Annotated in this window: 57 protein-coding genes and 1 tRNA gene (2 of these 58 running past the window's edge); 30 read left to right on the top strand and 28 right to left on the bottom strand. The window is 61.8% G+C overall.

Going from position 1 to position 55,740, the window contains the following annotated elements:
• Together F8197_RS19685 and F8197_RS19680 are read left to right on the top strand one after the other, a co-directional pair.
• Positions 1 to 619: the 3' portion of a type II secretion system F family protein gene (locus tag F8197_RS19685; RefSeq protein ID WP_152883261.1), read on the top strand. 314 nt of this gene lie to the left of the window's left edge; the window shows 619 of its 933 coding nt (coding positions 315-933); its start codon lies off the left edge, out of view; the stop codon is at positions 617 to 619.
• Between the two features lie 13 nt (positions 620 to 632).
• Positions 633 to 1,472 carry a LytR C-terminal domain-containing protein gene (locus F8197_RS19680; protein ID WP_152883260.1) on the top strand — a complete coding sequence of 280 codons (840 nt, stop codon included), beginning with the start codon at positions 633 to 635 and terminating at the stop codon, positions 1,470 to 1,472.
• A gap of 102 nt (positions 1,473 to 1,574) precedes the next feature.
• On the opposite strand, the gene F8197_RS19675 is transcribed toward F8197_RS19680, so the two are convergent.
• The 3 genes from F8197_RS19675 to F8197_RS19665 form a co-directional block, all read right to left on the bottom strand.
• The gene (locus F8197_RS19675; RefSeq protein WP_152883627.1) at positions 1,575 to 2,345 is read right to left on the bottom strand and encodes a GIN domain-containing protein; all 771 of its coding nucleotides are present in this window, start codon (positions 2,343 to 2,345) and stop codon (positions 1,575 to 1,577) included.
• Between the two features lie 29 nt (positions 2,346 to 2,374).
• On the bottom strand, positions 2,375 to 2,581 hold the full coding sequence (locus F8197_RS19670; protein WP_056142317.1) for a hypothetical protein: 207 nt from the start codon (positions 2,579 to 2,581) through the stop codon (positions 2,375 to 2,377).
• 132 nt (positions 2,582 to 2,713) lie between these two features.
• A complete protein-coding gene (locus F8197_RS19665) occupies positions 2,714 to 3,607 on the bottom strand; it encodes a LysR family transcriptional regulator (protein ID WP_152883259.1) in 894 nt (297 codons plus the stop codon).
• Between the two features lie 158 nt (positions 3,608 to 3,765).
• Between F8197_RS19665 and F8197_RS19660 the strand changes: the two genes are divergently transcribed.
• From F8197_RS19660 to F8197_RS19645, 4 genes are all read left to right on the top strand, one after another.
• Positions 3,766 to 4,758, top strand: coding sequence for an alpha/beta fold hydrolase (locus F8197_RS19660; protein ID WP_373996915.1), 993 nt, complete (start codon positions 3,766 to 3,768; stop codon positions 4,756 to 4,758).
• Between the two features lie 184 nt (positions 4,759 to 4,942).
• Complete coding sequence (locus F8197_RS19655; protein ID WP_152883257.1) at positions 4,943 to 5,935, top strand: alpha/beta fold hydrolase; 993 nt, start codon at positions 4,943 to 4,945, stop codon at positions 5,933 to 5,935.
• Between the two features lie 99 nt (positions 5,936 to 6,034).
• The gene (locus F8197_RS19650; RefSeq protein ID WP_152883256.1) at positions 6,035 to 6,820 is read left to right on the top strand and encodes a hypothetical protein; all 786 of its coding nucleotides are present in this window, start codon (positions 6,035 to 6,037) and stop codon (positions 6,818 to 6,820) included.
• Between the two features lie 71 nt (positions 6,821 to 6,891).
• Complete coding sequence (locus F8197_RS19645) at positions 6,892 to 7,683, top strand: hypothetical protein (RefSeq protein WP_152883255.1); 792 nt, start codon at positions 6,892 to 6,894, stop codon at positions 7,681 to 7,683.
• 15 nt (positions 7,684 to 7,698) lie between these two features.
• On the opposite strand, the gene F8197_RS29360 is transcribed toward F8197_RS19645, so the two are convergent.
• From F8197_RS29360 to F8197_RS19590, 11 genes are all read right to left on the bottom strand, one after another.
• Positions 7,699 to 8,346 (bottom strand): type II toxin-antitoxin system RelE/ParE family toxin, encoded by a 648-nt coding sequence (locus F8197_RS29360; RefSeq protein ID WP_152883254.1) that lies wholly within the window; start codon positions 8,344 to 8,346, stop codon positions 7,699 to 7,701.
• 101 nt (positions 8,347 to 8,447) lie between these two features.
• Positions 8,448 to 10,514: a TonB-dependent receptor gene (locus F8197_RS19635; RefSeq protein WP_152883253.1), complete on the bottom strand. Its 2,067-nt coding sequence runs from the start codon at positions 10,512 to 10,514 to the stop codon at positions 8,448 to 8,450.
• Positions 10,514 to 12,409 carry a M56 family metallopeptidase gene (locus tag F8197_RS19630; protein ID WP_152883252.1) on the bottom strand — a complete coding sequence of 632 codons (1,896 nt, stop codon included), beginning with the start codon at positions 12,407 to 12,409 and terminating at the stop codon, positions 10,514 to 10,516. The genes F8197_RS19635 and F8197_RS19630 overlap by 1 nt, the downstream gene beginning before the upstream one ends.
• Positions 12,406 to 12,789, bottom strand: a complete 384-nt coding sequence (locus tag F8197_RS19625; protein WP_152883251.1) for a BlaI/MecI/CopY family transcriptional regulator — start codon at positions 12,787 to 12,789, stop codon at positions 12,406 to 12,408. The genes F8197_RS19630 and F8197_RS19625 overlap by 4 nt, the downstream gene beginning before the upstream one ends.
• Positions 12,790 to 12,908: 119 nt before the next feature.
• Positions 12,909 to 13,517: a hypothetical protein gene (locus F8197_RS19620; protein WP_152883250.1), complete on the bottom strand. Its 609-nt coding sequence runs from the start codon at positions 13,515 to 13,517 to the stop codon at positions 12,909 to 12,911.
• Between the two features lie 204 nt (positions 13,518 to 13,721).
• Positions 13,722 to 15,068: a type II toxin-antitoxin system HipA family toxin gene (locus tag F8197_RS19615; protein WP_152883249.1), complete on the bottom strand. Its 1,347-nt coding sequence runs from the start codon at positions 15,066 to 15,068 to the stop codon at positions 13,722 to 13,724.
• Positions 15,069 to 15,070: 2 nt separating this feature from the next.
• On the bottom strand, positions 15,071 to 15,319 hold the full coding sequence (locus F8197_RS19610) for a helix-turn-helix domain-containing protein (protein WP_152883248.1): 249 nt from the start codon (positions 15,317 to 15,319) through the stop codon (positions 15,071 to 15,073).
• Between the two features lie 547 nt (positions 15,320 to 15,866).
• Complete coding sequence (locus F8197_RS19605; protein WP_152883247.1) at positions 15,867 to 17,300, bottom strand: hypothetical protein; 1,434 nt, start codon at positions 17,298 to 17,300, stop codon at positions 15,867 to 15,869.
• A gap of 679 nt (positions 17,301 to 17,979) precedes the next feature.
• A complete protein-coding gene (locus F8197_RS19600; RefSeq protein ID WP_152883246.1) occupies positions 17,980 to 18,621 on the bottom strand; it encodes a DUF6753 family protein in 642 nt (213 codons plus the stop codon).
• Complete coding sequence (locus F8197_RS19595; protein WP_152883245.1) at positions 18,614 to 19,297, bottom strand: protein mobD; 684 nt, start codon at positions 19,295 to 19,297, stop codon at positions 18,614 to 18,616. The genes F8197_RS19600 and F8197_RS19595 overlap by 8 nt, the downstream gene beginning before the upstream one ends.
• Before the next feature lie 10 nt (positions 19,298 to 19,307).
• Positions 19,308 to 19,658 (bottom strand): protein mobC, encoded by a 351-nt coding sequence (locus F8197_RS19590; protein ID WP_227012327.1) that lies wholly within the window; start codon positions 19,656 to 19,658, stop codon positions 19,308 to 19,310.
• Between the two features lie 285 nt (positions 19,659 to 19,943).
• Here F8197_RS19590 and F8197_RS19585 point away from each other — a divergent pair, with 285 nt between their 5' ends.
• From F8197_RS19585 to F8197_RS19575, 3 genes are all read left to right on the top strand, one after another.
• Positions 19,944 to 20,264, top strand: a complete 321-nt coding sequence (locus tag F8197_RS19585; protein WP_152883244.1) for a MobB mobilization protein — start codon at positions 19,944 to 19,946, stop codon at positions 20,262 to 20,264.
• Complete coding sequence (traI, locus tag F8197_RS19580; RefSeq protein WP_152883243.1) at positions 20,245 to 22,278, top strand: TraI/MobA(P) family conjugative relaxase; 2,034 nt, start codon at positions 20,245 to 20,247, stop codon at positions 22,276 to 22,278. The genes F8197_RS19585 and traI overlap by 20 nt, the downstream gene beginning before the upstream one ends.
• A 183-nt stretch (positions 22,279 to 22,461) precedes the next feature.
• The gene (locus F8197_RS19575) at positions 22,462 to 22,779 is read left to right on the top strand and encodes a hypothetical protein (RefSeq protein ID WP_227012326.1); all 318 of its coding nucleotides are present in this window, start codon (positions 22,462 to 22,464) and stop codon (positions 22,777 to 22,779) included.
• 42 nt (positions 22,780 to 22,821) lie between these two features.
• On the opposite strand, the gene F8197_RS19570 is transcribed toward F8197_RS19575, so the two are convergent.
• From F8197_RS19570 to petA, 9 genes are all read right to left on the bottom strand, one after another.
• Positions 22,822 to 24,390 (bottom strand): integrase, encoded by a 1,569-nt coding sequence (locus tag F8197_RS19570; RefSeq protein ID WP_152883242.1) that lies wholly within the window; start codon positions 24,388 to 24,390, stop codon positions 22,822 to 22,824.
• A 191-nt stretch (positions 24,391 to 24,581) separates the two neighbouring features.
• Positions 24,582 to 25,250 carry a hypothetical protein gene (locus tag F8197_RS19565; RefSeq protein ID WP_152883241.1) on the bottom strand — a complete coding sequence of 223 codons (669 nt, stop codon included), beginning with the start codon at positions 25,248 to 25,250 and terminating at the stop codon, positions 24,582 to 24,584.
• Positions 25,251 to 26,128: 878 nt separating this feature from the next.
• Positions 26,129 to 27,094, bottom strand: a complete 966-nt coding sequence (locus tag F8197_RS19560) for a site-specific integrase (RefSeq protein ID WP_193333483.1) — start codon at positions 27,092 to 27,094, stop codon at positions 26,129 to 26,131.
• A 192-nt stretch (positions 27,095 to 27,286) separates the two neighbouring features.
• A tRNA-Thr gene (locus tag F8197_RS19555) sits at positions 27,287 to 27,362 on the bottom strand.
• 26 nt (positions 27,363 to 27,388) lie between these two features.
• On the bottom strand, positions 27,389 to 27,898 hold the full coding sequence (locus tag F8197_RS19550) for a ClpXP protease specificity-enhancing factor (RefSeq protein ID WP_056147204.1): 510 nt from the start codon (positions 27,896 to 27,898) through the stop codon (positions 27,389 to 27,391).
• Between the two features lie 110 nt (positions 27,899 to 28,008).
• On the bottom strand, positions 28,009 to 28,620 hold the full coding sequence (locus tag F8197_RS19545; RefSeq protein ID WP_017877976.1) for a glutathione S-transferase N-terminal domain-containing protein: 612 nt from the start codon (positions 28,618 to 28,620) through the stop codon (positions 28,009 to 28,011).
• Positions 28,621 to 28,740: 120 nt separating this feature from the next.
• Positions 28,741 to 29,505 carry a cytochrome c1 gene (locus F8197_RS19540; RefSeq protein WP_152883239.1) on the bottom strand — a complete coding sequence of 255 codons (765 nt, stop codon included), beginning with the start codon at positions 29,503 to 29,505 and terminating at the stop codon, positions 28,741 to 28,743.
• A 32-nt stretch (positions 29,506 to 29,537) separates the two neighbouring features.
• Positions 29,538 to 30,950, bottom strand: coding sequence for a cytochrome bc complex cytochrome b subunit (locus F8197_RS19535; protein ID WP_056146651.1), 1,413 nt, complete (start codon positions 30,948 to 30,950; stop codon positions 29,538 to 29,540).
• Positions 30,951 to 30,953: 3 nt separating this feature from the next.
• Positions 30,954 to 31,562 (bottom strand): ubiquinol-cytochrome c reductase iron-sulfur subunit, encoded by a 609-nt coding sequence (petA, locus tag F8197_RS19530; RefSeq protein ID WP_019924692.1) that lies wholly within the window; start codon positions 31,560 to 31,562, stop codon positions 30,954 to 30,956.
• Positions 31,563 to 31,946: 384 nt separating this feature from the next.
• On the opposite strand from petA, the gene mscL reads away from it, so the two are divergent.
• Genes mscL through F8197_RS19515 form a run of 3 tightly spaced genes read left to right on the top strand, consistent with a single transcriptional unit; the run spans position 31,947 to position 34,279 of the window.
• The gene (gene mscL, locus F8197_RS19525) at positions 31,947 to 32,393 is read left to right on the top strand and encodes a large conductance mechanosensitive channel protein MscL (protein ID WP_026637810.1); all 447 of its coding nucleotides are present in this window, start codon (positions 31,947 to 31,949) and stop codon (positions 32,391 to 32,393) included.
• A 29-nt stretch (positions 32,394 to 32,422) separates the two neighbouring features.
• Positions 32,423 to 33,574 carry a Do family serine endopeptidase gene (locus tag F8197_RS19520; RefSeq protein WP_056146653.1) on the top strand — a complete coding sequence of 384 codons (1,152 nt, stop codon included), beginning with the start codon at positions 32,423 to 32,425 and terminating at the stop codon, positions 33,572 to 33,574.
• 15 nt (positions 33,575 to 33,589) lie between these two features.
• A complete protein-coding gene (locus F8197_RS19515) occupies positions 33,590 to 34,279 on the top strand; it encodes a DUF2461 domain-containing protein (protein WP_152883238.1) in 690 nt (229 codons plus the stop codon).
• Between the two features lie 22 nt (positions 34,280 to 34,301).
• Here F8197_RS19515 and F8197_RS19510 read toward each other — a convergent pair whose 3' ends face one another.
• The 5 genes from F8197_RS19510 to F8197_RS19490 all read right to left on the bottom strand — a co-directional run bounded on the left by F8197_RS19510 (position 34,302) and on the right by F8197_RS19490 (position 37,238).
• The gene (locus F8197_RS19510) at positions 34,302 to 35,342 is read right to left on the bottom strand and encodes an NAD(P)H-dependent glycerol-3-phosphate dehydrogenase (RefSeq protein WP_152883237.1); all 1,041 of its coding nucleotides are present in this window, start codon (positions 35,340 to 35,342) and stop codon (positions 34,302 to 34,304) included.
• A complete protein-coding gene (locus F8197_RS19505) occupies positions 35,339 to 35,782 on the bottom strand; it encodes an SH3 domain-containing protein (protein WP_152883236.1) in 444 nt (147 codons plus the stop codon). The genes F8197_RS19510 and F8197_RS19505 overlap by 4 nt, the downstream gene beginning before the upstream one ends.
• A 63-nt stretch (positions 35,783 to 35,845) precedes the next feature.
• Positions 35,846 to 36,325, bottom strand: coding sequence for a protein-export chaperone SecB (gene secB / locus F8197_RS19500; protein ID WP_056146661.1), 480 nt, complete (start codon positions 36,323 to 36,325; stop codon positions 35,846 to 35,848).
• Between the two features lie 178 nt (positions 36,326 to 36,503).
• Positions 36,504 to 36,764 (bottom strand): glutaredoxin 3, encoded by a 261-nt coding sequence (gene grxC / locus F8197_RS19495; protein WP_056147205.1) that lies wholly within the window; start codon positions 36,762 to 36,764, stop codon positions 36,504 to 36,506.
• Positions 36,765 to 36,779: 15 nt separating this feature from the next.
• Positions 36,780 to 37,238 (bottom strand): rhodanese-like domain-containing protein, encoded by a 459-nt coding sequence (locus F8197_RS19490; RefSeq protein ID WP_373996914.1) that lies wholly within the window; start codon positions 37,236 to 37,238, stop codon positions 36,780 to 36,782.
• Between the two features lie 96 nt (positions 37,239 to 37,334).
• Between F8197_RS19490 and gpmA the strand changes: the two genes are divergently transcribed.
• The 18 genes from gpmA to F8197_RS19400 all read left to right on the top strand — a co-directional run.
• Positions 37,335 to 38,081, top strand: coding sequence for a 2,3-diphosphoglycerate-dependent phosphoglycerate mutase (gene gpmA / locus F8197_RS19485; protein WP_056146664.1), 747 nt, complete (start codon positions 37,335 to 37,337; stop codon positions 38,079 to 38,081).
• Positions 38,082 to 38,160: 79 nt separating this feature from the next.
• A complete protein-coding gene (locus tag F8197_RS19480) occupies positions 38,161 to 39,639 on the top strand; it encodes a murein hydrolase activator EnvC (protein WP_152883625.1) in 1,479 nt (492 codons plus the stop codon).
• 7 nt (positions 39,640 to 39,646) lie between these two features.
• Positions 39,647 to 41,275, top strand: coding sequence for a S41 family peptidase (locus F8197_RS19475; protein WP_152883234.1), 1,629 nt, complete (start codon positions 39,647 to 39,649; stop codon positions 41,273 to 41,275).
• A 17-nt stretch (positions 41,276 to 41,292) separates the two neighbouring features.
• Positions 41,293 to 42,042, top strand: coding sequence for a molybdopterin-synthase adenylyltransferase MoeB (locus F8197_RS19470; RefSeq protein WP_152883233.1), 750 nt, complete (start codon positions 41,293 to 41,295; stop codon positions 42,040 to 42,042).
• Positions 42,043 to 42,063: 21 nt separating this feature from the next.
• Complete coding sequence (locus tag F8197_RS19465) at positions 42,064 to 44,196, top strand: amidohydrolase family protein (protein ID WP_152883232.1); 2,133 nt, start codon at positions 42,064 to 42,066, stop codon at positions 44,194 to 44,196.
• A gap of 213 nt (positions 44,197 to 44,409) precedes the next feature.
• A complete protein-coding gene (gene gspG / locus F8197_RS19460; protein WP_019924706.1) occupies positions 44,410 to 44,853 on the top strand; it encodes a type II secretion system major pseudopilin GspG in 444 nt (147 codons plus the stop codon).
• A 29-nt stretch (positions 44,854 to 44,882) separates the two neighbouring features.
• A complete protein-coding gene (locus F8197_RS19455; RefSeq protein WP_056146673.1) occupies positions 44,883 to 45,353 on the top strand; it encodes a GspH/FimT family pseudopilin in 471 nt (156 codons plus the stop codon).
• 2 nt (positions 45,354 to 45,355) lie between these two features.
• Positions 45,356 to 45,730, top strand: a complete 375-nt coding sequence (gspI, locus tag F8197_RS19450) for a type II secretion system minor pseudopilin GspI (protein WP_056146675.1) — start codon at positions 45,356 to 45,358, stop codon at positions 45,728 to 45,730.
• Positions 45,727 to 46,359, top strand: a complete 633-nt coding sequence (locus tag F8197_RS19445; RefSeq protein ID WP_152883231.1) for a prepilin-type N-terminal cleavage/methylation domain-containing protein — start codon at positions 45,727 to 45,729, stop codon at positions 46,357 to 46,359. Before gspI ends, F8197_RS19445 begins: the two co-directional genes overlap by 4 nt.
• A complete protein-coding gene (gene gspK / locus F8197_RS19440; RefSeq protein WP_152883624.1) occupies positions 46,359 to 47,414 on the top strand; it encodes a type II secretion system minor pseudopilin GspK in 1,056 nt (351 codons plus the stop codon). Before F8197_RS19445 ends, gspK begins: the two co-directional genes overlap by 1 nt.
• A complete protein-coding gene (gene gspL / locus F8197_RS19435; protein WP_152883230.1) occupies positions 47,411 to 48,667 on the top strand; it encodes a type II secretion system protein GspL in 1,257 nt (418 codons plus the stop codon). Before gspK ends, gspL begins: the two co-directional genes overlap by 4 nt.
• 5 nt (positions 48,668 to 48,672) lie before the next feature.
• Entirely contained in the window at positions 48,673 to 49,194 is a 522-nt protein-coding gene (gspM, locus tag F8197_RS19430; RefSeq protein WP_308937348.1) for a type II secretion system protein GspM, read from the top strand.
• Positions 49,195 to 49,216: 22 nt separating this feature from the next.
• Positions 49,217 to 49,993: a type II secretion system protein N gene (gene gspN, locus F8197_RS19425; protein WP_373996913.1), complete on the top strand. Its 777-nt coding sequence runs from the start codon at positions 49,217 to 49,219 to the stop codon at positions 49,991 to 49,993.
• Between the two features lie 12 nt (positions 49,994 to 50,005).
• A complete protein-coding gene (gspD, locus tag F8197_RS19420) occupies positions 50,006 to 52,339 on the top strand; it encodes a type II secretion system secretin GspD (RefSeq protein WP_193333481.1) in 2,334 nt (777 codons plus the stop codon).
• Positions 52,340 to 52,352: 13 nt separating this feature from the next.
• Positions 52,353 to 53,774, top strand: coding sequence for a type II secretion system ATPase GspE (gene gspE / locus F8197_RS19415; RefSeq protein ID WP_152883228.1), 1,422 nt, complete (start codon positions 52,353 to 52,355; stop codon positions 53,772 to 53,774).
• Between the two features lies 1 nt (position 53,775).
• Positions 53,776 to 54,996 carry a type II secretion system inner membrane protein GspF gene (gspF, locus tag F8197_RS19410; RefSeq protein ID WP_019924716.1) on the top strand — a complete coding sequence of 407 codons (1,221 nt, stop codon included), beginning with the start codon at positions 53,776 to 53,778 and terminating at the stop codon, positions 54,994 to 54,996.
• Positions 54,997 to 55,011: 15 nt separating this feature from the next.
• The gene (locus tag F8197_RS19405; RefSeq protein ID WP_152883227.1) at positions 55,012 to 55,671 is read left to right on the top strand and encodes a type II secretion system protein N; all 660 of its coding nucleotides are present in this window, start codon (positions 55,012 to 55,014) and stop codon (positions 55,669 to 55,671) included.
• A 68-nt stretch (positions 55,672 to 55,739) separates the two neighbouring features.
• Position 55,740 carries a 1-nt sliver of a patatin-like phospholipase family protein gene (locus F8197_RS19400; RefSeq protein ID WP_373996938.1) on the top strand. 2,201 nt of this gene lie beyond the right edge of the window, so just 1 of its 2,202 coding nucleotides falls inside the window; only part of the start codon is in view: it crosses the right edge, with 1 base visible at position 55,740; its stop codon lies off the right edge, out of view.

Raw genomic sequence — 55,740 nt, 5'->3', positions numbered from 1 at the left:
GCTGGCGCTGCCCGCGCTGGCAACGCTGCTGGTGGCGGCGTTCAGCGGCCGCGCGCCGCAGCAAGGGCACATGGCGCTGCTGCTGATCGCCGCGAGCATCGGCTATTACCTGCCCAACCTGGTGCTGGCGCGCCGGGCCACGCGCCGTTGCCGCGAAATCTTCGAGACCTTTCCCGACGCGCTGGACCTGCTCACCGTGTGCGTGGAGGCGGGCCTGAGCCTGGAGCGCGCGCTGGCCAAGGTGGCCGGTGAAATCCACATCAAGAGCGTGACGCTGGCGCAGGAGCTGCAACTGGTGCTGATGGAAATGCGCGCGGGTTTTTCCAAGGAAAAGGCGCTGCGCAACCTGGCCTTGCGCAGCGGCGTGGAGGACGTCGATACGCTGGTGGCCATGCTGATCCAGTCCGAACGCTTCGGCACCAGCATGGGCGATTCGCTGCGGGTCCACTCCGACAACCTGCGCAGCAAGCGCAGCGTGCAGGCCGAGGAGGCGGCCGCCAAGATCGCGCTCAAGCTGCTGTTCCCGCTGATCTTCTGCATTTTTCCCACGCTGATGCTGGTGCTGATCGGGCCAGCCGGCATTTCGATCTACCGTTCGATGGTACCCCCGGGTCAATGAAAAGGAGTGCACGATGAAGACCAACCCGATCGCCACGGCAACTGCCGCTGCTGCGCTGGCCGGCTTGCTGCTGGCAGCCTGCGGCGGCCTGCCCGCCGCCAGTGTGGCAACGCCGACGCCGACGCAGCAGGACGCCACACAGGATGTGATCACGACGCTGGAACGCGCCTGCCTGCTCGATCCCATGAATGCGGCCAACTGGGCGCGCCTGGCCACCGCGCTGGAAGCGGACGGCCAGCGCGAACGCGCCACCCGCTTCTACCAGCAGGCCGCCACGCTCAGTGCCCACGATGCGCGGCGCGATTATGCCTTGCTGGCCGGCGCTGCTGCCGGCACCACCGTACCGGCTGCGCTGCCGGCTTCCGTGCAGGCCGCCGCCGACGCTTACCCGGATATGCCGCGCACGCAGGTGCGGCAGATCGGCGCAGCGATGGTGCAGGTGGTACGCGTAGAGGCGCCGGCTTTGGCTGCACGCGTGGCGCCGGCCGTGGCATCGTCGCCGGCGGTAGCAGTAGTAGCAGCAACGGCAACGGCAACGCCAGCAACAGCATCGTCCGCAGCGCCGCCAGACCCGGTACGGCTGGAAATCAGCAACGGCAACGGCGTCACCGGCGCGGCTGCCAGCCTGGCGCGGGTGGCGCGCACGCTGGACCTCGATGGCTTGACCACGATGCGCCTCACCAACTCCCGGCCGTTCACCGTGCCGCGCACCCGCATCGAATACCCGCATGCGCAGCGCGCGCTGGCCGAGGCACTGTCACACCAGCTGGACATACCGCTCAAGGTGCGCCGCGATACGGCGCCGCGCGACCTGCGCATCGTGCTGGGCCACGACAGCGGCCGGCCGAAATAAAAAAACCGTCCGGATGGAGATCATCCCCCGGACGGCGAAAAAAACACACCCATGTGTTTACCTGCTGCTGCCGGCCCGGGATCGTCCCTGCCGGCGCATTCTTTACTGCCAGCTCACGCTGCCCAGCCCCTGTGCACTGGACTGGCGGTTGGCCGGCTTGCCGTAGACGGTGGCCGAGCCGAGTCCGCTCAAGCTCAGGTTGGCGCGAGTCCTGGCATACACGCTGGCGCTGCCCAGTCCCGTCAGTTGCACATCGACCGATTCCGCCCGCAGCTGCTGCGCATCGAGGCTGCCCACGCCACCGAGGGAGGCGTTCAGTTGCTTGGTCTGGCCGATCATCTCTATGCGGCCAGCACCGTTCAGATGCAAGTCGACGTTGTCGCTGTTGCCGGCGTTGACGGTCATGCCGCCTATCCCGCCCAGGTGGACATCGACGTTGCGATATTGTGCGTTGACCTTCACCGCTCCCGCGCCTTGCAGCGTGAGGCGCAGCGTGTCGCCGCTAAAGCCGTTCACTTCGGTGGCGCCCACGCCCCCCGAGATTACTTCGCGCAGGTTCGGTAACGTCAGTTCCGCGCGCAGGTCCTGCTTGTTGCCAAAGCTGATGCTGTTACTTGTCTTGCCGGTGTCGATGCGCAGCTGGTCGCCGCTTTGCAGTACCGTCACCTTCTTCAATGCTTCCGGCTTGCCGTACAAGGTCAGCGATGCCACCGGCCCTTGTTTGACCTTGACGCTGATGACGCCATCGAGGTTGAGATTGACAGTGCGCGCATCGACGCTGCGGCTCTCGCTGGTCAGCTCCGCGGCCAGCGCGGCAGGGGTGCCGCTGCACAGAACCGCAGCCAGCATGGCGGCCTTCAGGGTGGTTTTCATCATGCGCTCCGTCGTGGTCAGCTAGGGGATTACAGTGCGGCTTTTTCAGCAGCGGTCAAGCGCTTGGCGGTGATGGTCACCACCTGCATCGGCGCTGCTTTCGCAGCCTGCGTCGTCACGGCGTCGGCGGCGATGAAGATGCGTGGGGCAGGGGTGCTGGCGGTGGCCAGCGAGGTGGCGCCAGCGATGATGGCGGTGGCGATGAAGATGGCTTCCATGTTTTTTGCGATGTTCATTTTGAGCTCCTTGGGGTGGTTAGTTCGTTGCGATGAGTGAACTATAGACAAGGGCCCTCGGGACATCCACCGGGATGTGACGAAGTGCAAAAAACGGGGGGCAGGCTGCGGATAAAGGGGGCGTAAGCGGTGCTATGCCGCACCGCACAGGCGGTTTTGGCTGCCGGCATACAGCGTGGTGATCCAGGCGGATACCGTTTTGAAGCGGGCGATCGAACCGGCATCGCGGTGGCTGAGCAGCCAGATGTCGCGCAGCACTTCCACTTGTTCTCCCAGGCGCAGCAAGCCTTCCTGCTCGCCCATGATGCAAGGCAGCAGCGCCAGGCCGACGCCGGCGCGGCAACCGCGCACCATCGTGCTCAGGCTATTGACCTTGAGCACCCGGCGCGGCGCCGGCGACAGCGTCGCCAGCCACTGCATTTCGCCGGTGGCGGCCAGCGCGTCGTCGTAGGCGATCCACGGCTGTTCGCCCCAGGCGTCGCGGGCAATGCCGGCAAAACGCGGGTGGCCATAGACGGCAAAGCCGAGGTCACCGAGTTTGCGCATTACCAGCGCCGCATCGTCGCCCGGCTTGCCGAGGCGCAGCGCAAAGTCGGCTTCGCGTCGCGTGAACGACAGGTTCTGGTTTTCGGCCTGCAAGGTCAGCGCGATGTGCGGATGGGCTGCGTGCAGCGCCGGCACATGGTCGAGCAGCCAGTAGTCGAACAGGAAGTCGATCGAGGTGATGTTGACAGGGCCGGCGGTGGCGTCCGCCTCCTGGTTGGCCGCTTGCAACATGCTTTGCACATTGCCGAACACGCCGTCGGCGTGACGCACGAACACCTGGCCGGCATCGGTCAGGCGGTAGCCGGTGTTGTCGCGGATAAACAGGCGCAGCTGCAAGGATTTTTCGGCGGCAGCGATGCGGCGGCTGATGGTGGAGGCATCGACGCCCAACTGCCGGCCGGCCGCGCTCATATTGCCGCTGCGGGACAGGGCAAGAATCAGGGGAATGTCGTTCCAGTCGAAGTCGGTGCTCGTCGGCATCTTGGGTTCCAGGGGAGAAGGGGCTGCATTCTTGCAAAGTGACCTTGCAGGCTTGTCTGTTCCACAAAACCGGCGGCAGGCCTAAGATTCACTCCATCGCAACGCCGCCGGCCAGAGACTCTAGCACAGCGGTCACCCACAAAAAATCGACTAAAAGGATGAAGATCATGAACAACGCCAACATCAACCTCGCCCGCCGCAGCGCCTTCTTCAACAGTGTCGGTGCCGCCGCTGCTGCCGCGGCTATTCCGCTGACCGCCATGGCTGCTGGCAGCGCCGAAGCTGCCTCCGTGAAAAACGCCGGTCCTGTTGCCCACACTGTCAGCACCATCACCACCCGCGACGGCGTCGAGATTTATTACAAGGACTGGGGTCCGCGCACCGGCCAACCGGTCGTGCTCAGCCACGGCTGGCCGCTGAACGCCGACAGCTGGGAGTCGGCCGCTTTCCACCTGGCCAATAACGGCTTCCGCGTGATTACCCATGACCGTCGCGGCCACGGTCGTTCGAGCCAGCCATGGGACGGCAACGACATGGACCATTACGCCGACGACCTGGCGCAACTGATCGAGACGCTGGATTTGAAAAACATCATCCTGGCCGGCTTTTCCACCGGCGGCGGCGAAGTGGCCCGTTACGTCGGCCGCCACGGTACCAAGCGCGTCGCCAAGCTCGGCTTGATTTCGGCCGTACCACCGCTGATGCTCAAAACCGCCACCAACCCGGGCGGTCTGCCGATCGAGGTGTTCGACGGCATCCGCGCCGCGTCGGTTGCTAACCGGGCGCAGCTGTACCTGGACCTGGCGTCGGGCCCGTTCTACGGTTTCAACCGTGCCGGCGCCAAGCCGTCGCAAGGCCTGATCAACTCGTGGTACGCCCAAGGCATGCAGGCCGGCCACAAGAATACCTATGACTCGATCAAGGCATTCTCGGAAACCGACTTCCGCGACGACCTGAAGAAATTCGACAAGCCGACCCTGGTAATCCACGGCGACGACGACCAGATCGTGCCGATCGACGCCGCCGGCAAGGCCTCGGCCGCGCTGATCAAGGGTTCCAAGCTGATCGTGTATCCGGGCGCGCCGCACGGCCTGACCGATACGCACAAGGAAAAATTCAACGCCGACTTCCTGGCCTTTGCCAAGTCGTAAGGGCTCGATGAACCCGGGAGGCTCGCCAGCGTCCCGGGTTCACGGCGAAATATTTTAATAAAATAGCTTGCTATCAAATAGCGCGCAATATATATTGCACACATCGGCGCCGCACTTGTGACTGTAGCAAGGGAAAACATAGCGCACTACCAAATCGTTTACTATTAAATTTCAGGAGCAGATCATGAGCAACGTTCATCAAACCCAGGAAGTCAGCCTTTCCCGTCGTTCGGCCTTGTTCAACAGCGTTGGTGCCGCCGCTGCCGCCGTGGCCATCCCACTCACCGCCATGGCTGGCAGCGCCGAAGCTGCCTCCGTAAAAAACGCCGGTCCGGTCGCCCACACCGTCAGCACCATCACCACCCGCGACGGCGTCGAGATTTATTACAAGGACTGGGGTCCGCGCACCGGCCAACCGGTCGTGCTCAGCCACGGCTGGCCGCTGAACGCCGACAGCTGGGAGTCGGCCGCTTTCCACCTGGCCAATAACGGCTTCCGCGTGATTACCCATGACCGTCGCGGCCACGGCCGTTCGAGCCAGCCATGGGACGGCAACGACATGGATCACTATGCCGACGACCTGGCGCAACTGATCGAGACGCTGGACCTGAAAAACATCATCCTGGCCGGCTTTTCCACCGGCGGCGGCGAAGTGGCCCGTTACGTCGGCCGCCACGGTACCAAGCGCGTTGCCAAGCTCGGCTTGATTTCGGCCGTACCACCGCTGATGCTCAAAACCGCCACCAACCCTGGCGGCCTGCCGATCGAAGTGTTCGACGGCATCCGCGCCGCGTCGGTTGCTAACCGGGCGCAGCTGTACCTGGACCTGGCATCGGGCCCGTTTTACGGCTTCAACCGTGCCGGCGCCAAACCGTCGCAAGGCCTGATCAACTCGTGGTACGCCCAAGGCATGCAGGCCGGCCACAAGAATACCTATGACTCGATCAAGGCATTCTCGGAAACCGACTTCCGCGACGACCTGAAGAAATTCGACAAGCCGACCCTGGTAATCCACGGCGACGACGACCAGATCGTGCCGATCGACGCCGCCGGCAAAGCCTCGGCCGCGCTGATCAAGGGTTCCAAGCTGATCGTGTACCCGGGCGCGCCGCACGGCCTGACCGATACGCACAAGGAAAAATTCAATGCCGACTTCCTGGCTTTTGCCAAGTCGTAACAGCTGATCGCATGATCGGGTAGCACGCCACGGCCGGCAGCGAGCAATCGCCGCCCGCCGTTTGCCGTTACACTACCGACAACCAACCGGAGCTGCGATATGAAAATGCTGACGCTCGTCATGACCTTGCTGCTGTGCGACCAGGTGGCCGCGCGCGATTGCGTGATGCGGGTGGCTTATCCGGACCGCGAGCGTTTGCCGTACTACATAGGCAATGGCGCGGTGGTGCCCGAGCCGGCCGGCCCAGGTGTGGAACTGTTGCGGGAAGCGGTGCGCAGCGTCGGGTGCACCGCGCAACTGGTGCGGCTGCCGACCGCGCGCTTGCGCTACGCGCTTATCGATGGCAGCGTGGACCTGGCGCCGGTCGATCTGCGCGACGGCGAACAGCGCTATTCGGCCTTGCCGCTGACCGCTGGCGGCATGCCCGACACGCAGCGCGGCATCCGCGTGGCGGCCGTGGTGTATGTGCGCACCGACGACCGCATCGCTGCCGCTACCAATCCGCGCGTCTATTTCAGACAGCGTAAGCTGGCCACCAACCAGGGCTCGCCACTGGGCGAGCAACTGCGCGACGAGGGCTACACTGTCGATAGCGGTACCGGCGACTCCTTCAACAACCTCGATAAACTGATCTTCCGGCGCGTGGACGGCTTTGCCATGTCGCTGGCCAATGCCGATGCGCTCGACCGTTCGGTCGCAGAGCGCTACGGCAACCGCGTGGTCCGTCTGGCCACGCCCATCCGTGCTTCCACGCTGTGGCTGTCGTCGAACAGCACGTATCACCAGGCCCATCGCGAACAGATGGAGCAACTGTGGAACTGGTGGGGCAATAACGCGGCGCGCCGGCTCGGCGAGCTGCTCAGGCAGCCTCCGCCGTCGAGGTAGCGCGCCTGCCTACAGTTTTGCCATTCTCTGCACCTGCCTTTATACTCGCCCCCTTCAATTGGAGTGTGAGTATGAAAGTCCTGGCATCAGCCGCCTTGTTGGCATTGTGCGGCCAAGTGTGCGCCAGCGATTGCGTGGTGCGCGTGGCGTATCCCGACCGTGACCGGCCGCCGTATTACCTCGGCAACGGCCCCGCCATACCGGACGTACCGGGGGCCGGCGCCGAACTGCTGCGGCAGGCGGTGCACGCCACCGGTTGCACGCCCGCGCTGGTGCGCCTGCCGCCAGCCCGCATCAAGCTTGCGCTCACCAACGGCAGCATCGATTTCGCCCTGGTCGATTTGCGCGATAACGAAACACCGTATTCGGCCCTGCCGCGCACCGCCGCCGGCCTGCCCGACACGCGGCGCGGCATGCGCCTGACTGCCGTGGTGTACGTCCGCGCTGTTGATGGCCTGCCGGCAAGTACTGTTCCAGGCGATTATTTCCGCAACCGTATTCTGGCCTCGAACCAGTCCTCGTCGCTGGGTGACCAGCTGCGCGCCGATGGCTACAAGGTTGACGATGGTTCGGCCGACGCCTCCAGCAATATGGAAAAGCTGATGTTGCGCCGCGTGGACGGCTTTACCATCGCCGTCTCCAACCCCGATGCCGCCGATGCGGCGGTGACCGCACGCCAGGGCGCCAACCTGGCCCGCCTGCCGATCCCGCTGCGCACCTCGACCGCCTGGCTGTCGGCCAGCACCGCTTACCACCAGCAGCACCGCGAGCAAGTGGAGGCGGTCTGGACGTGGTGGAGCGACAATTCCACACGCAGGCTGGCGGAGTTGGTGCGGCAGTATGGAAAGGTGGTGGTGCCTTAGTCGAGTAAAGCTAATTCAGGCAGCAACACCCCCGTGCTTGGCCGTGACAGCAAGCTGCAGGTTCAGCGCGCTGAGTACTTTCGAAAAATTCTTCAGGCTGGGATTGCCTTCTGCCGACATCAAACGGTACAAAGCAGTTTCGTTCAAGCCGGTTCGCTGTGCGATGATTTTCATCCCGCCCTCGGCGAGGGTAAGCTGACGCAACAGGATCAGCATATCGCCGTACTCGCCATCATTCATCACCTCGTTAATCAAGGCAGCCCGGAATGCAGGATCCGCTTGCAGCATGTCGGCGACGACTTCATCGTGTGGCTGGCTACTACGGTTTTTTGTGGTCATCTTGTTGCCTTTCTTTCCAATCTTCCCGTATGAAACTGCCGTGTTGATATCGGCGTCTTGCGTTGTTTTATCACCGCCGCATAACAGCAGAATTATTTGCCTACCTGAAAATGCATAGTAGACGCGATACCCAGGCCCTTCATCAACGCGCATTTCCCAGACCCCTTCCCGACAAGGCTTGTGGTCGCCAAAGTTACCGTGCTCAAAACGCGAAATCCGCTTTGTAATCTTGGCTTTAGCGATAGGGTCGCGCAGCGAACGCAGCCATTTCCCAGCAACATTCACCGCATTCGAATTCAAATAGTATTGGATATCGTAGTTCATTTTCGTATATATACGAACCAAGATCAAGTTGACGTTCGTGGATACGATACAGAGGGACTAAAAGGTGAGACGCAGGATACCAACTGGAAATTGAACCGAAATCACCCGAACTTTTTCACCAACCCAACATACCACCTCCGCGCCACGAAATGATCGGCGCCGCGCTGGCGCAAGGTGCTCGCTTCGGTGCGATAGCGGCGCCGGCTGCCGTCGAACATATCGTTGGCATTGACGGTCAGGCTCAGCGTGCCGGTCAGTTCGCGCTTCCAGGTCGCGTTGACGCTGCTGGTAGCGCCATAACCGCCCAGCGGTGTGATGCCGGCCGACTGCCACTGGGCGTCGAGCGACAGGTCGTCTTGTCCCGCGTGGTAGCCGGCGCGCAGTTTCAGGTAGCCGGCCACGTCATGCTGACGGACGTGGTCGTACAAATCGGGCGACTCGAGCAGCACGGCATAGGCGCCGCCGTCCAGTCCCAGGCGCCACGCGGGGGATGGTGTCCAGTCGAGCGAGCCGCTCACGCCGGTGGAGCGGGCTCGGCCGCCGTTCAGGCGCGACGTGACCAGCACGTTGTTGGCGCTGAAACTGCGGGCGTCGATGACCGTGTCGCGGCTGACTCGGTAGAACGTGCTCATGCTGGCGCTTACCCGGCCGGCCTGGAGATTGGCGCCCAGTTCCCATGAGGTCAGCCGTTGCGGTTGCAGCCCCGGATTGCCGCGACTGAGGTTTTGGGCATCGATGTACGTGGAAAACGGATTAAGGTCGCGCGGATCGGGCCGTTGCAAGCTGCGGCGGTAACCGAGCGTGAGGTCGATCTTGTCGCTCAGCGCGTAGATGCCGTGCAGGCTGGGATTGAAGGCGTGCCAGCGCCCGGTTTGTCGTGAAGCTTGTGCCGGCGTGATGCGCAGCGCCATGTGCTCGAGGCGGCCACCGAGCAGCACTTCCCACCGGCCGCGCTTGATCTTGTCGGTAAGATAGGCGGCCGTGAGCGTGGTCGCTACCGCGTAGCCGTTGGTGGTGGCGGGGTCGGGCGTTTCGGTGCCTGCCGCGCGGTCGACCACGGCTTGATAATTGGCGAGTTCGTTGATTTCGTCCTGCACATCGACACCCATGCCCCACTGGCCAAGTGCCGATATTCGGGTCCAGTCCAGCGTGGCCTGGTTGAGCCGGCGCGCCGCCCCGGTGGCGCCGCGACTGTCGCTGCTGGCGCGCAGCGGTTCCAGGTACACATCGCTGTACGATTTATCGACCAGGCTGCGCGTGCTGCTACGCGCCAGCACTGCCTTGAGCACCGAGCCTGTTCCCTGGCGGGTATAGGCGAGGCTGGCGTCGTGGTCGGCCTGCTGGTTGGGACCGGTGGAGATGCGGTGAAAAATCGTTTGTGCGGCACCGGTGGTGTTCTCGTTGAGTACGTCGAACCACGGCCGCGAACGGCGCTGGTTGTGGTGAGCGGACAGGCTCAGGCTGTCGGTAGCGCTGAGCGCGTAGGCTATGCCCAGGCCGGCGCTGTGCACGATGCGGCGCACGAACACCGACGATGTCTGCTTGGTCTGCCCGGTTGCGCCGTCTTGCGGGTTGTTCCAGTCAACGGTGGACTGGCGGAACTTTTGCGTGCCGTCGCGCCGGTAAGCCAGACTGCCGTTCACGCTGAGTTTGCCGGTGGTGACATCGCCCGAGGCGCCGGCATTCCACAGCCCCTGGTCGGCCGCGCTGGCGCGCCACTGCGCGTGCGCACCAGGCTGGCGCTGGCGTTTCAGGACGAGATTGACGATGGCGCCGCCATTGGCGTGATAGGCGGCCGACGGATTGGTGATCACCTCCACGCTGGCGATGTCGGCGCCGCTCATGGTTTGCAGCGCCACGGCCCGCTCGTCACCAGCCAGCATCGCGCTGGGCTTGCCATCGACCAGCACCGTGACGTTGGCATTGCCCCTGACCGAGATCGTGCCGTCGGCGGCGACCGACAATTCCGGCGTTGATTGCAACACATCCTGCGCCGTGCCGTTCTGCGCCCTGGCCATGGTGGAGACGTCCACCACGGTCTTGTCCACCTTGCGGACAACGGCGTCCTTGTTGGCGGTGATGGTCACGCTCGGCGTGCCATCATCCTGCGCAGAGGCAAACAGCGGCAGCGCTGCCACGCCCAGCCACGCCAGCACTGAGGGGTTCATCAGAGCGAGCGTTGCGCCAGTTCGCCCAGGAATGCTTCGCGCGTCTTCAGTCCGGCATAGCTCTCCGATGTGACCGGATGCTGCATCAGCCGGGCGAACACGAGCTTGCGACCGTCCTTGACGGTCCAGCCGACAAACCAGCCGATATTGTTGTCCCGGTCCGCGCGGCCGTTCGCCAGCCGCACGGGTGCGGTGCCGGTCTTGCCGTGGACTTCCCAGCCGTTCGGCGCCGCGTCGACCTTGAGCAGGCGCGCGGTCACGTCATACGCCTGCTGCGACACCGCCAGTTCGCGGTTGACCACCTTGCGCAGGAACTCGGTCTGCTGTAGCGGGGTAATGCGCAACGTGGGGGACAGTTCGGAGACCGCGATGGCATCGTCCACGCCGGCGACGCTGGCCAGGTTGCGATTGCCGTAGTCGAAGGCTTGCACATAGCCGCGCACGCTGGCCGGACCAAGGCGCTTGGTCACTTGCTGCGAGTACCAGACGATCGATTCACGCAGCCAGCCGGCCGGATCGGTGCCATGACGCCAGGACGGATTGGGCGACGCATAGCTGGCCTTGTACGGCAGGTACGGTGCATGGTCGTCGCGCAGCACGCCGCTGTCAAAGCCCATCAGGCTGATGGCGATCTTGAACGTCGAAGCGGGCGTGACGCTGGCGTCGCAGGTACCCTCGCGCACCAGCGCCGCACCGCTGGCGGCATCGACCATCATGGTGCAGTCGAGCGTTGCCGACGCCGTCGCGATGGGCTGTGCGGCGGCGATATCCGGGCTGTGGCGCGCCAGCAAGCGCACCGGTTCGATGGCGGGCTCGGCCGCCTGCCAGGCCAGCGCCGGTTGCAGCGCGAAGTTGGCGATGGCCACCGCCGCCAGGCTGCCCAGCGCCACCCAGCGCGACCAGGCGCCACGCGCCGTGGCGGGTGTACGGATCAGGCCGATGCGGGCGGCCAGCGTGGGGGCGTGGCCACCATTGGCATCGCTGGCGCCGAAGGCCAGCGCCATGCCGGCCGGGCGGTACTGGAGCTTGAGTTGCGCCACCAGCGCCGCCGCATATGCCTTGCGTTCGGCTGCTGGCCGCCCGCGCAGCACATCGCGATCGCAGCCGAATTCCTGCGCCCAGCCCAGGCGTGCACCCAGCAGCCGCATGAAGGGATTGAACCAGAACAGGCTTTGCAGCAAGAGCGCCGCAGCGCTCCAATGCAGGTCGCGGCGGCGCCAGTGCGTCAATTCGTGCTCGACGATCAGCTGCTGCTGGAGCGTATCGAAACCCCGTAAATGGCGCGGCAGCAGCAGGCGCGGCCGGAACAAGCCCAGCAGCATCGGCGACATCGGCACATCCACTTCGACCACGGCCAGCGGCGACGCCTGCGCCGTCATGTGCTGCGCAAAGCCGGCATGTTCCGACGCCGCCAGCGCACGACCACTGGCAGCCAGCGCATCAAGCAAACGCTGGGCGCGCTGCCAGCGCCACAGCGCGTGTATCAGGCCCAGCAGATACAACACCAGCCACGCGCGCCCGGCATCGCGCACCCAGGCTGACAGCGGCCTGCCGGTAGCGCTGGATGTCAGCCCCAGGCCTGGCGCGGGCGTAGCCGCCACCGCAGCATGGGTTTCGGGAGATGCCGGCGCGGCAGTCATCGGCGCTGCTGCCGGTTCGACGATCTCGATGATCGGCATCACGCGCAAGCTTTCGGCGGGCGGCCACAGCATTGCCAAGAACACCGCAGCCACCGCCACCTGCCCGCACAGCCACAGTGAGCGCTGTTGCGCCAGCGCCGGCAGAGTGCGCCGGCACAACACGGCCACTGCCCACACCGCGCCGCCGGCCGCCAATGAGCCGGCGGCGGCCAGCAGCAGGCGCGCCAGGACGATATCGAGATCGATCGGCATCATGGCGCGCCGTCCGCATCATCGGGCCAGTGTTGCAGCAGTTGTTCGAGCTGATCGAGTTCCTGCTCGTCCACCAGCTTGCTGCCGGTGAACATCATCACCGGCAACGGCGTATCGATTTCCATCACGCGCTTGCCGAAGTCGCGGGCGAACGCGGCCAGCGTATCGACTTTTTCCAGCACCGCTTCATAGACCTGCACGCCATGGCTTATTTGCTGCGCGACCATGCGCTTTTCCAGCATGCGCTCGAGCGTCTTGCGGGTGGACGAGTACGACCAGCCCAGTTCTTCCTCGACACGCTCATGCAGTTCGCGTGCGCTCAGCGGCTGGTGGCGCCACAGGGCTTTGAGCAGAGTCAGTTCGGTGATGGAGGGGATGGACATGGCAAGCTTTCTTGTGACGGGTATGGCAATGATGTGACATATGTCACATCGCGTCAAGCGTTGCGTGATTTTGTGAGAGTGAGGCGTGAACCAGCACTGATCTGCTGGAATAAATTGCGCTATTTTTTTGTGTAGATGCCGCCGACCACAAACGTCGAGCCGCTCGTATCAAGCGAGAAAAGTTGATTCCCTTTCAGATAGAGCCCACCGCGCGCTGTCGCTGCCAGTTGCACCCCTTCGTCACGCACGCAGGTGCGCGAGCCGCCGCCGAAATCGATACACCATTGCGCCTGTCCATTGAGGGTTGAGCGAACCACACCCGATCCGGTAATTTGCATCGAATACGACGGTACCGACGAACTCACGGAATCAACCTTGATGGGAGTGGGTGCTGCGCCCTGTGTCAATTGGACCGATGCATCGACCGAACCGGTGAATACGACCGTGAAATTCGCGCTCAACGTTTCTGTCGCAAGGACCGGTCCCGTACAGCCGACGAGGGCGAAGTATTCAGTCTTGCTTGAAATGGCAAGTGCGCCAGATGCATCGATGGTGAACGTTGCCGTCTCGCGCTCCCTGCCATCGCACGGCGCCTCCCAAACGCCGGCATAGGCGGCTAAAGCCGACGTTGCCGGGGTTGGCGCCGGCGTGGAAGCACTGTCGCCGCCACCTCCGCCGCAAGCGGTAACCAATGTGCATACCAGGGCGATGGCCAGTTTGTTTTTCATGTAGAAATCCATTAATCAGCACAATTGCCGAGGTCGTGGGCATTATATGAAAAGTTGACGATAGGAAAACTATCCAATGGTCACGACACGATCGGATTAACTGCGCGTCTCCGCGCGCTGGCACACCCTCGCCATCGCAACTTGCCAGCACACTGAACGAAGAATCGAGGATCATGCAGCGCGTACGCACCCATTCTGCACCGGTCAGGCTGGCGGCATCTTTTCAAGTGCACGCGCAGCGGCAAGCAGGCCGCCCAAAATTTTGTCTGCAACCTTTTCGGAAAAACCCACAGGAAGGTCGCTGCGGACCTTCTCTACAATTGCGGGCGTGCGGGCAATGAAATCCTGCAGCAGCGGCTCTGCGTTTGCGCCGTAGCCGACCTCTTTTGCAGTGCTGTTGAAGTGCCGCCGCTGGATGTTGTGCGCCAGATAATGGCGATTGCTGCCCAAGAGTGCCATCGCCATTTTGAGTTTGCGCTCTGCCCACTGGTTTGGACCGGGACCGATAACGGGATACCCCGACATCACATCATACATAGGCGTCAATTTGAACCTGCCCGCCCCGGCAAGTAGCTGGATACTGAAATTTTTGGCGTGGCCGTCTGGCGCGCGCAGCATCCAGAACAGCAGTTGCGATGCCATGAGCGTGTGCATGTCGGCGGCACTCTCCCGCGATTGCTGCAGAAGAGTAAACATCTGTTTTAACCCCGGCCCACCGTCATTTTCGTATTTCAACAGCGGGGATGTTCCCGTCGCCTGGCAAAAATCCTCCTGGACGAGCCGGAACAGCTGACTCCCGTCGGACGAACGCTTGCGGTCGAATCGTTCGACCACCAGCACCCGTTGCGTGCCGAACGTGGCAATTTCCGCATTCGCCGCAGGCAGCCCGTATTCCTTGAACAAGCGCAGGCACAGCCATTCATTATCGACCGAGGTGGAGAAGTCTGCCCGCTTTCCGCCGACCATGCCGATGGGGAGCTTGAAGATGTGCGTAGTCGGCGTGGCGCCGCGCGGCTTGAGCCATTTACCATCCCACCAGAGGAATGCGTCCTTCTCTTGCGCGCCGGCCAGTGAAATCCGGAAGTCGTCGTCGGAGTCTTCCGGTGCACCGTGGCGCTCCAGATTCACCACTTCGAGCAGGTGCCGCTCGATGGCTTCCTCGTCGACGGCGACGCCATCGACTTGCCCAAGTCCGTGGGGTTTTCCGCCTTCAGGCAGCAACTGCAAAGCCCCGGCACAATCCCGGCCGACTGCGGCTAACAGGTCGAAAGGCTCGAGCGAGCCGGTCTTGAACCGGGTCGCGATACGTTTGCGAATGATGTCGCTATCCGGTAGCAGGCCCTCGAAGTAGTTGGAGACATTCACGCCCTTTAGCGGCTCATTGCGCATATTGAACGGTAACGACAGGGAGATCGGGCGGCCAACCTTGGAGCCGCGCCAGCCGGCGTCGTACGCCAGTTCGGAGCTCCCGTTGGCGTTGACCGTCCACCGGCCGACGTAATCGCCGTTGGCCCACAGGTGTAGTGTTTGGCTGTGCGAGCGGCGACCCATCGCTACCACTCCGCCGGGCTGCTGGCAGTGTCGCGCTCTCCCAGGTGCAGCTCCAGCTCGAGCGCCGAGCACCAACTGAGCAGCTGCTTGATGCTGATTTCGTCGGCATGGCTCTCAAGGTAAGAGATGCGATTCTGGCTCAAACCGATGCGAATCGCCACCGCAGCTTGGGTGAGTTTGCGCCCTTTGCGTGCCGATACGAGTAGCTGGCCGAGCTGTGCAGCGGTGAGCAGAAGATGGGCAGATGACATGTCGAATATCCGTTACTCAGATAAGTTCACTTTAGCTGGTTTTCAGATAAAGTCAATATAGCTGAGTAACGGATAAAATGGCTTCGGCTGTAGGCATTCGATAATGGCCAAGTCGTTAGCGCATGCGACGTAAACACATCAGGATAGCGCTCAGTGAGGCACGCAAGTTTGGTCCATACAAGAATTTGTGGTGGTGGGGAGCTTGTCGGTTCTGAGAGTTAAGGAAGTTCTCGGCAGCCAGCGTAACGCGGGCTGGTATTTTTCTGATGCTGGGCGCTGGAAGCTAGCACAGATAGTCGCGTGCCGATTGCTATGAAAAGCAAGGCGAAGAAAAAAGGGTCACAAGCCAAAACCTGTACCCCTTTATTTTTACTGCCAATTTCTGGTGCCGACTGCCGGACTCGTGTGTCGTTACGGTTCAGCTAGTTAGGGCATTGTTTTGACAAATTTTGGTAGTGTCTCGATTTTGGCTATCGAATTTGCAATCGAGGGTTATCCAAGCACCTCTCCATTTTATCTAATTATTTCTAAATAATTTATCCGAAAATCAAGCTCTTTTACTGGCGGACTGTTTTTGGGTGGCATCAATAACTACTATATCAGAAGCGACTTCGCCTGCTTCCAAGCGCTCTGAACGTATTTTTTGGATTGTAAGAAGCTTATTACCCAAGTCTCCATAATCAATTATGACAAATATTCCAAATGAGGTTTTTGCTGCTTCTTTATAAAATTCGAGTTGCTTTTCATAACCATGCTTGACTGTACCGTTAGAACGTTTCATTTCCACTAATACGCGAGCCTCATACCCTTTGCTGAATTTGAAATCGATAGGCCCGCCACCCATGTTAGCTTCAGGCGAAATATCAATGTCATTTGCCTTGCAAAAGCAGTCAGCAATCGCGAAATATATCAACTGAGAAGCTCTTTCTTTTTTTGGAATGCCATTTGCCCAAAGTGCTTCCCAAAGATTTCCATTTTCCACATGTTGTCTAAATGCATTTATTGTCTCGTGCACAACCTCAAGAATTTTCTCTGGCCCACCTGATAGATCAAATTTTTTATCTACCTTGAAAGTTTTTATATCGGATTGAAGAACTTCTTTTAATCTTCTATAGCCAAGTGGGTCATCATCTTGGCTATAAGCTTGGTTGTAATCTTTAATTGATTTTAGGAAAGAGCTGAATAAATCAACTGATTCTAATGCGGCTTTTCGCACTGCTTCTTTTCGCTCAATTGTAGTGATTTTTTCATGCCCAGCCAAAAAAGAGTTTACTTTTTCACGAAATTTCTGATTAAAAGAGATTGCTTGATATATTTCAGAGGGATCATTTGAAATTGGCAATTCTCGGACAATGTCACTTGGAACAAGAAGAACATATTTCTTTTTTCCTCGACCGAAAGCAAATGACGGGAGACTAAATTTGCTTTGACCATCTTTATCACTTGTGGGAATTCCATTGGTTAAGCAAAAATTTTCAGTTATCTCAGATAGTTGCTCTACAATTACTCTTGTAGTGAAATCGCTTATGGTATCGGGACCAACGTTTTCTTCGAAGAAGCCCATTAACCCCAACATTTCAGGATCTTTGCTTCCGAGAGTTACAATTTCCTTTGACGTTCGAAGTATAGTTTCGCGAATTGCTTCTGGCCTCGAACTTCCTGATCTACCACTTCCACCATATCCAAGTCCATTATCAGCAGGCTCACTCAGATCGAGAAGGCGCCGGGCTGCTTTCCATGCGGCATCACCTTCTCGCTCCGAGATTTCTAATAATCGTAAAAAGTCGCTGAAATGCTTTCTAAATGCGGATAACGCTTTTTCCTTGATTATCTCATTTGATGATTTTTCTAGTAGCGTTGGATCAATAAATAGTTGAGTATCGACATTTAAAAAAGGGTCTATTAATCCTGACGCTTCTAATACACCAGGTTTCAGACCAAAGTAACTCGAAAATAAAATAGGGTTTTGTACTCTTGCCATTGTCTAATCGCCTATAAATGTGAACGCCATTACTACGAAAATTCTTTTGCTTAACCAGCGTTTTTCTATGAAACTTACAGTTCTTTGGGAATTTAGGCTAAACTACCTGTAGGTTAGCTTAGAATTTTCTGTAGCAGAATCCCATACTAAAAAATTCGTATTCAAATCGATATTTTTCTCAAGCTTCTGCGTAGCGAAAACTTTCCTAAATATGGCGATAATATTATTGAATTCGGGAAATCAATTATTAATCTATATTTCCGAAGGTGTCCCGATGCAAGTGGGCCGGGGCTTTGCTTTGATCCTTTGGCAAGTCAAACGACATTGTTTATAAAATTTGCACTCAACTGACAATCGAGATAGCTATCTATTCCATAGGCCTCTCTGTTGCACCAAGGATATCACTCTTACGAAAATTAAAATTCACGAATTGTCACCGCTGGCAGGCTTCTGAAATATCGCCTCGCGGTCTCGTTGGGTGGCCCCGACACCGTCACCTGAAGCTTGGTTTCAAGGAACTAAGAGAAGGTGGTCCGGAAAAGGGACCGGAGCCGAGAACTGCGAGCCCTCCAATGCAAAACGCCGATCTTCATGGATCGGCGTTTGGTGAGTTATGTTCTTGGCGGCCCGGGGCAGAATCGAACCACCGACACAAGGATTTTTAATTTGCTTGTCGATCTTAGCGGACCCTCCACCCATAGACAAAACCATCGTTTGCCGGACGGACATAGCACACTTCTGCTTGAATTTTCCACCCTGGTAAATTGCATTCGGTCAGGCTATCGATAGCTCCATACTGTGCCAGACGATAAGCTGATTTTCCTTGGGGAGTATTCGCCCATGATGCCGCTGCCTTCTCGTCTTTTGCTTCAACGTAGGCAGCTGCGTATCCCTTGTCATATCCTGACTTAAAGGCTCGGTTGTGTACCGACCAGCCAAAAGCGCTGAAAGCCATCACGCATACGGCGAGGCAGGTTGCAATCCAAATCGCCGCCTGCTTGACGACCGTAAGCCTAGCTACATCCCGCGCCGTGGCGGCAACCGCCTTCGCAAGATCGGCCTCCGCCACAGCCTTGGTCGCATCCAGCGTTGAAGTAGCTGTCCTCTGAAACTCTAGCAGTGTTTGCGCGGCAGCCTGCTTGATCAACTCTGGAAAGCGCGAGTACATGTTGTCGTAATGCTGCAACGCGATCAGCACCAGCCACAACGCATCATTGTTCTTCAGGTCCAGCGCATCGCGCACTTGGTACAGACGCTGACGTTCGGCGTCGGTAGGTTGCCGCGCCAGCAGCCTGGCGAAGGCGTCATCGAGATCATTCATGGGGTAATCGATCCATCATGGTTTTGACTGCACCGCGCCACCGTTGCAGTTCGGCGCGGTTTCCCATCGGAAGCTCTGTGGCCGCCTGCGCGATGTTGAGGCGCTTGCTGTAGATGTCGTCGCTCACCCGGTCGGCCAAGTCGGGGAAGGTCAGCGACAAGCCCCCGCGCTCCTCGACCACGGTGCGCCGCTTGGAGCCGTTGTAGAGCTCGAACTTGCGCTCCTCGCCAAAGTAGCCATTGCGGATGACGTGGACCACCGTGTCGGGAATGGCATCCATGTATTCCTTGAGCAGCTCCAGGCTGTCGCGCTGGCGGTTGATCACCCACAGCGTGATCAGTTTGCGTTTCAGCTCGGGGAGGGTGTTGCTCAGGATGGTGCCGTATGCGTTCACGGCCTTGTTGCTGCGTGCGGCAGTGTTGATGACGATGGTGCTGTCCGCATTGCTGTCGCAGAGGTTAATCAGTTCGATCCAGCCATCGGCATTGTCCAGGTCGAGCAGGTCGCTGCGGATGGTGTCCTTGTAGGCCTTCCAGACATCGGGGTTGCTGGTGTCCGCGTCGATCAGCAGCAGGTCTGCTTCTTTCTGGAGCAGGTAGTCGATGGTGGCCATGGAAACCATGGATTTACCGACGCCACCTTTGCCGCCGCCAATCAGATAAATGTTGTTTGCCATGGTGCTTCTCCTAAATTTCGTCGGTGTCGGAAGGTACCGGGAACGACGCGGGCTTGGTCGCTGGCGGCGGCTTCTGTGGCACCGGTTTCGGAACGGCGGTCGCTGCTGAGGGTTTTTTGCGTGCCGGTTTTGTGCGCAGAAGATAGTTCTTCAGCGTTGGCGTTGCGATGTCCAGTCCCTCGCCGCGCAAGGCCTCCGCAATTTCCGCGAGGGCGTACCCGCGCTTTTGCAGCGCGGTAATTTCCTTGATCAGCACCGCGACTGCGGCCTGCTTGCTGTACTCCTGCCGACGCTTTTCCACTGCCGGCATGTCGCGCAGCTTGGCAGCGATCGCATCGAGTTGCTCGCTCGTATATTTCATGATCCCGCTCCGTATGTCTGCAGTCACGGTAGCACCGCAGTTGTGGCCGGCTTTGTGGCAGATCAGTTCGTGGCGGCTCGTGGATCGTAGACTGTGGTGGTGCGCGAAAGAGATACAGGATGGCCCTTGTCTCACACACGCTGCGCATGTGGAGCCAAGGGACGCCATGCCATTCGGCGCTACGCTTCTCACGGCATGGCTCATCCTGCAAGGGGCAAGCCCCTTGACCCCAGACACGCTGCGCGCGGCGCGGCACCTGCAACCGCAGCCACCGACGGAGCCACCATGCCCTTCGAAAAACAAGGCCAAGACGCCCTCGACGCAGTCATCAACATCCGCGTCACCAAAGCAGAAAAAGCCCGCCTGCTGGAAGACGCCGACCTGGCCGCCCTGAGCATGTCGGAGCTGGTCCGCCGCCGCTACTTCGGCCGCCCGATTCTCGCCAGCGCCGACCAGGCGATGATCCGGGAGCTACGCCGACTCGGCGGCCTGCTCAAGCACATCCACAACGAGTCGGGTGGCGTCCTGCACCGCGATACCGCCGCTGCACTGGCAGCGATCAAGGCCTACATCGAGATGCTCTCCCATGATCGTCAAAAAAATTAAGAACCCGAAGAAGTCCGCCACCAAAGGCACGCGCGTGAAGCGGCTGATGGACTACATCCGCGCACCGGAACAGGAGAACGCCAAGGAGAAGTGCCTGTACGCCGGCGCGCGCGGCTTCCTGTCCGACGACCATGCAGCGCAGAAGGCGGAAATGCTCGCACTGGCGCAGGAAGCAGTACGCAGCGCCGACACCATCAACCACTACGTCTTGAGCTGGCAGGAGGGCGAACAGCCGAATCCGCGCCAGGTCGAGGAGGCCGTCGATATTTTTCTCCAGGAGCTGGGCCTCGAAGAACACCAGGCGATATATGGCCTGCACGTGGACACAGATAACACCCACCTGCACATTGCCGTCAACCGCGTACATCCCCAGACGCTCAAGGTGATCAAGCCCAATCGCGGCTTCGACATCGAGGCCGCACACAAGGCGGTGGCCCGCATCGAGGACCGGCAGGGCTGGCAGCGGGAACGGCATGGCCGGTACCAGGTCAAGGATGACGGCGACATCGAACGCGCGGCGCATGGCCGCAGCGGACCGCGACCACCGGAGCAGGCCAAGTGCGACATGGAGCAGCGCACCGGCGAAAAATCCGCAGAGCGCATCGCCATCGAAATTGGCGCGCCGATCATCAAGGCCGCCACCAGCTGGCAGAAGCTGCACCAGTCTTTGGCCGAAGAAGGCATGCGCTATGAACGCGTGGGCAGCGGGGCGGTATTGTTCGTCAACGAGGTGGGCGTCAAAGCCAGCCGCGCCGACCGCGAGGCCAGCCTGGGCAAACTGGAAAAGCGACTGGGAGCATTCGAACCATCGCAGCAGCCACACATGGCCGAGCGCGCGCCCGAGCCGGTGCAGCACGACGTGCCGGGGTGGGCGCAGTACATCCACGGCCGGCGCGCTCACACCGAAGCAAAGCAAGGCGCCTGGAAAGCGTTAAAACAGCGCCAGGAGGCCGAACGCGCCGCACAGGTGCGACGCCACAGGAAGGAGCGCGCGGAGGTCTTGCAGGGGCGCTGGAAGGGCAGGGGAGAACTGCGCAACGCGCTGGAGAGCATCCTGGCGGCGAAGCGGGCCGGCGAACAGGCGGAGATGCGCGAGCAGCAGCGCAAGGATCGGGCAGCACTGCGAGAACAGTATCGGCCATATCCCGACCTGAAGCAGTGGCTGCGGCAGCAGGAACAGCCGGAGCTGGCCGAGGAATGGCGCTACCGTGCGAACCAGGTCGCGCACCTTCGCGGCACTGCCGACACGGCAAAGCCGCGCGACATCCGCGATTACACGTCGCAGATCGACGGGGACCAGGTGCGGTACACCGCGCGCGACCAGAAGGGCAGGGGAACGGAAGCAGCGTTTGTCGATAAGGGCCGTGAGATCGACATCCACACCTGGCGCGAACGCGCCAGCGTACTGGCCGCGCTGCAGCTGGCCGAGCAAAAATGGGACAGCTTCGATGTGTCGGGCCGGGCGCAGTTCAAGGCGCTCTGCGTCGAGCTGGCCGTCGAACACGGCTTCAAGATCAACAACCCCGAGTTGCAAGCGCAGATCGCCCAGGAGAGACAGCGGCAACTGGAAGCGCGCGTCATGCCGCGCACGGCCGGGACATCGCCAACGCCACCGAGCCAGAGCCGCACCGAGGCGCCGGCCACACCGCTGCCGCAGTCCGATGAGCTTAGTGCCAGGGCCTATTCTCGCCACTATCGCGACGTCATGCAGCGCCAGGCAGGCAAGGTCACCGATCTGTCGCGGGTGGATGCCATGATTGCCGTGCGCATGCGCGCCACCGGCCACACGCAGCAGCAGGTCGAATCGGCACTGCGGCTTTGCGCACCGATGATGCATCCGAAAGTTGCGGTGCGCGACTGGGACAATTACGCCCAACGCACGGCGGCATACGCGTTCGGCGCTGACGGCCAGCGCCAGGGCGAGGAACTCAAAAAATACTGGAACCAATGGCAACGCCTCGAAGCGCGGCCGGAAGAACCTAGCCGCGATCACGGTCGCGGCAGATCCCGCTAAGTGTGGGATTGTCTGCGGGGTTTTACCGCGCTACAACCCGAAACAGCAAAGCCTTGATCAAGGATCAACCGGCCTCATCGCAGTAGCACACCATGGTTGACGGTGCGACGGTTGGTGAATTTTTCTCAGCGAACAGTGGCACTTTCCGCGAGGATTCTTGCCCTGTGCAGTGCAGGAATCCTCATGCCAAGGATGCCGATGGCGGTCGGCCGGAGCGACGTGATGGAGGCCATGATGAACACCGATGAACTGCTGGAAAAGCTGCTGGACCATTTGACCAAACCACCGCCAGTACAGCTGCCGGTGGCGATCGATTTATGGGATACGCGGCACATTGCCGCCTACCTCAAGCGGTCGGTCGATACGGTGCGCGACGACATCATCACGCTGCCCACGTTCCCGCGCCCGATACGCCTGCCCATGCGTGGCGCCGTGCGCGCGCAGGCGCTCTACAAGGCGCGTGACGTGATCGCCTGGGCCGAGCGGCATGTAGCCAGATAGCTCGCAACACTGAAGTACGACGTATTCACGGCGCACATGAATCTAACTGGTGGTTTCAAGCAACTCAACGCAAGCGAGCGGATTGGACTTGTCCACCAACTCCAGTGCGACGTTCGCTCTAGCGACCAAATCGAGCGGTTGCAGTTGCTGCACATAGTGCCCATGCGTGACGCGATCAATCCCGGCGCCGGCAAGCTTTGCCACAGTGCGCAACCCAGGCGTCAGTGCGACACTATCGAGTTTGCCTGCATGCAAAATCATGTTTCGCTGTCGGTACAACCTGTGGAAAGAATCCGAGATTGTCTCTCGAATAATTTTCAGCTCAGTTTTAGGATTCTGAAATAATTTCCCCATTCTCGTTATCGCTGCCTGATCGCTCAAACCTTGGAGTGTGGGCATGGTGCCGTCAATGATCATCCCGGCGATCACGCGCGAACGCTCGCGGTTGCTTGGAGCCGATTCAAGAGCGGGGTACGCGCCGGGAAAATCCTGCCTTACCAAATGCGCCAGGCGCGTCAACTCAGACCGAGGGAAAGAACAGGTCACGAGGCCGGCCAGGTTATCGGCAGCTGCCGAGCGATCATTGGACGGCGCGAGCAAACCTTCGATGGCACCCCAGCCGCCGGCCACCGCCGCCACTGGCGAGCTGCCGTCCAGGTGGGCCAGCAGCTCCAATGCCGCATCGACGCTTTTGTTGGCATCGGCGGAAAATATGCGGTCCTCTCTGTAAAGCTCCTCTACCTCCACGCCTCGGCGATCATGGTTCAGATCGAACGCGGCGGCACTGCCCACCACCCATAACCAAGGCAAGCGATTCAATGGACGACCGGTCGCCAAAAGCGTACGCGCGGCGTATCGATCAGATTCGCTGCGCGCCGCCTGCGCCGCCCCTATCGTGTCGCGCGCGCGCACCTTGAGGACGAATGCCGCCGGCGCTCGCACACCAGACGTATCGAAGCGATGCTTTTTCAGCCAACTGATGACCTTCGCACCTTGCAGCCAGGAGGGCGGGATACCGTTGACCATTTTCGGGGCCGCGCTAAATGCAAGCAGGACGTCGATGTCGCGCAGGGGGCTGTCCGCCATTTCCTGTTGTAGATCGTTGCAAAGCTCCGCAAGCGAAAAAGGATGAGCCTTCTTGATTTTTTCGTTGATGAAGTCGCGCAGATATTGCGCTGAAAAGCCTGCGTCAAGCAGATGAGCGGCAACGCTGCGCGCTAGAAGCTCAACGTTGAACTTCCCGGAATTGACAACCCGGCCCCACCTTGCCAGGTAGTCGGATGCTACGACGGCTGAGATCTGCCGGATGGTGTAGTGAGCGACGCTGCCCGGTTGTAGTACTTGCTGAAGGTGCGTGTTGAGCAATCGCCTTTCGTCTAAAGTAAAGACAGGATGTTGCCCCACACGTTTGTTCAGCGAGGAAATGACCTGCTTGATAGAACCTTCGCTTAGATGACCTTGCGCCATGACCTGATACGCTTCGTAGATTTCTTCTAACGCCAACACCATGCCGATACCCCACAGAGAGCGATTCCAGGGGCTGCGATCAGATAAAAACTCCAACATGCGCACGACGGCGAAGTTTTCCTGGGGATTGACAGAGGTAGTCATACAGTGTATTTTATAGGTTCGGCTGATAGGTTTGTCTAAAACTTGCCAGTACACCCTCTAAGTGGGGACCGACCCGACCGGATGAAGCAGTCTGACTGATGATTCCAACTGGCTCGCTCCCCCGGTTATGTGAATAAAAGCCCTGCTTTTGCGGGGCTTTTCTTTTGTGTGCCCACCCATGGGTGCATTGATTAGGCCCTGATAGGGCCGAACATTCCACTGGAGATGAGCGAGATCCACATCTTCTTGATTGCCAGCCCTGTTTCCGCACTTACAAACAGGGATGAGCGGCTTCCATGAGGGCTTCCCAGTAAATAAGGTCGCATCGACTCCCATGTTTCTGCAACCTGCGACCATTCCCAGCATGGCACCTCTTTTTGCAAGATCAGAGGTATCGCAATATTCATCGGAATCATTCCATCATCCTCAAGCGGCATTGCCCACTCGCATTTTACAAATATCGGCGTGGCGTTCGGATTGTAGAGCTGAACATCAAGCCTCTCGGCTGTGATGCGCGCAGCGTGCTGAAAAGGCAAGTTCGCTACCGAGTCTAGAACCTCCTGCCCATCACCATATGGGCATGTAATAAATCCATTGGCGAAGAATCTGGAATGATCCAGTCCCTGGTATCCACATTCTTGGCTCGGGCGGGTGGATGGACTGCGTGACTCATGATGTGTAACTAACGGATGCCAGCTAGGGTATCCGTCAACTACTGGACCGAATTGTTCAGCAATGTCGAGTAGCGTTCCTTTGCTGCGTATGCGCTCCGTCGGTTCGACATCCCTGATCTTGGGCACTAGATAACCTAATACTTCCTCAAGGCCCAAACGGGCAGTTTCATCTGATCGAAAAGCCATAAATTCCTTCTCATTAACTGGAAATCATAATAGCACGTTATTGCGCATGAAAATTTGTTTTCATGCGCAATAATTGATTTTAGTGGGCGACTGAGATGGAAAGCCTGAACGGACTTGTGGGGCGTTGATCAATCCCATCAAACGTTACCTGTAGACTGTCCCCGGCGTCTAATGGAATTCGACCTGCATCCGCGCTGCAACCTACCTGAACAGGCGGCCCCTCCTCATGGATGGTCTGCGCGGCACGGCGCCGACCATCATGGCCCGCTCCTGTAACTAACTAACCACGCCGACCCACCTTGCCGCCCGCAATCTTGGCAGCGGTGCTGCGTTCGCGTCGCGATAATAAGAATATTATTCTTCTTATTCTTATCCTGTTCAGGACGAGAGTCGAGCCGCAGCGAAATGTCTACACGCCCATCGCTGGTGCTTTAGCGGCTAAATTCAAGTGTACGCAGCCGTGCCGGCGCCGCTATCTATGGTTATGGGCGTAACCGAGACCGTCACCTCAGTAATAAGAATAATAATATTATTCTTATTATCGTGGCAGCGCCGTGTCCGGAATCTTCCCGCGAGGCACTGCGGACGCAGCCACCCATGCCCGGCACCATCGGTGCCAGTGGCCGTTTGCGAGGGAGGTCGGCGGCGGGGCTGCCCATGGCGGGCGACGGAATGAGGGACGGGAGCACGGCGGTGGCGCCGTTCACAGGGGGGGGCGCTCATACTTTTCGCATCGGCTCGGCGCCGCCGGATGGTTTACCGTTGTCCTGGGTCGGCGAAGTGCCAGGTCCGCACGTCGGCTTGGCGGTGAAAGACATTGCCGGGACGGGCGCCCGGCAGCGCCCGTCGCAGCGGCACTTTTTCGGCGCCCATCGAGGTCACAGCTTTTGGGCTATGTCCTCCGCACTGGCGTTGTAGTAAGTCTGCAACTGCTTGATGTCGTGGTGCCCAACCATCCGCGCCAGGTCCAGCATGTTGAGCTTGCCGGCAAGCCGGGTGATCGCCTCATGGCGCGAGTCGTGGAAAGTCAGCCCCTCGATGCATGCCCGGTCACGCGCGGTGCGAAACATGGAATCGAGCGAGGCAGTGGTAACCCCAAAGCCGTCCGGGACCATAGACCAGATATCGGCGGCGCGCTGCGTCAATGGCACGTTGCGGGGCAGACCGTTCTTCGTCATCCTCAACCTCGCCACACGCCCCTTGACGTCGTCGGCCTTCAGTCCGCAGATCTCCCCGGCCCGCATGGCTGTTTCTATGGCAAACAAAAACACCAGCGCGATACGCTGCTTCTTGTTTTCCGGAACAAACAGGCTGCCGTCGGTGGGCCAGTTCAGAGCGATGCAGATGCGGTCGATCTCGTCCTGGGAAATACGGCGGTCGCGGTGCGGCTTGGCCTTGGGACGGGCGACGTCCGTGGTTGGGCTTGTTGTTAGCCACTTCCATTCCTTGCGGGCCACAGAAAATACGTGCGAGAGCAGGTTCATCTCGCGCGTCACCGTGCCGCCTTGGACACTACGCAGGCGCTCGTCGCGCCAGGCAGCGATGTGTGACGCAGATATATCGCGCATTGTGACCGATCCCAGCGAAGATGCAGCCATGGCCGCCAAGCGGCCTGCTTCCCACTTGAAGCCGCGTTTCTTACGAGACACCTGAGTCTCATAACGCCTGAAGGCGTCGGCGCATGTCAGATTGGCAGAAGCCTGGATATCCGAGCTGAGCCTGATGCGTTGCTGCGTTTCCCACTTGAGGGCGGCTGCTTTGGTATCGAAGGTGCCCGAGGCGCGGACCCCTTTTACCATGATGCGATGACGCCAACGTTGTCCATCCTTGACTGGAGCAGACATATCAACCTCCAACTGTTCAAAGTAGGATTGGACTGGCAGCATTGGTAAAAGTTTGCCACGCGTTGGCAAAAGCATCCGCCAAAAAGCCGTTTTACACCTGAGTTTGCCGCAAGAATAGACGTAAAAAAACCCGGAGATCCCCTATGAAGACGGTGATTTCCGGGTTTTTCGCGCGTTGTCTGAAACGCTATGTGGTGCCGACTGCCGGTTTCGAACTGGCCACCTGATGATTACAAATCAACTGCTCTACCAAATGAGCTAAGTCGGCGAAACTTGTACGGGGCAGATTATACGCTATTTAATCCGCGTCAGGGTCGGGCGGCCGCCCTTGCGTGGTGGTTCGTTGTCGTCGTCGGGCGATGCGCCGTCGTCCGGCTTGGCGGTCGACACCGGTGCTGGCGCGGGGGCGATCGACGGGACGGAGGCGAGTGCCGGTGCGCTTGGTTCTTCCACCACGGGCGACGATTGTCCGGCGGAAGCATCGCTGCCACCGAGTTGCGGCTCGAACGCCATGCCCTGGCCGTTTTCGTTGGCGTAGATCGCCATCACGTTGTTGACCGGCACGTAGATTTCGCGCGAGACACCGCCGAAGCGGGCGTGGAAGCGGATGGCGTCGTTGTCCATTTTCAGGCCGGACGTGGCGCCGAAGCTGATGTTGAGGACGATTTCCCCTTTTTTCACGTATTCCATCGGGACCGTGGTCGAAGCGTCGACCTTGACGGCCAGGTAGGGCGTATAGCCGCTATCGGTGCACCATTCGTAGATGGCGCGCAGCATGTAAGGCTTGGTTGAGATTTCGGACATGGTCTTCCAGACTACGGTGAAACTTGGCGCGCCCCGCTGGCAGAACAACAGGGCGCGCCGATCGATCAACTATTGCAACCATTCATACCAGGGCGCACAGCGCCCCTGCATCAACGACGCATCACTTTTTCGGACGGGGTCAGCGCTTCGATGTAGGCCGGGCGCGAGAAGATACGCTCGGCGTATTTCATCAGCGGCGCTGCGGTCTTCGACAGTTCGATGCCGTAGTGGTCGAGGCGCCACAGCAGGGGAGCCACGGCCACGTCCAGCATCGAGAATTCGTCGCCAAGCATATACTTGTTCTTCAGGAACAGCGGCGCGAGCGTGGTCAGGCGGTCGCGGATTTCGGCGCGGGCCTTGTCGTGGCTCTTGTCGTTGCCCTTGGCGCGTTCGCTCTCGAGCACGTGCACGTGGACGAACAGTTCTTTCTCGAAGTTGAACAGCATCAGGCGGGCACGTGCGCGCATCAGCGGATCGGCCGGCATCAGCTGCGGGTGCGGGAAGCGCTCGTCGATGTATTCGTTGATGATGTTCGATTCGTACAGGATCAGTTCGCGTTCGACCAGGATCGGCACCTGGCCGTACGGGTTCATGGTCGAAATGTCTTCCGGCTTGTTGAACAGGTCGACGTCGCGTACTTCGAAGTCCATGCCTTTTTCAAACAGCACCAGGCGGCAACGTTGCGAGAATGGGCAGGTAGTGCCCGAGTAGAGAACCATCATTTGTTATAGTTCCTTAGAAACAAAGGGGGCGAGCCGTCGAACGGATCACCCCAGAACCGATTGCCCGCTCAGGCGGGCATCGCAAAAACAAGCGCCGAAAATCTGTTTCGGCGCTCTCGATTATTTCACTTCTTTCCAGTACGACGCGTTCAAACGCCAGGCCAGCAAGACAAACAGGGACAGGAACAAGACCACCACCACGCCCAGTTTCTTGCGGGTCTGCGCCGCAGGTTCCGCCATCCATTGCATGTAGCCAACCAGGTCGGCCACCGCGTTATCGAATTCTAACTTACTCATGGTGCCCGGCGCGACTTGTTCGAATCCGTCGAACTGGTGGATCGTCTTGCCATGCTCGTGCGGGTCAGGCACATCCTTCGTCTTGATCTTCTGTACGCCTTGCAATTCCCATAACACATGCGGCATCGCGGCGTTTTCCAGTACCCGGTTGTTCCAGCCGTTCGGGCGGGTATCGTCCTTGTAGAACGTGCGCAGGTACGTGTACAGATAATCCGATCCGCTGCCCGAACCCGACGCCTTGGCCCGTGCGATCACCGACAAATCCGGCGGTACCGCGCCAAACCAGGTCTTGGCATCCTTCGGATTCATGCTCGTGGTCATCATGGCGCCCACTTTATCCGCGGTAAACAACAGGTTATCGCGGATTTGTGCGTCGGTCAGTCCCAGGTCCTTGAGGCGGTTGTACCGCATCGAGGACGCATTGTGACAGTTAAGGCAGTAATTGACGAATAATTTTGCACCATGTTGCAGTGCGGCCATGTTATTCGAACGGTCAGGGGCCTTATCGTAAGGGAAACCGGCTTCATTTGCCAGTACCAGCGCCGGCACCAGGGCCAGCGCGGCCAGCAGTTTCTTCGCAAAATTCATGTCTAGTCCTTTATGTACGGAGATTCAGCGGCTCAGTGCGGATGGAAAACCACGCGGTCGGGCACTTTCTTGAACGTGCCCATCGTGCTCCACCACGGCATGAACAGGAAAAAGCTGAAGTACAACAGGGTGCACACTTGCGAAATGATGGTGAACAGGTCGGTCGGCGCCAGCGTGCCGAGAATGCCCAGGATGATGAACGAGATGAAGAACACCGCGTACACATACTTGTGCCAGCTTGGACGGTAGCGGATCGACTTCACCGGCGAATGGTCGAGCCACGGCATGAAGGCCAGGATCACCACCGAGCCGCCGAAGAACACCACGCCCCAGAACTTGGCGTCGAGCACTTGCGGCAGCATGCCGATAATGGCCAGCAGGGCCACCACGGCAATGATGATCTTGGTGATGCGCGACAGGCGCGATTTGAGCCAGATGAACACGGTGTAGGCGGCCACAAAGCACATCAGCACCCACATGAAGTCGGCCGTGGTGGCGCGCAGCACCGAGTAGAACGGCGTGAAGTACCAGGTCGGGGCGATGTGCAGCGGCGTTTTCAGCGAGTCGCCGGGCAGGAAGTTGTTGTACTCGAGGAAGTAGCCGCCCATTTCCGGCGCGAAGAACACCACGCAGCTGAAGATCAACAGGAATACCGACACGCCAAACAGGTCGTGCACCGTGTAATACGGGTGCGACGGGATGGAATCGAGCGGGTGGCCGTCCGGGCCCAGGTTTTCCTTCACTTCGATGCCGTCCGGGTTGCTCGAGCCCACTTCGTGCAGGGCGATCAGGTGGGCTGCTACCAGGCCCAGCAATACCAGCGGAATGGCGATCACGTGGAAGGCGAAGAAGCGGTTCAAGGTGGCGTCGGACACCACGTAGTCGCCACGGATCCACAGCGACAGGTCGGGACCGATCACGGGAATGGCGCCGAACAGGTTGACGATCACCTGCGCGCCCCAGTACGACATTTGCCCCCATGGCAGCAGGTAGCCGAAGAACGCCTCGGCCATCAGGCACAGGAATATGGCAAAGCCGAACAGCCAGATCAGCTCGCGCGGCTTGCGGTACGAACCGTACAGGAGCGCGCGCGTCATGTGCAGGTAGATGATGATGAAGAAGGCGGAGGCGCCGGTCGAGTGCATATAGCGTACCAGCCAGCCCCACGGCACTTCGCGCATGATGTACTCGACCGAGGCGAACGCGAGGGTGGCGTCCGGCTTGTAGTGCATGGTCAGGAAGATGCCGGTGACGATCTGCAGCACCAGCACCAGCATCGCCAGCGAGCCGAAGATGTACCAGAAATTGAAGTTTTTCGGGGCGTAGTACTTGCCCCACTGGTCGTTCCACAGCTTGGTCAGCGGAAAACGGTCATCCACCCAGCCGAGGGCTTTTTGTGCGGCCGGAGCATCGGCCGGAAGCTTGGTCTCTTTGAACGCCGCCATGGTTTATGCCTCGCCTTTCTCGTCTTTGCCGATCACCAGCTTGGTGTCGGAGAGGAACATATAGCGCGGCACTTGCAGGTTGTCCGGCGCCGGCTTGTTCTTGAAGACGCGGCCGGCCATGTCGAAAGTGGAGCCATGGCAGGGACACAGGAAGCCGCCTTCCCAGTCGTCGGGCAGCGAGGGCTGCGGACCGGGCTGGAACTTGGACGACGGTGAACAGCCGAGGTGGGTACAGATGCCGACCGCGACCAGGATTTCGGGCTTGCGCGAGCGCCATTCGTTGCGGGCGTACTCGGGCGTGTATTCGTCGGGATTGCGTTTCGATTCGGCATCGGCCACCTTGCCGTCGGTTTTCTTGAGCGAGGCCACCATTTCCGGCGTGCGCTTGAGAACCCAGACCGGCTTGCCGCGCCACTCGACAGTGACCATTTCGCCCGGATTGAGGGCGGCAATATCGACCTCGACCGGCGCACCCGCCGCCTTGGCCCGTTCGGATGGCTGGAAGGTGGAGACCAGCGCCCCCGCCGTCGCCAACCCCACCACGCCCCCCGCCGCGCCTGTCGCGACGATCAGGTTGCGGCGACCGGAATCGATCTGTTTTTCGTTACCCATTCTTACCCCAATCTTTTTCTTAAAGTGCCAACAAAAATCTGCCTGCCGTGCAGCGCCTATGCTCCGGAGAACCGACCAAGTCCCGAGCACTCGATGTGTGCTTCTTGCAACCTCAAAAATTATAAGGGAAGGGGAGTTCCACAAGGCGGGAAAAGCTTTCTCAAAAGTAACTTTCGAGCGCCTTCCGCCGATTTGCGCCAGTTTTCCGCGAACGGTGCGCTATTGAATCGTCCCCTGTTTTTTATTTTATTGATATAGGTCAAACTTAAACTAATTCCTTGTCGATGTGTGCAAACGGCAAGGGTGTTTGGAATCCAATTGAAAAAATAGTATGATCCTTGGGCAGTTTTGTAAACAAAAGACCACACGTCGAGGGGTAAGAATATGGCAATGATGAAAGAATTCAAAGAATTCGCGATGAAGGGCAACGTGGTCGATCTCGCGGTCGGTGTGATCATCGGTGGCGCCTTCGGCAAGATCGTCGATTCGTTGGTGAAAGACATCATCATGCCACCGATCGGTATCCTGTTCGGCGGCCTGGACTTCGCCAGCTACTACATTCCCCTCAACGGCCAGGCCAGCAGCCTGCCGCTCGAGGAAGCCAAGAAACTGGGCGCCGTGTTCGCCTATGGTAACTTCATCACCATCTTGCTCAACTTTATCATCCTGGCCTTTATCATCTTCCAGATGGTACGCCTGATGAACCGTGCGCGCCAACGCCTGGAAAAGCCGGCCGCGCCCGCTGCACCGGCAGCCACGCCGGAAGATATCGTGCTGCTGCGCGAGATCCGCGATTCGCTGAAAAACAGCAACGCTTCACCGAAGAATTAACGAGGACGCCTGCTGTGGCGGGTTGAATTATGCGACGACTCTGGTTGTTGTTTGCGCAAACGGTCACCGTCGCGCTGGCACTGTATTTTGTCTACACGGCGCTCGTCACCGACCGCGCCGCGCCCGTGCGCCTGCAGCAAATGGGCAGCGCCGAGCGGCCCGCGCCGATGCTCGAGGCCGGCCCGTCGAAGCCGCCGGCGCTGGCCGGGGGCTCGTACCGCAACGCCGCCGCGCGCGCCATGCCTGCCGTGGTCAACATCGTCACCAGCAAGCGGCCCAAGCGCAGCAAGCATCCGTTGATGAAAGACCCGTTCTTCAAGCGCTTCTTCGGCGATGAAGGCGACGAGGAAGATTCGTCGCTCGGTTCCGGCGTGATCGTCTCCGCCGAAGGCTATATCCTGACCAACAACCACGTGGTGGAAGCGGCCGACGAGATCGAGGTGATGCTGGCCGACGGCCGCAAGGCTGCCGCCAAGGTGGTGGGCACCGATCCCGAGACCGACCTGGCCGTAATCAAGATCGAGCTGGAAAAGTTGCCGGTGATCGTGCTGGGCCAGGCCGAGCAGGCTCAGGTGGGCGACGTGGTGCTGGCCATCGGCAACCCGTTCGGCGTGGGCCAGACCGTGACCATGGGCATCATTTCCGCGCTCGGTCGCAACAATCTGCACATCAACCATTTCGAGAATTTCATCCAGACCGATGCCGCGATCAATTTCGGCAACTCGGGCGGGGCGCTGGTCGATACCCACGGCAACCTGCTGGGGATTAATTCGGCCATCTATTCGCAGTCGGGCGGCTCGGTCGGTATCGGTTTTGCCATCCCGATGAGTACGGCAAAAACCGTGATGGAAGCGATCATCAAGTCGGGCCACGTCGTGCGCGGCTGGATCGGCGTGGAAACCCAGGACATCACGCCGGAACTGGCGCGCAGCTTCAGCCTGCCGCGCCAGAACGGCGCCATGATTGCCGGCGTGGTGCGCAACGGTCCCGCCTACAAGGGCGGCGTGCGGCCCGGCGACATCCTGCTGTCGGTGGACGACAAGCCGGTCAGCGACACCACCGGCATGCTCAACCAGATCGCCCAACTGGTTCCGGGGGAAAAAGCTAAAATGAAGGTCCTGCGCAAGAGCCGCGAGACCACGCTCGACGTTACCGTCGGCAAGCGCCCGCCCCCCAAATAAGGTTCAGTCACACCCATGCATTTACGCGATCTGACGCAATTTTTGCGCGAACTGGCGGACAATAACAACCGTCCCTGGTTCGTCATGAACAAGCCGCGCTACGACATCCTGCGCGAAGAATTCCTGCAAGTGGTCACCGAGATGATTGCCGAACTCGGCAAGTTCGATCCGGCGGTCAAGTTCAGCAGCCCAAAGAAGGCGATGTTCCGCATCAACCGCGACGTGCGTTTTGCGCACGATAAAAGCCCGTATAAAACGCGCTTTTCGGCAGCGGTAGCGCCCAACGACATGCGCCGCCCCAGCAAGGCCGGTGGCCCCACCTACTACATGCAGATCGACGGCTCGGGCCGCATGCTGTTCGGCGCCGGCGAGTACATGCCGCCGGCCGGGCGTTTGAAGGCGCTGCGCCAGCACATGGTCGATGACGCAGCCGGCTTCAAGAAGGTGTTGAAGAATAAAAAACTGAAGCTGACCTTCGGCGATATCCGCGACGAAGGCAAGTTGATGCGTCCGCCCAAGGGTTTCGATCCGGCGCACGAGCATATCGAGTACATCAAGCTGAAAAGTTTCTTCATCTGGACCGAGATCGATTTGCCGCTCAACCAGCCGGAGTTGCTGGTGCCGATCATCGCCAGCGGCTTGAAGGATGCGTTCCCGCTGGTGGAATGGATGCGGGGTGCGAAGGAAGAGATCGTCGAGGAGTGATACCGCCAGGCTTCAACGAAGCCTAGCGCAGCACCTTTTCGTCGCGCGGATCGCGCGCCAGCAGGCGCAGCACCATCGCCTGCGGCAGGTCGCCGTCGAACAGCACGCCGGCTACCGCGTTGGTGATCGGCATCTCGACGCCGATGCGCGCTGCCAGTTCGCGCACGGCTTTGGCACATGGCACGCCTTCCGCCACGTGACCCAGTTCCTGGACGATGGTGTCCAGGGCCTTGCCCTGCGCCAGCGCCAAGCCGACGCGGCGGTTGCGCGACAGGTCGCCGGTGCAGGTCAGAATCAGGTCGCCCATGCCGGTCAGGCCCATGAAGGTTTCGGCCTGGCCGCCCAGCGCGGTGCCCAGGCGCGTAATTTCGGCCAGGCCGCGCGTGATCAGCGCGGCGCGGGCATTCAGGCCCAGGCCCAGGCCGTCGGCCACGCCGGTGGCAATTGCCAGCACATTTTTTACTGCGCCACCCACTTCCACGCCGACCAGGTCTGCGCTCGAATACACGCGCACGTTGCCGCCGTGGACGGCTGCCACCACGCTGTCGCGCAACTGGCTCGAGGTGGACGCGATGGTCAGCGCGCACGGCAGGCCGCGCGCCACTTCCTGCGCGAACGACGGGCCGGACAGCGCGCCGCCGGCGACGCTGTCGCCGAGTTCTTCGCGCACGATCTGGTGCGGCAGCAGGCCGGTGTCGTATTCGAACCCCTTGCATAGCCACACGACGTGGGCGATGTTGTGGGGTTTTAGTTGTTTCAATAACGGCCGCAAGCCGGCGACTGGGCAGGCCGCGATCAGCAGGCCGTCGGGGCCTGCCGCATGGGCCAGTGCCGCGTCGAAATCGGCCGCCACGTGCAGGCGCTCGGGAAACGGGTGGCCGGGCAGGTAATCGGTGTTTTCGCGGGCTTCGCCCATGGCGTGCAGGGCGGCGGCATTGCGGCCCCACAGCAGCACGTCGTGGCGCTGGGCCAGTGCCATGGCCACAGCCGTGCCCCAGGCGCCAGCGCCCAGCACGGTAACCTTGCGGGTGCCGGCCACTGCTGTTTGTTGAGCGGGAATCATACGCCCCAGATATCGGCGTTCTTGACGTAGCCGGTCACGCCGTCTTTATGGCGGACCTTGAGCCAGCCGCCGGCGGCGGTGTCCAGCACTTCGAGCAGCACGCCCTTGTCGGCGATAAAGGCCGCAGTGGCGGCATCGTCCGGGGTGCTGCGTACTTTGAGATTGGCGGCGCGCACGATGACGTTGCGCTTGCCGGTGAGGCTGCGCGCTTCGGTCCAGGCCATGTCGCCGTTGATATCGCGGACCTTGATCCATTCGCCATAGGTGAGCACGACTTCGAGCGGGGCTCCACGCGGCACCACGAACAGTTTGCCACCCTTGGTGGAAGGCGCGTCGTACAGCACCGCAGGCGCGGCGCCCACCGTTTTGAAGTCGTATGCCTGGCTGGCGGCAGCGGCCAGCGTCATGGCCAGGGCGGCGATCAAACGGGGAAATGTCATTGCAAACCTTGTCTGGTGAAACAGCCGCCGGCAGAGTCGCCGGCGGCGGATGCTACGAATTGCTTAGTGCGTGGTGGTGCCATCGGCAGCTGGCGCGGCAGCAGCGGCGTCAGCCACGGCTTGCAGGCGCTGCTGGTAGAACACTTCGAAGTTGATCTCGGCCAGGTGCACTGGCGGGAAGCCGGCACGGGTGATCACGTCGGCGATGTTGGCGCGCAGGTATGGATACACGATGTTCGGGCAGCCGATGCCCAGCAGCGGGTCCAGTTGGTCGGCTGGAATGTTACGGGCTTCGAAGATACCGGCTTGCTTGCCTTCGACCAGGAAAGCGACCTTGTCGTTGACTTTGGCGGTCACGGTGATGGTCACGGTCGATTCGAAGATGCCTTCGGCCAGTGGCTCGGCGCCAACGTCCAGGGCGACTTCGATGCTTGGCGCTTCCTGTTCCAGGAAGATAGCTGGCGAGTTCGGTTGTTCCAGCGACATGTCTTTCAGGTAGACGCGTTGGATTTGGAATACTGGTTGCAGATTTTCTTCAGACATGGAGCGCTTTCGTTATGGTGAACAAGAACGGCCGTAGCCGTTCAATATAAGTTGTGCTTGGTATGGGCAATGCTACAGCTCAAATCAACGCGAAGGCAATTGTATCAAAACCATCATCGCAACCAAGACTTTCTGGCCTGGCGTTGTATTTGGTCTCGCAGTTGACTGAAAAGTTCAATCAGCCGTTGAGCATGGGCGTCAGTTTGCCGGCCTGGTCCAGTGCATACAGGTCGTCGAAGCCGCCGACGTGGGTGTCGCCGATGTAAATCTGCGGCACGGTGCGGCGGCCGGTTTTTTCCATCATCAGCATGCGTTGCTGCGGATCGAGGTCCACACGGACTTTTTTCAGGTCGGTCACGCCCTTCGCTTCCAGCAGCCGCTCGGCGCGGATGCAATAGGGGCATACGGCGGTGGTGTACATCGTCACTTCGGCAGTCATCATGCTTCCTTCCAGTTATTTGGCTTGCGGTTTCGCCGGCGTTTTCGCCAGCGACGGCTTGGCCTGTGCAGGCTTTGCCAGCGGCAGGTTGGCTTTTTTCCAAGCGGCAATACCACCATCGAGGGTCACCACGTCGGTGAAACCGGCCTTGGTGAGCTTGCTGGCGGCGGTGGAGGCGCGCATGCCGCCAGTCTGGCACACAACCACCATGGTTTTGCTCTTGAACTTGTCCAGTTCGCCGATGCGCTGGTCGAATTCGGCAAACGGGATGTTCTTCGCGTCCGGCAGGTGGCCGAGCGCGAAGTCTTTCGCCTCGCGTACATCTACAATGGTGGCCTTGCTGCGATTAATCAAGAGCGTGACGTCGGCCGGGTTGGCGCGCTTGCCGCGCTGGGTCAGCATCGGGAACAGCAGGGCGCCGCCGGAAACGAGCACCACGGCGATCAGGAAAATATTGTCAATGAAGAATTTCACAGGGTTCCAATGGTTTAAATGAATCCGCGCATTATAAAATAGAAGCAGCGATCGTTCTTACTCACTTACTACCCACTTTTTTTGAAGATTATTCACATGTACAAAATCGTATTCATGCGCCATGGCGAATCCACCTGGAACTTGTCGAACCGCTTCACCGGCTGGACCGACGTCGATCTGACCGAAAAAGGCATCAACGAAGCCAAGGCCGCCGGCCAGGTGCTCAAGGAGTCGGGCTTCACCTTCGACCTGGCGTACACCTCGGTACTGAAGCGCGCCGTGCGCACGCTGTGGCTGGCGCTGGACGAAATGGACATGATGTATCTGCCGATCAAGAACGACTGGCGCCTGAACGAGCGCCACTACGGCGCCCTGCAAGGCCTGGACAAGGGTGAAACCGCCGCCAAGTACGGCGACGAGCAAGTGCTGGTATGGCGCCGCAGCTACGACACGCCGCCGCCGGCGCTGGAAGCGTCCGACGACCGTGTATCGTTCAACGACCCGCGCTACGCCGGCCTGTCGAAAGAACAGATTCCGCTGACCGAATGCCTGAAAGACACCGTGGCCCGTGTAGTGCCGGTGTGGGACGAGGAAATCGCCCCTGCCATCCGCGCCGGCAAGAAAATCATTATTTCGGCCCACGGCAACAGCCTGCGCGCGCTGATCAAGATGCTTGACGGCATCAGCGACAACGACATCGTCGGCCTCAACATCCCGAACGGCCAGCCGCTGGTGTATGAACTGGACGCCGACCTGAAACCGATCCGCCACTACTACCTCGGCGACGCCGATGCCATCGCGGCAGCGCAAGCGGCAGTGGCCAACCAGGGCAAGGCCAAGTAATTTGTCTTCTTCCAAGCTTAGTAATAACTGGCGCGGCGTCTGTGCCGCGCTGCTGGTCACCGCCTCGTTGGCAACTTCGATGGCGGTCCCGGTGGCGCACGCCGCGCCGGGCAAGCCGACCGAGCGCAGCAAGCAAAAGGCGCTGGCCGAAGCCGAACGCGCCGGCTTGCAGCAAAAACTCACCGCCCTCAAGAAAGATATCGGCAAGACCGAGAGCGCCAAGGAAGACGCGGCCGATACGCTGGCCGAATCGGAAGCGGCGATTTCGGACGCCAACCGCGCCCTGCGCGACCTGCAGCAAGAGCAGAACGATACCAACAGCAAGCTGACCGCGCTTGGCGCCGAGCGCGAGCGCCTGAGCGCCACCGTCAAGGACCAGCAGCAGCAACTGGCGCAAATGCTGCGCCAGCACTACGTGGCCGGCAACGAGGACCGTATCAAGCTGCTGCTCTCCGGCGACAACCCGAACCGCATCAACCGCGACCTGCAAATGCTGTCGTACGTGTCGCAAGCGCAGGCGAAATTGCTGGAAAGTTTGCGCACCAGCCTCAAGGCGGTCGAGGACAACCAGGCCGATACCCAGAACGCCAAGGATGAACTGGGCGAGATCGCCCAGGAACAATTGCAGCAAAAAAACAAGCTGGAGCAGGAAAAGGCGCGCCGCGCGGCGCTGCTGGCCCAGCTGTCGAGCAAGCTGGTGGCCCAGCGCAAGGAAGTCGGCAATGTCGAGCGCGACGAGCAGCGCCTCGGCGGCCTGGTCACGCGCCTGAACAAGCTGATCGAGGAACAGGCGGCCGCTGCCGCCGCCGAAAAACGCCGCCAGGAACAACTGGCCGCCGCGCGCGCCGCCGCCAAGGCCAAGGCCGAAGCCGAGCAACGCGCGCTGGCCAAAGCCAGGGCGGCCGAAGCCGAGCGCCAGCGCCTGGCGCGCGCCGCTGCCGCCAGGGAGGCCGCAGCCAAGGCTGCCGCCATGGCCAACGCCGGCAAATCGGGCACCATCAAGCCGCAGCAACCGGCGACCCCGGTCACGCCGCCGCCGCCGGTCAAGCTCGATCCGATCGACGCCGACGAACCGAAAGTCGCTGCCACGCCGGTACCGCCGGAACCGAAGGAGCCGCCGGCCAAGGCGGCCGATATCGCACTGGCACCGGCGGCGCCGGCCGGCGCCTTTGCCAGCCTCAAGGGGCAGATGCGCGCGCCCGTCAACGGCCGCGTCGCTGCCAAATATGGCAGCAAGCGCGGCGACGGTCCGGCCTGGAAGGGCGTGTTCATCAAGGCGGCCGAAGGCGCCGAGATCCACACGGTGGCCGGCGGGCGGGTGGTGTTTGCCGAGTGGCTGCGCGGCTTCGGCAACCTGATCATTGTCGATCATGGCGGCCAGTACATGAGCATTTACGGCAACAACCAGTCGCTGCTCAAGCGTCCCGGCGACGTGGTCAAGGCCGGCGATGCGATTGCCAGCGTGGGCAACAGCGGTGGCAACGAGGAATCGGGGCTATACTTTGAGCTTCGCCTGCGCGGCGCGGCTTTCGATCCGTCGGGTTGGGTGAAGTTCTAAGGAAACCATGGCAAACAAGTTCAAGAGTATCAGTCTGATCGGTATCGGCATGGTGGCGGGCGTTGCCGCTTCCCTGCAATTTTCCGCCATTGCACAAAAAGTCACCGGCGCGCCATTGCCGCTGGCCGAATTGCGCCAGTTGTCCGATGTGTTCGGGCTGATCAAGACCGACTACGTGGAAAGCGTCGACGACAAGAAGCTCGTCACCGACGCCATCGCCGGCATGGTGTCCTCGCTCGATCCGCACTCGGTGTACCTTGATAAACGCGCTTTCCGCGAAATGCGCGACACCGTGGCCGGCAAGTTCGTCGGCATCGGCGTCGAGGTGAGCGCCGAGGACGGCTACATCAAGGTGGTCTCGCCGATCGAGGACACGCCTGCATTCAAGGCCGGCATCAAGGCCGGCGACCTGATCACCCGCATCGACGGCACGCCGATCAAGGGCATGAACCTCGACGAGAGCGTGAAAAAGATGCGCGGCGAGCCCGGCTCCAAGGTCACGCTCACCTTGAGCCGCAAGGACGAGGACAAGCCGCTCACCATGACCATCACGCGCCAGGAAATCCGCGTCCAGAGCGTCAAGGGCAAGATCATCGAGCCCGGTTACGCCTGGCTGCGCATTTCGCAGTTCCAGGAACCCACGCTGGACGACATGGTCAAGAAGATCAACGAACTGTACGCCAAGGAACCCAAGCTCAAGGGCCTGGTTCTGGACTTGCGCAACGACCCCGGTGGCGTGGTACCGGGCGCCATCGGCGTTTCGGCCGCCTTCCTGCCGCGCGATGCGGCGGTGGTGTCCACCAACGGCCAGCTGGCCAGCGCCAAGGAAACCTTCTATGCCCGCCCCGAGTTTTATGCCCCGGGCGGCAAGGGCGATCCGCTGGCCAAATTGCCGGCCGGCGTCAAGGATGTGCCGATCGTGGTACTGGTCAATGCCGGGTCGGCGTCGGCGTCCGAAATCGTCGCCGGCGCGCTGCAGGATTACCAGCGCGCCACCATCATGGGCACGCAGACCTTCGGCAAGGGCTCGGTGCAAACCCTGCGCCAGCTCACCGCCGATACCGCCGTCAAGATCACCACCGCGCGCTACTACACGCCGAAAAACCGTTCGATCCAGGCGCGCGGTATCGTGCCCGACCTGATGGTCGATGAAACCGCCGAGGGCGATGGCTTGAACAGCCTGCGCATGCGCGAGTCGGACCTGCAAAAACACCTGGGCAACGACAAGGATCCGGCCGCCGAAGCCGCCGAACAAAAGGCGCTGAACGCCCGCCGCGACAGCCTGGAAGAAGAACAGCGCCTGATCGCACTGTCCAGGAAAATCAAGCCGGTCGAATTCGGCACCAAGGACGACTTCCAGTTGACCCAGGCATTGAACCATTTCAAAGGTTTGCCGGTCCAACTGTCCAAGGCGGAACCGAAAGAGGCGCCGGGCGCGGCCAGCGGTGAAACCAAGTCGGACAGCAAGCTGGACAGCAAGCCGGACGCCAAAGCGGGTGACAAGCCGGCCAAGCCGGGCGACAAGTCCACCGACAAGCCAGCCAACAAGCCGAGCGACAAACCGTTGCAACTGCCCAAGCCCAAGCCGGAAGCCGCCGCCCCGCAACCATCACCAACCCAGCCGGCCGCGCAATAAACGGCTGGCGGCCGAACATGAACGACGAGCAACTGCTGCGCTACTCGCGCCACATACTGCTGGACCAGATCGGCATCGAGGGCCAGCAGCGCCTGCTGGCGTCGCACGCGCTGGTGATCGGCGCCGGCGGCCTCGGTTCGCCAGCGGCCATGTACCTGGCGTCGGCCGGCGTGGGCCACATCACCATCGTCGATGACGACGTGGTCGATCTGACCAACCTGCAACGGCAAATCGCCCACACCACCGAACGCGTGGGCCAGTCCAAGGCGCTCTCTGCCCGCACCACCATGGCGCAGATCAATCCCGACATTCGCATCACCGCGCTGGCCGAGCGGGTGGACGAGGCGCGCCTGGCGCAGCTGGTTGCGGCGGCCGACGTGGTGCTCGACTGCACCGACAACTTTGCCACCCGCCACGCGGTCAACCGCGCCTGCGCGGCGCAGCGCAAGCCGCTGGTGTCGGGCGCAGCGATCCGCTTCGATGGCCAGGTCAGCGTGTTCGATCCGCGCGGCGGCGACCAGCCGTGCTATTCGTGCCTGTTCCCGCAAGACCAGCAATTCGAAGACGTGGCGTGCGCTGCCATGGGCGTGTTCGCGCCGCTCGTCGGCGTGGTCGGTGCCATGCAGGCGGCCGAGGCTTTGAAGCTGCTGATGCACGTGGGCCAGTCGCTGGCCGGCCGGCTGCTGATGCTCGACGGCCTGTACATGGAGTGGACCAGCATTGCCGTGGCCCGCAACGAGCATTGCCCCGTGTGCGGGCACCCCTGATACTCACCGGAGAAAACCGTCATGCTGAAACGCGCACTACCATTGGCCCTGGCTGCCGCCCTGCTGGCCCACGGCGCCCATGCCGCCACGACCACGACTTTCCTCATCCTCAACGAGAGCAACAAGCAGATGGGCGAGCAGGTGGTCGAGCGCCAGGACGACGGCCGCACCACCGTGCGCTTCACCTACAAGAACAACGGCCGCGGTCCCGAGCTGACCGAACAATTCCGCCTCGGCCCCGACCTGTTGATGACCGAATACCAGGTCAAGGGCAATTCCACGTTTGGCGCCGTGGTGGACGAGCGCTTTACGCGCCAGGGCAATGTGGCCGAATGGACCACCACCTCGGACAAGGGCAGCGCCACGCTGGCTGCGCCGGCCAGCTATGTGCCGCTCAACAGTTCGTTCGAGGTGGTGTCTGCCGCGATTACCGCGCTGGCCGCGTCCAAAGACGGCAAGATTGCGCTGCTGCCTACCGGCACGCTGTCGCAAACCAAGCTGGAAACGGCGCAAGTGACCAATGCCAAGGGCGAAAAGCAGACCGTGCAGTTGCTGGCGCTGACCGGCATCGGTCTGTCGCCGTCGTTCTACTGGGCCACCACGGGCGACCAGCCGCGCCTGTTCGCGGTGGTCATTCCCGGCTTCCTGTCCATGCTCGAGCAGGGCTGGCAGGATGCCATCCCCGACCTGGCCCGCCGCCAGAAAGCGGCCGAGGCGCAGATGCTCACCGATGTCGCGACCAGGCTGCAACACCCGCTCGACGGCTTGACCGTGGTGCGCAATGCCCGCGTGTTCGACAGCGAGAAGGCCACCGTGGGCCAGCCGTCCGATATCTACCTGCTGCGCGGACGCATTACCGCCGTGCTGCCGGCCGGCTCGCCCACGCGCGCAGCAAAAAACATCATCGACGCCGGTGGCCGCATCGTGCTGCCGGGCCTGTTCGACATGCATGGCCATGTCGATCGCTGGTCGGGTGCCCTGAATATCTCCACCGGCGTGACCAGCGTGCGCGACATGGGCAACGACAATGCCCAGCTGCAGGCGATGCTCGATGAAACCGCCGCCGGCAAGCTGCTGGCGCCGCAAGTGGTGCCCACCGGCTTTTTAGAGGGCGAAAGCCCGTACAGCGCCAGCGGCGGCTTCCTGGTCAAGGACCTCGAGGGCGCCAAAAACGCCATCGACTGGTATGCCCAGCGCGGCTACCCGCAACTGAAGATCTATAACTCGTTCCCGAAAGACATCCTGAAGGACACGGTGGCGTATGCGCACAGCCGTGGCATGCGCGTGTCCGGCCATGTGCCGGCCGGGCTGCGCGCCCAGCAGGCGCTTGACGCCGGCTACGACGAGATCCAGCACATCAACCAGGTGATGCTTAATTTCTTCGTCAAGCCCGACACCGAAACCCGCAACCTGAACCGCTTCGTGCTGCCGGCCGAAAAAGTGGCCGACCTCGACCTCAACTCGAAGCCGGTCAAGGATTTCGTGGCGCAACTGGCCAAAAAACAGATCTCGATCGACCCGACCCTGTCGGCGTTCGCTTTCCTCAAGCAGCGCGATGGCGACGTCAACGAGCCATATGCCGATTTTGCCGACTACATGCCGCCCGACGTCAAGCGTAGTTTCTCGGTCGGCACCATGAAGATCGCGGCCGACAAGGTGCAGCGCTACGAAAAATCGTATGCCAGGATGGTTGATTTCGTCGGCGTCATGTACCGCGCCGGCGTACCGATCGTGGCCGGTACCGACGATGTGCCGGGCTTTACCTTGCACTCGGAGCTGGCGCTGCTGGTCAAGGCGGGCTTGACGCCGGCGCAGGCGCTGCAAGTGGCCACCCGCAACGGCGCCCGCTACACCCGCACCAGCAACGACCGCGGCAGCATCGTGCCGGGCAAGCTGGCCGACCTGGTGCTGGTCGATGGCGATCCGACCAAGGATATCCGTGACGTGCGCAAGGTGTCGGCGGTGATCACGCGTGGCTTCATCATTTACCCGAACCAGATCGACGCCGCGCTGGGCATCAAGTCGTTTGTCGAGACGGCGCCGCCGGTGGTGCAGCAATCGGCGCTGGCTGCCAGCTCGGGGCAGGCAGTGGGCGGCGGCGGCAACGACGGCGCGCTGCAACGCATCGAGGGCAGCGCCCGCAAGCACGATTGATGGCCTGCGATGCTTGCATGACAATATCGTGACAGCTCCATGACCGCGGTGTTACAGCAGTATTACCAGGTACCGGAAACCGGTAAAACAGGGTAAATACCGGCGCCGGTTAAGAGTTTTCTAAGCCCCGGCGCGCAAAAATCGTGGTCGCGATCCGGTCGATGACCGTGTTTCGGCCTTATACTCTGCACTCACTAATTATTGCACCAGATTATGAAAAAGTTATCCCTATCCCGACGCGCTGCCCGTGGCTTCACCCTGATCGAGATCATGGTGGTCGTGGTCATCATGGGTGTGCTGGCCGCGCTGGTCGTGCCCAAGCTGCTCAGCCGCACCGGCGAATCGAAAGTCGCCGCCGCCAAGGTGGACATCGCCACCATCATGCAGGCGCTCAAACTGTACAAGCTGGACAACCAGCGCTACCCAACCACCGAGCAGGGCCTGCAGGCGCTGCGCGAAAAACCGACCAGCGGCCCGGCCGCCAATGGCTGGAAAGCGGGCGGCTACATCGAGAAAACCCCGAAAGATCCATGGGGCGCGCCGTACCAGTACCTGTCGCCGGGCGTCAAGGGCGAGGTCGATGTGTACTCGCTGGGCGCCGACGGTCAGCCGGGCGGCACCGGTGACGATGCCGACATCGGTTCCTGGGACGAGTAAGCCCCCGGTATTATTTTAAGGACACGCCCATGGTTGCGGGCCGCGCGCGTGGTTTCACGCTGATTGAACTGCTGGTGGTGATGGTCATCCTGGGCATTACCCTGGGGATCGTCTCGCTCAACGCCATGCCCGACCAGCGCCAGACCGTGCACCAGGAAGCCCAGCGCATCGCGCTGCTGCTGCAAATGGCGCGCGACGAAGCCATCGTGCGCAACCGCCAGGTGGCGTTCGAGGCCAGCAGCGACGGCTACCGCTTCTTGATCCGCAACGGCCGCCAGTGGGACGTGGCGGTGCAGGACGACCTGCTGCGCGCGCGCGAATTCAAGCGCGGCCCCTACACCCTGATGCTCGATCCGCAACCCAACTTTCAGCAAGGCGTCATGCGCATCGTGTTCGGCCGCGAGCCGGTGGACAAGCCGTTCGTGCTGACCATGGCCAGCAATGACGGCAGCAGCGTGGCCATCCGCGCCGATGGCGTCGGTCACTTCATGGTGGATTGACCATGCGCCGCTCTTCAGCTTATTCCTCCGGCTTTACCCTGCTCGAAGTGCTGGTCGCCCTGGTGATCGTGGGCACCGCGCTGGGCGCCTCGCTGCGCGCTGTGGGCAGCCTCACCCAGAACAGCGCCGGCCTGCGCGCGTCGATGATGGCCACGTGGTCGGCCGAGAACCGGCTGGTGCAACTGAGCCTGGCCCGCACCTATCCGGCCATCGGCAAGCAAACCTTCGAATGCCCGCAGGGCGACCTCAAGCTGATGTGCGAGGAGGCCGTGATCGCCACGGCCAATCCGCGCTTTCGCCGGGTGGAGGTAAGCGTGTATGACCAGGCCAACCCGGAGCGCCGCATCATCAAGCTGGCACAGGTGCTCAGTCCATGATGCCGCAGTCGATGCCGAAGCACCGGCCGCGCCCGCGCGGCTTCACCCTGATCGAATTACTTGTCGCAATCACCATCCTGGCGTTTGTGGCGGTGCTCGGCTGGCGCGGGCTCGACGGCATCATCCGCTCGCGCGATGCGCTGACCACGGAAATGGCCTACACGCGTGGCCTGCAACTGGCGTTTGCCCAGCTGCAAAGCGACTTGTCCAGCCTGGCCAACTCGAGCTATCTGAATCGCCGTCCGATGATCGCGGCCGAAAACAACCGCATCACGCTGGTGCGCATGGCGATGCTGGAAAATGAACCTACGCGGCTGCTGGTGGTCTCATACCGGGTACGCGAAGATGGCGTGCTGGTGCGCCTTGAGTCGAACGCCACCCGCGACCTGCGCGAGCTCGACACCCTGTGGCAGGCTGCGCTCAGCGATACCGGCACGTCCGCCAGCGTGGCCTTGCAGTCGGGCGTGCAGGCGATGACCATGCGCTACTGGGCCGACAACCAGTGGCTGCCGGCCAGCGGCACCGCGCCCGTCAGCGGCACCGGCGTGCCGACCGGGCTGGAAGTGACGCTGACGGTGCGCGGACAGGAAGTGCCGCTGGTGAAATCCTACCTGCTGGGGGAACTGTGATGGCCGCCCGCCCACGCCAACTCCTGCGCCAGCGCGGCGTCGCCGTGGTCACCGCGCTGCTCTTGACCACGCTGGCGGTGACCATCGTGGCCAGCCTGTTCTGGCAGCAGCAGGTGCAGGTGCGTTCGATGGAAAACCAGCGCCTGCAATTCCAGACGCGCTGGATCGTGCGCGGCGCGCTCAGCTTGAGCAGGCTGATCCTGCAGGTGGACTTCTTCAGCAAGGGCGGCTTGACCATCGAAAACGGCATCTGGGCCCAGCCGCTTGAAGAAACCAGGATCGACGACTACATCGAACGCGAACAGCGCGAGAGCGAGAATTTCAATGCCACGCTGTCCGGCCAGATTGTCGATGCGCAGTCGCGTTACAATCTGACCAATCTGTCCAATGGCCGCGCGATCAGCCCGACCGATGTGGCGATGTTCGAGCGCCTGCTGACCCAGTTGCAGCTCAACCCCAGCCTGGCGCTGCCGCTGGCCAGGCAGGTGGCGAGTTCCCAGCCAGTGCCCACGCCGGCGACCGGCGCGGGTGCTGGCACCAGTACTGAAACCGGCCCCGGCAGCACGACGCCGGCGCAGCAAGGGGCGAGTGGTGGCACGGAGCCGATGGGGTTGGTGCGGGTCGATGATTTACTGTCGGTCAGCGGGTTCACGCCGCAGGCGATGGAGCGGCTGCGGGACTTTCTGATCATCCTGCCGCAGCGCACCGAGCTCAACGTCAACACGGCGCCGCCGGAATTACTTGCTGCGCTGTCGCCCAACCTGCCGTTGGCCGATGCCAACGTGATGGTGAACGCGCGCAAGCGCGGCGGGTTTTACCGTGATACCGCAGACTATACGAACCTGCCGCAACTCGGGCCGGCCAATCGCAAGCCTGTGCAAGGGTTGCTTTTCGGTGTGAAGAGCAATTTCTTCCTGGTCTATAGCCGGGTGCGGCTGGACCGGGCGGCGCTTGATGCGGTGTCGCTGTTGCAGCGCAATGGTACCTCCGGGCAGAGCACGGTGTTGTGGATACGGGAAAACGAGAACGGCGATCAACGAAAGCGAGAATTTTGACTACTTTATTTATCCGCTACCCGGCCAAGGCCAGCGTCGACAGCGGCGCCGCGCAGACCTGCGCATTCGCGCTGGTGGCCGACGGTGGCGCCGTGCAACAGCAGGGCAACGCACCGCTGGGCAACCTGGGCGCCATGGTGGCGTCCGCGCGCCGCGTGACCTTGCTGCTGGCCGCGTCCGACGTCACGCTGCTGCGTGTGAAAACCCCGCCGCTGGCGCCCGCGCGCCTGAAGGCGGCGCTGCCGGCGCTGGTGGAAGAACACGTGCTGGGCGATGTCGCCGACTGCGTGCTGGCCGCGTCCGGCAACGGTCCCGACGGCTTGCGCACGGTGTCCGTGGTGCAGCGTGCCTGGCTCGAGGTGCTGGTCAAGGCACTGATCGCTCAGGGTGCGCACAGCGTGTCTGCGGTGCCGGCGCAACTGTGCCTGCCGTTCCAGCCCGGCTCTGTGTCCGCCAGCCTGCAGACCAACGACGCCGGTTTTGAATTGACCATGCGCCGCGATCAGTTCGACGGCCTGGGCCTGACCCTGCCGGCGCAGCCATCGGCCGCGCTGCACACGGTGCGCGCGCTGGCCGGCGCCGAGCCGGTCACGCTGTACCTGCCGGCCGACGAGATCCAGCGCTTCGCGCCGCTGCTGGTGGACGTCAACCAGAATGGCGACAGCCTGACGCTGGAAGAAGACCGCTGGGAGCACTGGGTGGCGTCGGCCCGCGCCGCCGGCCTCGACCTGGCGCCGGCGCTGGGTGCTTCAGGCGCCGCCGCGCGGGAATGGCGCCGCTGGCGCTGGCCGCTGCGGCTGGCCGCGCTGGCGCTGCTGGTCAACGTGGTGGGCCTCAATATCGACTACCTGGGCCAGAAGCGTGACATGGCCGCCGTCGAGCAATCGATGGCGCAGGCGTTCCAGTCGGCGTATCCGAACCAGCCGCTCAGTGTCGATCCGATCCGGCAAATGCGCCAGAACGTGGAACGCGCCAAGGGCGGCGACGGCCAGGCGCCGAACGACAGCTTCGTGGCGCTGTCGGTGGACGTGGGCGAAGTGCTGGCCACGCTGCCCAGGCGCGACGTGGTGGCCAGCATCGATTACCGGGAACGCGCCTTGCAGGTCAAGGTCAAACCCAATACGGTCGATGGCGCCGCCATGGCGCAGGTGCGAGCCGCGCTGGAGGCACGCCAGCTGGAACTGTCGGAAACCACGCCGGGCACCTGGCAGATCCGCCGCAAGGCCACCCCCAAACCATCGGCGAAGGCATGAGCAGCATGAGTAACATAAGCAAGTTGCAACAGAAACTGCAAGACGCACGCGGCCGCGCCGCCACTTTCTGGATGGCGCGTACCGAGCAGGAACGCAAGTTCCTGGCGGTGGGCGGCGTGGTGCTGGGCGTCGGCCTGTTCTACGGCGTGCTGCTCGACCCGGCGCTGACCGGGCGCGCCCGGCTGGCGACGGAATTGCCGCTCAAACGCCAGCAGGCAGCGGAAATGCAATCGCTTGCGCGCGAAGCGGTAGCGCTGCGCGGCCAGACCAGTATCGCCCCGCCAGCGATGACGCGCGAAAGCCTGGCGGCCAGCATGGCGGCGCAGGGCCTCGGCTCGCCCACGGTGAACATCACCGGCGAGTACGCCAAGGTCCAGCTCACCAACGTGCCGTTCGCGGCCGTGGTGACCTGGCTGGAAGCGGCGCGGATGGACGGCCGCATCGCCGTGCAGGACGCCAATTTTGTCGCGCAGGACGTGGCCGGCATGGTCAACGGCAATATCACCTTGCGCCAGAGCCTGCAATGACGATCTTCCCGAAAGCCCGTCCGTGAAGCGCGCCCTGCTGTGGGTGGCCACCTGCGTGCTCAGCGTGCTGTTGACGCTCGCCATTTTCTTTCCCGCCGCCTGGCTCGGTTCGCTGGTCGAACAGCGCACGGGCGGGCGTTTGACCCTGGGTGACGCGCAGGGTACGCTGTGGCGCGGTTCCGCCTTCATTGGCGGCGCGGCTGGCGGCAATGGCCCGGTCACGCCGCTGCTGCCGGGACGGTTTACGTGGACCGTCTCGCCGCTGGCGCTGATCGGCATGGTCGATCTGCGGCTGGAGAACCCGGAGGCGCTGGCGCAGCCGATCACCTTCAAAGGCAGCTGGTCGCAGTGGCAACTGAGCGCATCGGCGCTGCTGCTGCCGGCCGAAGGCCTGTCCGGGCTCGGCGCGCCGCTCAATACGCTGGCGCCGAGCGGCAGCATGCGCCTGTCGTGGACCGGGCTCGAGCTGGTGCTGGACAAACAGCAGATCGCCGTCAACGGCCGCACCACGCTGGAAATGACGGACATGTCGTCGCGGCTGGCGCCGGTGCGCCCGCTCGGCAGTTATGCGCTGGCGCTCGACTGGCGCGGCCAGCAGGCGGCGCTCACGCTGAGCTCCGTCAAAGGCCCCCTGCTGCTCAGCGGCAGCGGTAACCTGAACCGTGGCCGCCTGAATTTTTCCGGGCAGGCCGAAGCAGCACAAGGATACGACGACGTGCTGGCCAATCTGTTGAGTTTGCTAGGCCAGCGCCGCCCCGGTAGTGACCGCACCATCATCGCTTTAGAGTTCCATTCTTAAAAGTTCAGCCCCATGAAAAAACAGAGCCCAACCCAACTTCCCGCGCTGCGTCGCCTGAACGCCGCTGCGATGCTGTGCTGTGCGCTGGTGGCGCCCGCCGCCACGGCGCTGCTGCCGGGCGTCGCGCACGCCGCCAAGGCCGCCACAGGCAGCGGTAACGATGACGCCGCCGCGCTCAATTTCGTCGGCGCCGACATCGAATCGGTGATCAAGGCCGTGGGCCACTACACCAACATTACCTTCGTGATCGACCCGCGCGTCAAGGGCACGTTGACGCTGGTATCGGAAAAATCGATCACCAAGTCGCAGGCGTTCAGCCTGCTGACCTCGGCGCTGCGCCTGCAGGGCTTTGCGGTGGTGAGCGGCGACGGCTACGCCAAGGTGGTGCCGGAGGCGGACGCCAAGCTGCAATCGTCGCCCACGCAAGTGGGCTCGGCGCCCACCCAGATCAAGGGCGACCAGATCGTCAGCCAGATCTTCCAGCTCAACTACGAGTCGGCCAACAACGTGGTCACCGTGTTGCGCCCGCTGATTTCGCCCAACAACACCATCAACGCCAACCCCGGCAACAACACGGTGGTGATCACCGACTACGCGGACAACCTCAAGCGCCTGGCGAAAATCATCGCCGCGCTCGATGCGCCCGCCACGGCCGACCTCGACGTGATCCCGGTGCGCTACGCGATCGCCAGCGACCTGGCTGCCATGATCAACAAGCTGATGGATGCCAGTGGCGGCGGGGCTGCCGCTGGCGGTGGCGGCGATGCCGGCCGCGTCAATGTGCTGGCTGATCCGCGCACCAATTCGCTGGTGCTGCGGGCGCCGTCGCTGGCGCGCGCCAACCTGGCCAAGTCGCTGATCGCCAAGCTCGACCAGCCTACCCAGGAGCTGGGCAATGTCCACGTGGTGTATCTGAAAAACGCCGAGGCCGTCAAGCTGGCGCAAACCCTGCGTTCGCTGGTATCGGGCGACACGTCCAATCCCAACCAGAACAGCGGCGGCACCAGCAATAACAACCAGGGCATGAACAACAACTCGTTCGGCGGCCAAAGCAGCAATACCGGCATGAATTCCGGCTCGGGCAGCAACACCGGCGGCACCAACGGTCCCACCAACCCTCTGCTGACCGGCAATAACAACCAGCAGCAACAGGGTGGCGGCGGCCAGGCCGGCTTCATCCAGGCCGACGCCACCACCAACACCCTGATCATTACTGCGCCTGAATCGATCTACCGCAACCTGCGCGCGGTGATCGACCAGCTCGACGTGCGCCGCGCCCAGGTGTACATCGAGTCGCTGATCGTGGAAGTATCGTCCGACAAGGCGTCCGAATTCGGCGTGCAATGGCTGGGCGCCACCGGCGACGCCAACAGCAAGTACCGGCTGGGCGGGGTACAGTCGTCCGGCGTGGCCGGCGCCAACAACAACATCCTCGGCGTGGCGCAGGCGCTCAGCAACACGTCCACCGCCACCGCCGCCAGCCTGCCCGGCGCGGGCCTGACCGTGGGTATCTTCAAGCAGGTCGCCGGCGGCCTGGGCCTGGGCGTGCTGGCCCGCTCGCTCGAATCGGATGGCAATGCCAACGTGCTGTCCACGCCAAACATGATCACGCTCGACAACGAACTGGCCACCATCTCGGTCGGCCAGAACGTGCCGATCCTGACCGGCCAGTTCACCACCACCTCGGGCACCAACACCAACCCGTTCCAGACCATCGACCGCAAGGAAGTGGGCCTGACGCTCAAGGTGCGGCCGCAAATTTCCGAAGGCGGCACCATCAAGCTGGCGATTTACCACGAGACGTCGAGCGTGGACCAGTCCACCTTGTCCGCCGCCGCCGGCATCACCATCAACAAGCGCGTGATCGAAAACAACGTGGTGGCCGACGACGGCCAGATCATCGTGCTGGGTGGCCTGATCGAAGACACCGAGGGCGACAGCGTTGATAAAACCCGTGGCCTCGGCGACATTCCGATCCTGGGCAACCTGTTCAAGTACCAGAAACGGTCGCGCAAGAAAACCAATTTGATGGTGTTCCTGCGCCCGGTCGTGATCCGCAGCAAGGAGCAGAGCACCAGCCTGGCTACCGACCGCTACGACTACATGCGCGGCGCCCAGGAGGCGATCAAACCGCCGGACAGCATCCTGGTCAAGGACCTGGGCCAGCCGATGCTGCCGAATATGCAGAGCGGCCAGCCGACTGCCAGCGGTACGCTGGCGCGGCCGATCCAGACCGTGCCGTCGCAAGTTGTGCCGGGCCGTGCCGAGAATCTCGTGCCGCAGCCGTCGGGGCAGCAACAACCGCAGCTGCCGCAGCCGCTCTATCAACCGCAGCCGCAACAATGATGGAACGCCTGCAATGAACAACCTTTTGCCCTTCGCCTTTGCCCGCGATTACGTGGTGCTGGCGCAGCCGAGCGATACCGCCGAGAACACGGTGGACGTGCTGGTGTGCGGCGCCACCGCGCCGGCCGCCATTGCCGAGGTGTCGCGCCGGTTCGGCCGCATCCAGCTCAAGAACCTCACCCGCGCCGACCTCGAGATCGCGATTGCCACCGCGTACGCGGGCGCCGGCGGTAATGCCTCGATGGTGGCCGACGAGTTCGACGCCAACCTCGATCTGACCAAGCTGCTGCAGGACGTGCCGGCCATCGAGGACTTGCTCGAATCGTCCGACGATGCCCCGGTGATCCGCATGATCAACGCGCTGCTGACGCAAGCGCTGCGCGACAGCGCGTCCGACATCCACATCGAACCGTTCGAGCAGACCTCGGTCGTGCGCTTCCGCGTCGATGGCGCGCTGCGCGACGTGGTGCGCCCGCGCAAGGCGATCCATGGTTCCTTGATTTCGCGTATCAAGATCATGGCCCAGCTCGACATCGCCGAGAAGCGCCTGCCGCAGGACGGCCGCATCACCTTGCGCATTGGCGGCAAACCGGTCGATGTGCGCGTCTCCACCTTGCCGACCGGCCACGGCGAGCGCGCCGTGCTGCGTCTGCTGGACAAGGAGGCAGGGCGCCTCGATCTGAACCATTTGGGCATGAGCGCGACCATGCTGCCCAAGTTCGACGCGCTGATCAACCAGCCGCACGGCATCGTGCTGGTGACCGGTCCGACCGGCTCCGGCAAGACCACCACGCTGTACGCGGCGCTGTCGCTCCTGAACGCCAGCACCACCAACATCATGACGGTGGAAGACCCGATCGAGTACGACCTCAATGGCGTCGGCCAGACCCAGGTGAACGCCCGCATCGACATGACCTTTGCCAAGGCCCTGCGCGCGATCCTGCGGCAAGACCCGGACGTGATCATGATCGGCGAGATCCGTGACCTGGAAACCGCGCAGATCGCGGTGCAGGCGTCGCTTACCGGCCACCTGGTGCTGGCCACCTTGCACACCAACGACGCCGCCGCTGCCGTCACCCGCTTGTTGGACATGGGGATCGAACCGTTCCTGCTGTCGTCGTCGCTGCTGGGGGTACTGGCCCAGCGCCTGGTGCGTAAACTCTGCGGTCACTGCAAGAGCTTTGACGGCCAGCTGTGGCAGCCGGTCGGCTGCGAGCATTGCGGCCATACCGGCTATACCGGCCGGGTGGGCGTGTACGAATTCCTCGAGACGACCGAGCAGATCCGCGCGCAAATCCACAACCGCGCGTCGGAAGCGGAGGTCAAGGCGGCTGCGGTTGCCAGCGGCATGATCACCATGCGCGAGGACGGCGAGCGCTGGCTCGCTACCGGTGTGACCACCCAGGCCGAGCTGCTGCGCGTGACGAAAGACTAAGATGCCAGCATTCCGTTACGAAGCCGTCGATGCCGGCGGCGCCACCAAGAAAGGCGTGCTCAACTCCGACAGCGCCCGTTCGGCGCGCGCCGAGCTGCGCACGCTGGGCCTGGTGCCGCTCAAGGTGGATGCGATTGCCGCCCAGGTCGATGCCGCCGGCGTGGCCAAGCGCCGCGGCTTTGGCGAGCGCCTGTCCACCACCGAGCTGGCGCTGTTTACGCGCCAGATGGCCAGCCTGCTCGAAGCCGGGCTGCCGCTCGAACAGGCATTCACCGCGCTGCTGGAGCAGGCCGAACGCGCGTACCTGCGCGACCTGATCGCCTCGATCCGCGCCGAGGTGATCGGCGGCGCCGCGCTGTCCGATGCCCTGAGCCGCCATCCGCGCGACTTCGCCGAAATTTATCGGGCGCTGGTCGCCTCGGGCGAACAGATCGGCCAGCTCTCGCGCGTGCTGTCGCGCCTGGCCGATTACATCGAGCGCCGCAACGCGCTGGTGCAAAAGGTGCGCCTGGCGTTCACGTATCCGGCGATCGTGACCGTGGTGGCGTTTGCCATCGTGATCTTCCTGCTCACCTACGTGGTGCCGCAGATCGTTTCGGTGTTTGCCAATACCAAGCAAAAGCTGCCGCTGCTCACCGTCGTCATGCTGGCCATTTCCGACTTCGTGCGCAACTACGGCATCGTGGTGGCGATCGCGCTGATCGGCGCCTGGTTCGCCTGGCGCCGGGCGCTGGAAAATCCGTCGCTCAAGCGGCGCTGGCACACCTGGCTGCTGACTGCGCCGTTGTACGGCAAGTTCGAGCGCAGCCTCAACACGGCGCGCTTTGCCAGCACGCTGGCGATCACTACCGGCTCCGGCGTGCCGATCCTGCGCGCGCTGGAAACCAGCCGCGACACCCTGTCCAACGTTGCCATGCGCGAACTGGTGGAAGAGGCCAGCGACGCCGTGCGCGAAGGCGTGAGCCTGGCGCGGTCGCTGTCAGCCCAGCGCCACTTCCCGCCCATGCTGGTGCACATGATCCGCGCCGGCGAAATCACCGGCGAGCTGCCGGCCATGCTGGACCGTGCCGCTGCCGCCCAGGAAGCCGACCTCGAGCGTCGCACGCTCACCATCGCCGGCCTGCTCGAACCCGCGCTGATCCTCGCCATGGGCGTGGTCGTGCTCTTGATCGTGCTGGCGGTGCTGATGCCTATTATCGAAATCAACCAGCTTGTGCGCTGACCCGGAAAGACCGTTATGAAGCGTTTGCCCCTGTTTGTTACCGTCCTGGCCGTGGCGCTATTGTCCGCGTCGCTGGCCTATTGGGTGCTGCAGTTTAACCAGCCCCGCCAGCGCGCGATTGCCGCGCCGCCACCGGCCCCGCCTGCCGCCCTCAACCTCGATGCCGCCAAGGGCCTGTTTGGCGGCCAGATCACGGTGGCCACCGCCAGCAACTACCAGCTCAAGGGCGTGGTAGCGGCGGTTGGCAGCGGCAACGGCCGCGACAGCGCCGCCATCCTGGCGATGGACAACCAGCCGGCCCAAGCCTACGGCCTGGGCCGCGAAGTGTCGCCCGGCGTGACGGTCAAGGAAATCCATCCGAGGTTCGTGCTGCTGTCCGAAGGCGGCGCCATCAAGCGGGTGGACCTGCCCAGCGATGCCGGCGCCACCAGTACCGCGCCAGCACTGCCGGCGATCCAGCCGGTGCAGACCCCGCCACCGGCCATGCCGGCGCCGCAGGTGCAAATGCAGCCGGCACCGGCCATGCAGCCGCCCGGCACGGTGCCGCCGGCCGCCGGCCAGCAAAATCCCCGGCCCCAGAACAACCCCGGCGCTCCCAGCGATACCAATAACCCCAACACGCCCAACAACCCTAACGCGATCGGCCCGGTCCCCGGCTTCGGCCGCCAACAATGAACCGGGTTCAACCCATGACAGGTTTTCGCCTCCTGGCCGCAGCTTTGTGCTGCGGCTTTTTCTTGTCCG

The organism is Duganella sp. FT27W, from assembly GCF_009295655.1.
GTDB lineage: Bacteria > Pseudomonadota > Gammaproteobacteria > Burkholderiales > Burkholderiaceae_D > Rugamonas > Rugamonas zoogloeoides.
This window is presented reverse-complemented; position numbering and strand designations above follow the sequence as displayed.

Excerpts from the sequence above, each read along its gene's own strand:
- F8197_RS19680 (WP_152883260.1), top strand. The coding sequence starts at position 633 with ATGAAGACCAACCCGATCGCCACGGCAACTGCCGCTGCTGCGCTGGCC.
- F8197_RS19675 (WP_152883627.1), bottom strand. The coding sequence starts at position 2,345 with ATGAAAACCACCCTGAAGGCCGCCATGCTGGCTGCGGTTCTGTGCAGC.
- F8197_RS19670 (WP_056142317.1), bottom strand. The coding sequence starts at position 2,581 with ATGAACATCGCAAAAAACATGGAAGCCATCTTCATCGCCACCGCCATC.
- F8197_RS19665 (WP_152883259.1), bottom strand. The coding sequence starts at position 3,607 with ATGCCGACGAGCACCGACTTCGACTGGAACGACATTCCCCTGATTCTT.
- F8197_RS19660 (WP_373996915.1), top strand. The coding sequence starts at position 3,766 with ATGAAGATCATGAACAACGCCAACATCAACCTCGCCCGCCGCAGCGCC.
- F8197_RS19655 (WP_152883257.1), top strand. The coding sequence starts at position 4,943 with ATGAGCAACGTTCATCAAACCCAGGAAGTCAGCCTTTCCCGTCGTTCG.
- F8197_RS19650 (WP_152883256.1), top strand. The coding sequence starts at position 6,035 with ATGAAAATGCTGACGCTCGTCATGACCTTGCTGCTGTGCGACCAGGTG.
- F8197_RS19645 (WP_152883255.1), top strand. The coding sequence starts at position 6,892 with ATGAAAGTCCTGGCATCAGCCGCCTTGTTGGCATTGTGCGGCCAAGTG.
- F8197_RS29360 (WP_152883254.1), bottom strand. The coding sequence starts at position 8,346 with ATGAACTACGATATCCAATACTATTTGAATTCGAATGCGGTGAATGTT.
- F8197_RS19635 (WP_152883253.1), bottom strand. The coding sequence starts at position 10,514 with ATGAACCCCTCAGTGCTGGCGTGGCTGGGCGTGGCAGCGCTGCCGCTG.
- F8197_RS19630 (WP_152883252.1), bottom strand. The coding sequence starts at position 12,409 with ATGATGCCGATCGATCTCGATATCGTCCTGGCGCGCCTGCTGCTGGCC.
- F8197_RS19625 (WP_152883251.1), bottom strand. The coding sequence starts at position 12,789 with ATGTCCATCCCCTCCATCACCGAACTGACTCTGCTCAAAGCCCTGTGG.
- F8197_RS19620 (WP_152883250.1), bottom strand. The coding sequence starts at position 13,517 with ATGAAAAACAAACTGGCCATCGCCCTGGTATGCACATTGGTTACCGCT.
- F8197_RS19615 (WP_152883249.1), bottom strand. The coding sequence starts at position 15,068 with ATGGGTCGCCGCTCGCACAGCCAAACACTACACCTGTGGGCCAACGGC.
- F8197_RS19610 (WP_152883248.1), bottom strand. The coding sequence starts at position 15,319 with ATGTCATCTGCCCATCTTCTGCTCACCGCTGCACAGCTCGGCCAGCTA.
- F8197_RS19605 (WP_152883247.1), bottom strand. The coding sequence starts at position 17,300 with ATGGCAAGAGTACAAAACCCTATTTTATTTTCGAGTTACTTTGGTCTG.
- F8197_RS19600 (WP_152883246.1), bottom strand. The coding sequence starts at position 18,621 with ATGAATGATCTCGATGACGCCTTCGCCAGGCTGCTGGCGCGGCAACCT.
- F8197_RS19595 (WP_152883245.1), bottom strand. The coding sequence starts at position 19,297 with ATGGCAAACAACATTTATCTGATTGGCGGCGGCAAAGGTGGCGTCGGT.
- F8197_RS19590 (WP_227012327.1), bottom strand. The coding sequence starts at position 19,658 with ATGAAATATACGAGCGAGCAACTCGATGCGATCGCTGCCAAGCTGCGC.
- F8197_RS19585 (WP_152883244.1), top strand. The coding sequence starts at position 19,944 with ATGCCCTTCGAAAAACAAGGCCAAGACGCCCTCGACGCAGTCATCAAC.
- traI (WP_152883243.1), top strand. The coding sequence starts at position 20,245 with ATGATCGTCAAAAAAATTAAGAACCCGAAGAAGTCCGCCACCAAAGGC.
- F8197_RS19575 (WP_227012326.1), top strand. The coding sequence starts at position 22,462 with ATGCCAAGGATGCCGATGGCGGTCGGCCGGAGCGACGTGATGGAGGCC.
- F8197_RS19570 (WP_152883242.1), bottom strand. The coding sequence starts at position 24,390 with ATGACTACCTCTGTCAATCCCCAGGAAAACTTCGCCGTCGTGCGCATG.
- F8197_RS19565 (WP_152883241.1), bottom strand. The coding sequence starts at position 25,250 with ATGGCTTTTCGATCAGATGAAACTGCCCGTTTGGGCCTTGAGGAAGTA.
- F8197_RS19560 (WP_193333483.1), bottom strand. The coding sequence starts at position 27,094 with ATGTCTGCTCCAGTCAAGGATGGACAACGTTGGCGTCATCGCATCATG.
- F8197_RS19550 (WP_056147204.1), bottom strand. The coding sequence starts at position 27,898 with ATGTCCGAAATCTCAACCAAGCCTTACATGCTGCGCGCCATCTACGAA.
- F8197_RS19545 (WP_017877976.1), bottom strand. The coding sequence starts at position 28,620 with ATGATGGTTCTCTACTCGGGCACTACCTGCCCATTCTCGCAACGTTGC.
- F8197_RS19540 (WP_152883239.1), bottom strand. The coding sequence starts at position 29,505 with ATGAATTTTGCGAAGAAACTGCTGGCCGCGCTGGCCCTGGTGCCGGCG.
- F8197_RS19535 (WP_056146651.1), bottom strand. The coding sequence starts at position 30,950 with ATGGCGGCGTTCAAAGAGACCAAGCTTCCGGCCGATGCTCCGGCCGCA.
- petA (WP_019924692.1), bottom strand. The coding sequence starts at position 31,562 with ATGGGTAACGAAAAACAGATCGATTCCGGTCGCCGCAACCTGATCGTC.
- mscL (WP_026637810.1), top strand. The coding sequence starts at position 31,947 with ATGGCAATGATGAAAGAATTCAAAGAATTCGCGATGAAGGGCAACGTG.
- F8197_RS19520 (WP_056146653.1), top strand. The coding sequence starts at position 32,423 with ATGCGACGACTCTGGTTGTTGTTTGCGCAAACGGTCACCGTCGCGCTG.
- F8197_RS19515 (WP_152883238.1), top strand. The coding sequence starts at position 33,590 with ATGCATTTACGCGATCTGACGCAATTTTTGCGCGAACTGGCGGACAAT.
- F8197_RS19510 (WP_152883237.1), bottom strand. The coding sequence starts at position 35,342 with ATGATTCCCGCTCAACAAACAGCAGTGGCCGGCACCCGCAAGGTTACC.
- F8197_RS19505 (WP_152883236.1), bottom strand. The coding sequence starts at position 35,782 with ATGACATTTCCCCGTTTGATCGCCGCCCTGGCCATGACGCTGGCCGCT.
- secB (WP_056146661.1), bottom strand. The coding sequence starts at position 36,325 with ATGTCTGAAGAAAATCTGCAACCAGTATTCCAAATCCAACGCGTCTAC.
- grxC (WP_056147205.1), bottom strand. The coding sequence starts at position 36,764 with ATGACTGCCGAAGTGACGATGTACACCACCGCCGTATGCCCCTATTGC.
- gpmA (WP_056146664.1), top strand. The coding sequence starts at position 37,335 with ATGTACAAAATCGTATTCATGCGCCATGGCGAATCCACCTGGAACTTG.
- F8197_RS19480 (WP_152883625.1), top strand. The coding sequence starts at position 38,161 with ATGGCGGTCCCGGTGGCGCACGCCGCGCCGGGCAAGCCGACCGAGCGC.
- F8197_RS19475 (WP_152883234.1), top strand. The coding sequence starts at position 39,647 with ATGGCAAACAAGTTCAAGAGTATCAGTCTGATCGGTATCGGCATGGTG.
- F8197_RS19470 (WP_152883233.1), top strand. The coding sequence starts at position 41,293 with ATGAACGACGAGCAACTGCTGCGCTACTCGCGCCACATACTGCTGGAC.
- F8197_RS19465 (WP_152883232.1), top strand. The coding sequence starts at position 42,064 with ATGCTGAAACGCGCACTACCATTGGCCCTGGCTGCCGCCCTGCTGGCC.
- gspG (WP_019924706.1), top strand. The coding sequence starts at position 44,410 with ATGAAAAAGTTATCCCTATCCCGACGCGCTGCCCGTGGCTTCACCCTG.
- F8197_RS19455 (WP_056146673.1), top strand. The coding sequence starts at position 44,883 with ATGGTTGCGGGCCGCGCGCGTGGTTTCACGCTGATTGAACTGCTGGTG.
- gspI (WP_056146675.1), top strand. The coding sequence starts at position 45,356 with ATGCGCCGCTCTTCAGCTTATTCCTCCGGCTTTACCCTGCTCGAAGTG.
- F8197_RS19445 (WP_152883231.1), top strand. The coding sequence starts at position 45,727 with ATGATGCCGCAGTCGATGCCGAAGCACCGGCCGCGCCCGCGCGGCTTC.
- gspK (WP_152883624.1), top strand. The coding sequence starts at position 46,359 with ATGGCCGCCCGCCCACGCCAACTCCTGCGCCAGCGCGGCGTCGCCGTG.
- gspM (WP_308937348.1), top strand. The coding sequence starts at position 48,673 with ATGAGTAACATAAGCAAGTTGCAACAGAAACTGCAAGACGCACGCGGC.
- gspD (WP_193333481.1), top strand. The coding sequence starts at position 50,006 with ATGAAAAAACAGAGCCCAACCCAACTTCCCGCGCTGCGTCGCCTGAAC.
- gspE (WP_152883228.1), top strand. The coding sequence starts at position 52,353 with ATGAACAACCTTTTGCCCTTCGCCTTTGCCCGCGATTACGTGGTGCTG.
- gspF (WP_019924716.1), top strand. The coding sequence starts at position 53,776 with ATGCCAGCATTCCGTTACGAAGCCGTCGATGCCGGCGGCGCCACCAAG.
- F8197_RS19405 (WP_152883227.1), top strand. The coding sequence starts at position 55,012 with ATGAAGCGTTTGCCCCTGTTTGTTACCGTCCTGGCCGTGGCGCTATTG.